The sequence below is a fragment of the Paenibacillus mangrovi genome (assembly GCF_022898935.1).
Classification (GTDB): domain Bacteria; phylum Bacillota; class Bacilli; order Paenibacillales; family Paenibacillaceae; genus Paenibacillus_AQ; species Paenibacillus_AQ mangrovi.
In genome coordinates, this window is record NZ_JALIRP010000001.1 from 748,093 (window position 1) to 805,763 (window position 57,671).

General features: G+C 43.1%; 60 protein-coding genes and 1 other annotated feature (1 of these 61 running past the window's edge). Of the genes, 57 read left to right on the forward strand and 3 right to left on the reverse strand.

The genetic code is table 11. From position 1 onward, the window contains the following. Positions 1-233: 233 nt before the first annotated feature. The 25 genes from MUG84_RS03410 to MUG84_RS03525 all read left to right on the forward strand — a co-directional run bounded on the left by MUG84_RS03410 (position 234) and on the right by MUG84_RS03525 (position 18,340). Complete coding sequence (locus tag MUG84_RS03410) at positions 234-785, forward strand: hypothetical protein (protein WP_244719914.1); 552 nt, start codon at positions 234-236, stop codon at positions 783-785. Between the two features lie 58 nt (positions 786-843). Further along, positions 844-1,389: an HAD-IIIA family hydrolase gene (locus tag MUG84_RS03415; protein ID WP_244719933.1), complete on the forward strand. Its 546-nt coding sequence runs from the start codon at positions 844-846 to the stop codon at positions 1,387-1,389. 150 nt (positions 1,390-1,539) lie between these two features. Continuing rightward, entirely contained in the window at positions 1,540-2,190 is a 651-nt protein-coding gene (locus MUG84_RS03420; RefSeq protein WP_244719936.1) for a TetR/AcrR family transcriptional regulator, read from the forward strand. Positions 2,191-2,220: 30 nt separating this feature from the next. Then, on the forward strand, positions 2,221-2,994 hold the full coding sequence (locus MUG84_RS03425; RefSeq protein WP_244719939.1) for a DUF4097 family beta strand repeat-containing protein: 774 nt from the start codon (positions 2,221-2,223) through the stop codon (positions 2,992-2,994). A 226-nt stretch (positions 2,995-3,220) separates the two neighbouring features. Beyond that, entirely contained in the window at positions 3,221-4,330 is a 1,110-nt protein-coding gene (locus tag MUG84_RS03430; RefSeq protein ID WP_244719942.1) for an aminopeptidase, read from the forward strand. 289 nt (positions 4,331-4,619) lie between these two features. Beyond that, positions 4,620-4,991, forward strand: a complete 372-nt coding sequence (locus MUG84_RS03435; protein ID WP_244719945.1) for a glyoxalase superfamily protein — start codon at positions 4,620-4,622, stop codon at positions 4,989-4,991. 26 nt (positions 4,992-5,017) lie between these two features. Next, on the forward strand, positions 5,018-5,512 hold the full coding sequence (locus MUG84_RS03440) for a 2,4'-dihydroxyacetophenone dioxygenase family protein (protein ID WP_244719949.1): 495 nt from the start codon (positions 5,018-5,020) through the stop codon (positions 5,510-5,512). 52 nt (positions 5,513-5,564) lie between these two features. Then, positions 5,565-6,284, forward strand: coding sequence for a class I SAM-dependent methyltransferase (locus MUG84_RS03445; protein ID WP_244719952.1), 720 nt, complete (start codon positions 5,565-5,567; stop codon positions 6,282-6,284). 37 nt (positions 6,285-6,321) lie between these two features. Further along, positions 6,322-6,657 (forward strand): HIT domain-containing protein, encoded by a 336-nt coding sequence (locus tag MUG84_RS03450; RefSeq protein ID WP_244719956.1) that lies wholly within the window; start codon positions 6,322-6,324, stop codon positions 6,655-6,657. Between the two features lie 215 nt (positions 6,658-6,872). After that, the gene (locus MUG84_RS03455) at positions 6,873-7,295 is read left to right on the forward strand and encodes a DUF1801 domain-containing protein (protein ID WP_244719964.1); all 423 of its coding nucleotides are present in this window, start codon (positions 6,873-6,875) and stop codon (positions 7,293-7,295) included. 127 nt (positions 7,296-7,422) lie between these two features. Continuing rightward, positions 7,423-7,947, forward strand: coding sequence for an HAD family hydrolase (locus MUG84_RS03460; RefSeq protein ID WP_280521176.1), 525 nt, complete (start codon positions 7,423-7,425; stop codon positions 7,945-7,947). 76 nt (positions 7,948-8,023) lie between these two features. Continuing rightward, on the forward strand, positions 8,024-8,245 hold the full coding sequence (locus MUG84_RS03465; protein WP_244719970.1) for a hypothetical protein: 222 nt from the start codon (positions 8,024-8,026) through the stop codon (positions 8,243-8,245). A 16-nt stretch (positions 8,246-8,261) separates the two neighbouring features. Continuing rightward, a complete protein-coding gene (locus MUG84_RS03470) occupies positions 8,262-8,795 on the forward strand; it encodes an RDD family protein (protein ID WP_244719973.1) in 534 nt (177 codons plus the stop codon). 246 nt (positions 8,796-9,041) lie between these two features. Further along, positions 9,042-9,725, forward strand: coding sequence for a response regulator transcription factor (locus MUG84_RS03475; protein ID WP_244719976.1), 684 nt, complete (start codon positions 9,042-9,044; stop codon positions 9,723-9,725). Continuing rightward, positions 9,718-11,070 carry a sensor histidine kinase gene (locus tag MUG84_RS03480; protein ID WP_244719979.1) on the forward strand — a complete coding sequence of 451 codons (1,353 nt, stop codon included), beginning with the start codon at positions 9,718-9,720 and terminating at the stop codon, positions 11,068-11,070. Before MUG84_RS03475 ends, MUG84_RS03480 begins: the two co-directional genes overlap by 8 nt. Positions 11,071-11,322: 252 nt before the next feature. Then, positions 11,323-12,582, forward strand: a complete 1,260-nt coding sequence (locus MUG84_RS03485) for a serine hydrolase domain-containing protein (protein WP_244719982.1) — start codon at positions 11,323-11,325, stop codon at positions 12,580-12,582. Positions 12,583-12,766: 184 nt separating this feature from the next. Beyond that, positions 12,767-13,210: a cupredoxin domain-containing protein gene (locus MUG84_RS03490; protein ID WP_244719986.1), complete on the forward strand. Its 444-nt coding sequence runs from the start codon at positions 12,767-12,769 to the stop codon at positions 13,208-13,210. Continuing rightward, the gene (locus tag MUG84_RS03495) at positions 13,183-14,436 is read left to right on the forward strand and encodes an anaerobic sulfatase maturase (RefSeq protein ID WP_244719989.1); all 1,254 of its coding nucleotides are present in this window, start codon (positions 13,183-13,185) and stop codon (positions 14,434-14,436) included. Before MUG84_RS03490 ends, MUG84_RS03495 begins: the two co-directional genes overlap by 28 nt. Before the next feature lie 164 nt (positions 14,437-14,600). Further along, a complete protein-coding gene (locus MUG84_RS27200; RefSeq protein ID WP_280521125.1) occupies positions 14,601-14,735 on the forward strand; it encodes a hypothetical protein in 135 nt (44 codons plus the stop codon). Positions 14,736-14,824: 89 nt separating this feature from the next. Further along, positions 14,825-15,289 carry an SRPBCC family protein gene (locus MUG84_RS03500; RefSeq protein WP_244719993.1) on the forward strand — a complete coding sequence of 155 codons (465 nt, stop codon included), beginning with the start codon at positions 14,825-14,827 and terminating at the stop codon, positions 15,287-15,289. A 19-nt stretch (positions 15,290-15,308) separates the two neighbouring features. Further along, complete coding sequence (locus tag MUG84_RS03505; protein ID WP_244719996.1) at positions 15,309-16,196, forward strand: aminoglycoside 6-adenylyltransferase; 888 nt, start codon at positions 15,309-15,311, stop codon at positions 16,194-16,196. A gap of 36 nt (positions 16,197-16,232) precedes the next feature. Then, a complete protein-coding gene (locus MUG84_RS03510; RefSeq protein ID WP_244719999.1) occupies positions 16,233-16,637 on the forward strand; it encodes a DUF6508 domain-containing protein in 405 nt (134 codons plus the stop codon). A gap of 540 nt (positions 16,638-17,177) precedes the next feature. Then, entirely contained in the window at positions 17,178-17,612 is a 435-nt protein-coding gene (locus MUG84_RS03515) for a GNAT family N-acetyltransferase (protein WP_244720003.1), read from the forward strand. 47 nt (positions 17,613-17,659) lie between these two features. Then, on the forward strand, positions 17,660-18,145 hold the full coding sequence (locus MUG84_RS03520; RefSeq protein WP_244720006.1) for a hypothetical protein: 486 nt from the start codon (positions 17,660-17,662) through the stop codon (positions 18,143-18,145). Between the two features lie 66 nt (positions 18,146-18,211). Further along, on the forward strand, positions 18,212-18,340 hold the full coding sequence (locus MUG84_RS03525; protein ID WP_244720009.1) for a zinc ribbon domain-containing protein: 129 nt from the start codon (positions 18,212-18,214) through the stop codon (positions 18,338-18,340). Positions 18,341-18,518: 178 nt separating this feature from the next. Here the strand turns inward: MUG84_RS03525 and MUG84_RS03530 are convergent, their stop codons facing one another. Next, positions 18,519-19,115, reverse strand: coding sequence for a TetR/AcrR family transcriptional regulator (locus MUG84_RS03530; RefSeq protein WP_244720012.1), 597 nt, complete (start codon positions 19,113-19,115; stop codon positions 18,519-18,521). Between the two features lie 226 nt (positions 19,116-19,341). Here MUG84_RS03530 and MUG84_RS03535 point away from each other — a divergent pair, with 226 nt between their 5' ends. The 18 genes from MUG84_RS03535 to MUG84_RS03620 all read left to right on the forward strand — a co-directional run bounded on the left by MUG84_RS03535 (position 19,342) and on the right by MUG84_RS03620 (position 37,450). Next, a complete protein-coding gene (locus MUG84_RS03535) occupies positions 19,342-19,986 on the forward strand; it encodes a DUF1295 domain-containing protein (protein ID WP_244720015.1) in 645 nt (214 codons plus the stop codon). Between the two features lie 14 nt (positions 19,987-20,000). Beyond that, positions 20,001-20,459, forward strand: coding sequence for a GNAT family N-acetyltransferase (locus tag MUG84_RS03540; RefSeq protein WP_244720018.1), 459 nt, complete (start codon positions 20,001-20,003; stop codon positions 20,457-20,459). Between the two features lie 193 nt (positions 20,460-20,652). Further along, complete coding sequence (locus MUG84_RS03545; RefSeq protein ID WP_244720021.1) at positions 20,653-21,678, forward strand: LacI family DNA-binding transcriptional regulator; 1,026 nt, start codon at positions 20,653-20,655, stop codon at positions 21,676-21,678. Positions 21,679-21,824: 146 nt separating this feature from the next. Then, a complete protein-coding gene (locus MUG84_RS03550) occupies positions 21,825-22,112 on the forward strand; it encodes a hypothetical protein (protein WP_244720024.1) in 288 nt (95 codons plus the stop codon). 50 nt (positions 22,113-22,162) lie between these two features. Then, positions 22,163-23,173: a serine hydrolase domain-containing protein gene (locus MUG84_RS03555; protein ID WP_244720027.1), complete on the forward strand. Its 1,011-nt coding sequence runs from the start codon at positions 22,163-22,165 to the stop codon at positions 23,171-23,173. A gap of 23 nt (positions 23,174-23,196) precedes the next feature. Further along, entirely contained in the window at positions 23,197-23,454 is a 258-nt protein-coding gene (locus MUG84_RS03560) for a DUF2164 domain-containing protein (RefSeq protein ID WP_244720030.1), read from the forward strand. A gap of 108 nt (positions 23,455-23,562) precedes the next feature. Further along, positions 23,563-24,558 carry a phosphotransferase enzyme family protein gene (locus MUG84_RS03565; protein ID WP_244720033.1) on the forward strand — a complete coding sequence of 332 codons (996 nt, stop codon included), beginning with the start codon at positions 23,563-23,565 and terminating at the stop codon, positions 24,556-24,558. A gap of 12 nt (positions 24,559-24,570) precedes the next feature. After that, complete coding sequence (locus tag MUG84_RS03570; protein ID WP_244720036.1) at positions 24,571-25,029, forward strand: VanZ family protein; 459 nt, start codon at positions 24,571-24,573, stop codon at positions 25,027-25,029. 34 nt (positions 25,030-25,063) lie between these two features. Beyond that, positions 25,064-25,810 (forward strand): class I SAM-dependent DNA methyltransferase, encoded by a 747-nt coding sequence (locus tag MUG84_RS03575; RefSeq protein ID WP_244720041.1) that lies wholly within the window; start codon positions 25,064-25,066, stop codon positions 25,808-25,810. Between the two features lie 88 nt (positions 25,811-25,898). Continuing rightward, positions 25,899-26,237, forward strand: a complete 339-nt coding sequence (locus tag MUG84_RS03580) for a YrdB family protein (protein WP_244720045.1) — start codon at positions 25,899-25,901, stop codon at positions 26,235-26,237. A 129-nt stretch (positions 26,238-26,366) separates the two neighbouring features. After that, positions 26,367-27,281 (forward strand): homoserine kinase, encoded by a 915-nt coding sequence (locus MUG84_RS03585; RefSeq protein WP_244720062.1) that lies wholly within the window; start codon positions 26,367-26,369, stop codon positions 27,279-27,281. 216 nt (positions 27,282-27,497) lie between these two features. Then, the gene (locus MUG84_RS03590) at positions 27,498-28,439 is read left to right on the forward strand and encodes an ABC transporter permease (protein ID WP_244720066.1); all 942 of its coding nucleotides are present in this window, start codon (positions 27,498-27,500) and stop codon (positions 28,437-28,439) included. Between the two features lie 13 nt (positions 28,440-28,452). Continuing rightward, a complete protein-coding gene (locus tag MUG84_RS03595) occupies positions 28,453-29,382 on the forward strand; it encodes a carbohydrate ABC transporter permease (protein WP_244720086.1) in 930 nt (309 codons plus the stop codon). A gap of 85 nt (positions 29,383-29,467) precedes the next feature. Further along, on the forward strand, positions 29,468-30,967 hold the full coding sequence (locus MUG84_RS03600) for an ABC transporter substrate-binding protein (protein WP_244720089.1): 1,500 nt from the start codon (positions 29,468-29,470) through the stop codon (positions 30,965-30,967). Between the two features lie 174 nt (positions 30,968-31,141). After that, the gene (locus tag MUG84_RS03605; RefSeq protein ID WP_244720094.1) at positions 31,142-32,893 is read left to right on the forward strand and encodes a sensor histidine kinase; all 1,752 of its coding nucleotides are present in this window, start codon (positions 31,142-31,144) and stop codon (positions 32,891-32,893) included. Next, a complete protein-coding gene (locus MUG84_RS03610; RefSeq protein WP_244720099.1) occupies positions 32,878-33,633 on the forward strand; it encodes a response regulator transcription factor in 756 nt (251 codons plus the stop codon). The genes MUG84_RS03605 and MUG84_RS03610 overlap by 16 nt, the downstream gene beginning before the upstream one ends. A gap of 34 nt (positions 33,634-33,667) precedes the next feature. Beyond that, on the forward strand, positions 33,668-35,194 hold the full coding sequence (locus MUG84_RS03615) for an ABC transporter substrate-binding protein (protein WP_244720102.1): 1,527 nt from the start codon (positions 33,668-33,670) through the stop codon (positions 35,192-35,194). 183 nt (positions 35,195-35,377) lie between these two features. Then, entirely contained in the window at positions 35,378-37,450 is a 2,073-nt protein-coding gene (locus tag MUG84_RS03620) for a DUF5054 domain-containing protein (RefSeq protein WP_244720107.1), read from the forward strand. A gap of 91 nt (positions 37,451-37,541) precedes the next feature. On the opposite strand, the gene MUG84_RS03625 is transcribed toward MUG84_RS03620, so the two are convergent. Further along, complete coding sequence (locus tag MUG84_RS03625) at positions 37,542-38,135, reverse strand: TetR/AcrR family transcriptional regulator (RefSeq protein WP_244720110.1); 594 nt, start codon at positions 38,133-38,135, stop codon at positions 37,542-37,544. Positions 38,136-38,299: 164 nt separating this feature from the next. Here MUG84_RS03625 and MUG84_RS03630 point away from each other — a divergent pair, with 164 nt between their 5' ends. The 8 genes from MUG84_RS03630 to MUG84_RS03665 all read left to right on the forward strand — a co-directional run bounded on the left by MUG84_RS03630 (position 38,300) and on the right by MUG84_RS03665 (position 48,895). After that, complete coding sequence (locus tag MUG84_RS03630; RefSeq protein WP_244720114.1) at positions 38,300-38,770, forward strand: DUF3574 domain-containing protein; 471 nt, start codon at positions 38,300-38,302, stop codon at positions 38,768-38,770. A gap of 23 nt (positions 38,771-38,793) precedes the next feature. After that, complete coding sequence (locus MUG84_RS03635; RefSeq protein WP_244720118.1) at positions 38,794-40,161, forward strand: TcaA 3rd/4th domain-containing protein; 1,368 nt, start codon at positions 38,794-38,796, stop codon at positions 40,159-40,161. Between the two features lie 136 nt (positions 40,162-40,297). Beyond that, positions 40,298-40,519, forward strand: a binding site (T-box leader). A 100-nt stretch (positions 40,520-40,619) separates the two neighbouring features. Further along, a complete protein-coding gene (gene tyrS, locus MUG84_RS03640; RefSeq protein WP_244720938.1) occupies positions 40,620-41,882 on the forward strand; it encodes a tyrosine--tRNA ligase in 1,263 nt (420 codons plus the stop codon). 845 nt (positions 41,883-42,727) lie between these two features. Beyond that, complete coding sequence (gene tyrP / locus MUG84_RS03645) at positions 42,728-44,158, forward strand: tyrosine-tyramine antiporter (RefSeq protein ID WP_244720123.1); 1,431 nt, start codon at positions 42,728-42,730, stop codon at positions 44,156-44,158. Positions 44,159-44,222: 64 nt separating this feature from the next. Next, positions 44,223-46,091: a tyrosine decarboxylase gene (gene tdc / locus MUG84_RS03650; RefSeq protein ID WP_244720127.1), complete on the forward strand. Its 1,869-nt coding sequence runs from the start codon at positions 44,223-44,225 to the stop codon at positions 46,089-46,091. A 78-nt stretch (positions 46,092-46,169) separates the two neighbouring features. Then, entirely contained in the window at positions 46,170-47,003 is an 834-nt protein-coding gene (pdxK, locus tag MUG84_RS03655; RefSeq protein ID WP_244720131.1) for a pyridoxine/pyridoxal/pyridoxamine kinase, read from the forward strand. Positions 47,004-47,044: 41 nt separating this feature from the next. Beyond that, a complete protein-coding gene (gene nhaC, locus MUG84_RS03660) occupies positions 47,045-48,418 on the forward strand; it encodes a Na+/H+ antiporter NhaC (protein WP_244720134.1) in 1,374 nt (457 codons plus the stop codon). Positions 48,419-48,583: 165 nt separating this feature from the next. Continuing rightward, on the forward strand, positions 48,584-48,895 hold the full coding sequence (locus MUG84_RS03665) for a YerC/YecD family TrpR-related protein (RefSeq protein ID WP_244720138.1): 312 nt from the start codon (positions 48,584-48,586) through the stop codon (positions 48,893-48,895). A gap of 112 nt (positions 48,896-49,007) precedes the next feature. Here MUG84_RS03665 and MUG84_RS03670 read toward each other — a convergent pair whose 3' ends face one another. After that, positions 49,008-49,784 (reverse strand): Cof-type HAD-IIB family hydrolase, encoded by a 777-nt coding sequence (locus MUG84_RS03670; protein ID WP_244720141.1) that lies wholly within the window; start codon positions 49,782-49,784, stop codon positions 49,008-49,010. A 237-nt stretch (positions 49,785-50,021) separates the two neighbouring features. Between MUG84_RS03670 and MUG84_RS03675 the strand changes: the two genes are divergently transcribed. From MUG84_RS03675 to MUG84_RS03700, 6 genes are all read left to right on the forward strand, one after another. After that, positions 50,022-51,683 (forward strand): sensor histidine kinase, encoded by a 1,662-nt coding sequence (locus tag MUG84_RS03675; protein WP_244720159.1) that lies wholly within the window; start codon positions 50,022-50,024, stop codon positions 51,681-51,683. Further along, entirely contained in the window at positions 51,680-52,426 is a 747-nt protein-coding gene (locus tag MUG84_RS03680; protein ID WP_244720162.1) for a LytR/AlgR family response regulator transcription factor, read from the forward strand. The genes MUG84_RS03675 and MUG84_RS03680 overlap by 4 nt, the downstream gene beginning before the upstream one ends. A gap of 161 nt (positions 52,427-52,587) precedes the next feature. Further along, positions 52,588-53,841, forward strand: a complete 1,254-nt coding sequence (locus tag MUG84_RS03685; protein WP_244720165.1) for an L-lactate MFS transporter — start codon at positions 52,588-52,590, stop codon at positions 53,839-53,841. A gap of 192 nt (positions 53,842-54,033) precedes the next feature. Continuing rightward, entirely contained in the window at positions 54,034-55,410 is a 1,377-nt protein-coding gene (locus MUG84_RS03690) for a peptidase (RefSeq protein WP_244720168.1), read from the forward strand. Positions 55,411-55,652: 242 nt separating this feature from the next. Continuing rightward, positions 55,653-57,362, forward strand: a complete 1,710-nt coding sequence (locus tag MUG84_RS03695) for a sensor histidine kinase (protein WP_244720171.1) — start codon at positions 55,653-55,655, stop codon at positions 57,360-57,362. Continuing rightward, positions 57,355-57,671, forward strand: the start of a protein-coding gene (locus MUG84_RS03700) for a response regulator transcription factor (RefSeq protein ID WP_244720176.1). It continues 1,123 nt past the right edge of the window; the window shows 317 of its 1,440 coding nt (coding positions 1-317); the start codon lies at positions 57,355-57,357; its stop codon lies off the right edge, out of view. The genes MUG84_RS03695 and MUG84_RS03700 overlap by 8 nt, the downstream gene beginning before the upstream one ends.

Here is a 57,671-nt window from a genome sequence, read left to right on the forward strand (position 1 = left end):
GAAAGATGCAATAACGATCATGTTCCTCTTTGAAACGTTCATTCGGAAAATTTCGAATGTCCAGAAAATTCAGATGGATTTTCAAACATATACAAGGTAAGAAGATAATTGATTTTTTTCTGTATTAGAGAGCGGCATTGCCTTACAATGATCAAAAAATCGAACTGAATTGAGGGAAATCTATTATGTCTAATAATGATCCAATCAAATTAAAAGGCAAAAGGGTGACCCCAATGATACATTTCTATGCTGATTCTATTGAACTTATAGACTATCGTTTTTCGGCCGCATCAGTGTTTCCAAGCGGAACCATTCGAAAAGATCAGATTCGGGAGGCTTTGCTGGACTGTTTTCCTCCGGAAATCCGTACCGCGGCAGGTGAAGTGTTATTTGTGGATGCTGTTTATAAAGATGATCTCAAACAATTCGCTTTAACGAATGCCATTCCGGTCGTCAAGAGAGTGGATACCTGGGGGCTGCTTTTAGAAGTGTTTTTAGATACGGAATATAGCGATGAAAGCAAAGAAAAAGACTTCCAGCTTTTAGCCGCATGCGGGATTTCCCGGGAAGAAGTGAATCGTATCAGACACTCCGTTCAGGATGTGATGATTGCTTATAATTTTAAGTCCATGTTGTGGGAATGGTTTCATTTGGGCTTGTACGATTTGCTCTCGGCATATACCGGCGTCCTGACAGGGAACGGATACAAACAAGGCAAAAAGGAATTCAGGAAATTTTATCAAGATGCGATGATCATAGCAAATAAGGGGATTTTTAGGGAGTAATTTCACGAAAATAGTTGAGGGAAGAAAGAAGAAAATTTGGGTATGGGATGTGAAACCCGTGAAACAAATCGTAGAAGCAGTATTTATCGATCGAGATGGAACTATTGGTGGGTATGGTCATTTTATTCATCCAAATGAATTTGAGATTTTTCCTAATGCTTTATTGGCTATTCAGTTGTTAAAAAAGAACAATATTAAAGTTTTTGCGTTTACCAATCAATACAGAATATCTCGAGGACAAGCTACTTTGGACGAGTTTGAAGAGCAATTTAGAGAATATGGATTTGATCAGTCTTACATATGCCCGCATGAATTAGATGATCATTGTGACTGTAGGAAACCTAAAGCTGGAATGCTTCTCAGGGCTTCAATAGAGCATAAATTAGATTTAACAAAATGCGTAGTTATTGGGGATGTTGGGGATACAGATATGCTAGCAGCTCACAGAGTTGGAGCAAAGAAGATTCTTGTGAAAACGGGATGGGGAGAAGGTTCGCTAGGGGAATTTAGAGATAAATGGATAGAAACAGAACCTGATTTTATTGCTGGTGATATTTTAGAAGCAGTTGAATGGATCATAGATTCAAGCATGAGGACAACGTGATCAGAATTTGTATTTTGTACGGAAAACAGCCCCGCTTCTTTCAAGAAGTTGGGGCTGTTTGTACTTTGCTGCAGATGTTCCCATGACAAATAAGCATGACTATGTTATGATACAAACCAACGTTCGGTATGTAAAAAGGAGTTGCACCCAATGGCTAGAAATAAGTATCCAGAACAAACCGTAGAACATATTCTGTCGGTTTCAGCTAAGCTTTTCACTGAGAAAGGCTTTGATAAGACGAGCATTCAAGACATTATTCAAGAATTAGGTATGTCCAAGGGGGCTGTGTACCATCATTTTAAATCTAAAGACGAAATCCTCGAGGCTGTAATGAGACAGCATTTTGACCGGGCTGCGAGCAGGTTGGATGAACTCGTCGCGAATACACAGGCTGTGAACGCGAGGGAGAAGCTGATCGGCATCTTGGAGAACAGCGTAGCAGATCCGAAAATCCATGCCATAGATCGAATCTTAAGTGCTCAAATCAAGAATCCGCAATTCGTAGTGGCAGGCATTCAAGATGGGGTGAACAAGGATGCTGCGATCATTGCGAAGATTATGAAGGAAGGTCAGCTAGACGGATCAATTATTACAGACTACCCGGTCGAATGTGCAGAGGTGTTCATGATGCTCGTGAATATATGGGCGAACCCGATCCTGTTTAATCGCACGCTTCCGGAGACCATACGTCGCTTACGGTTTATGCAGCACATGATGAAGCAGCTAGGCGTTGACATTGTAAGTGACACATTGATTCAGCACATCATAGATCATCATGCTGAAATAGACGGATATCAATGAATGAAGTCGTGAGATAAGGGAGAGAGAAGAATGCTAGATATCGCGAATATACGTAAAAGTAAGCAAATTCAAGATACCATTTTACATATTTCATTAGACTGGTTGTCAGGGGATATTCAGATTCTGAAAAACGATACCGAAACCATAGAAATCATTCAGTATGCAAAGCAGGGGTTCTTAGAGAGCAAGTTATTCGATGCGCAGGTAGAGAACGGTGTATTAAACATTGTAGACGGGCGCAAGCGCAAGCTGTGTTTGGGAATAAATTTTCATCGAACGATGCTGGAGCTTCGTCTTCCACCGCAACTATTCCAATCCTTCTCGATACAGAGTACAGGAAGTCATGTCACGATCGAAGATCTCCAAGTAGTGAAATGCAGCTGCCGCATCACTTCCGGAAAAGCCCACATTGCAGGAACGTTCGCTAATCTCGATGTAAGAGCGGTAGGCAGTCATATCATGGGCGAACGGCTGGCGGTACAGAAGCTTCATCTTCAAGCAACATCCTCCACAGCATCTTTTTCGGGCAGTTTCTCTGAGATCGATAGCCAAATCACGGGCAGGAGCATAAACATGCTGTCCTCCTCAATGATTCAGCGGCTCCAATCCATTTCCACGGGAGCAAGCGTTAAAGTGTCCGTTCCCGAGAACGACGGTTTCATCCTTCAGTATAAGAAGAACAGCGGCCAGATGCATAGCGATTTCCCACTAGTATCACAAGGGAATGAGCACACTTATAAGAGAGGTGGGAGCACCTTTATTGCGGAGGTTCGAGGCGGAAAATTTACAATTTTGAGAAATTAGGAATACGGCAATATGAACTAAGCCGCTAAAACTATTCAATTATTCTAAAAGCACCTGACCTAAGGATAAGGCGGGTGCTTTTGTAGTTATACAGCATATGATGCTAAGCTAAATCTTTTAGAAAAAAATAGAAGGAAGACGGGTCATCTTGAAGAAATTGTTAGAAGTATAACAATTGAGATGTGAAGTATTAGAATTCGAAAAAGTAGTGAAATGGAGGTTTGACATGAAGGATTATAGAAATCAGCAACTTGCGCATAATGTCGTAAACTACTCACTTTGTATAAGGAAGAACGAAAATCTTTTAATAGAAGTAGAAGGTCACGAAAATTTGCTTGTAAAAGCAATTGTTGAAGAAACATATAAAGCAGGCGGAAATCCATTTGTTACGTTTATAGATAATGAGATATTAGCAATTCAATTAAAGCAATGTACTTCAGAACAAATAAAATTAATGTCTACGTTTGATCAGGTAAGAATGAATGAAATGGATGCATATCTTCTCATTAGAGCAGACCTAAACACAAATGAGCTAAATGATGTAGATGTAGAGAAAATGGATTATTACTGGAAAAATTATTATCATGAGGTTCATGCACACAGGTGGAGTAATACCAAGTGGTGTATCATGAGTTATCCTAATGCTTCGGCAGCTCAACGAGCGAATATGTCGACAGAGAAATTTGAAGATTTGTACTTTAAAGTATGTAATTTAGATTACTCCAAGCTTGCTTTGCAAATGAGTAAACTTGTTGATCTTTTAAAAAGGACTGAAACCGTTAGAATTGAAGGGCCTGGGTGTGATTTATCCATGTCCATAAAAAACATGCCTGTCTCCATGGATGCAGGTCATCAAAACCTCCCCGATGGTGAAGTTTATTGCATTCCACGAAAAGATTCGATCAATGGATATATATCTTTTAATACGCCGGTGACTTATCAGGGAACTACATTTGAAAATATAAAGTTTACGTTTAAAGATGGGAAAATTGAAGAAGCAACTGCAAACGATACCGAAAAAATGAATCTGATTCTTAATACGGATCAAGGTTCAAGATATATAGGAGAGTTTGGAATCGGGCTGAATCCATATATTACAAATCCAATGAAAGATATTTTATTCGATGAGAAAATATGGGGAAGTATTCATCTTGCGGTAGGATCGGCTCCGATACAAGGTGAAAACACAAATCTGTCATCGATACATTGGGATATTGTACATATACAAAGGCCGGAGTATGGTGGAGGTCAACTATGGTTTGACGATGTCCTTGTTAGGCAAGATGGGTATTTTGTCTTTGATGAACTGAAAGGATTAAATCCGGAGAATTTTTAAACCGTGAAGGTAGGTGTTATGGAAGTACGTTAATGATCGTCCAGTTGCATACGGTAAAATAAGACATACTTTGAATGATATTTTAAAAGAGTACGGTGGGCACGATAACATGCGATGAAACAAATACAAGATCAAGAAGAGTAATTGAAAGTAACAATGGTTACCTTGAAGTGATACATAAAGGGATCTGTAAATACTGGATTCAGACCTGACTGTCCATCTCTAACATTTAGCGGTTACAATTTAAAACACTGTGCTCTGCACTCGTGGTTCATAAGGAGAGATTAAAATGAGGATAGGTAATATTACACCAATATTTAGAATTTTTGATGAAAATAAAGCGAAAGAATTCTATCTAGAGTATTTAGGCTTCCATTTGGATTGGGAACACCGATTTGAGAAAAATATGCCTTTATACATGCAAGTATCCAAGCCTAATCTTACCTTACATTTGACGGAACATTACGGGGATTGCTCTCCTGGCTCCGCAATTCGCATAGCGACTACAGAGCTAGAGGATTTTCATAGATCATTACTCGATAAGGGCTATCGATATTCCCGACCTGGTATTGAAAAAACAGAATGGAATACGAAGGAAGTGTGTTTGATTGATCCGTTTGGAAATAAGCTGTTTTTTTATGAAGAGATAACTGAGAATTAATATAAAAAAGAAAAGGATCATTAATTATGGCTAATATCATTCATGATTCGGTTGTACAGTTTGCTGAACAACTTCAACTGCCTGAGAGAGTGTTTCATATAGATGACCTGCCGTGGGTTCCTTTTGACAATGGGAATTGCCATTTCAAGCCACTGCGATTCGATTTGAATACGGGGACGTGGACCTATTTATTTAAGATTAAGGGTAATAAGACTCTAAACAGACATCGACATACAGGCGGATCGGTCATCGGTTATAATCTTCAAGGAAAATGGAGATATGAAGGCCGAAATTGGGTTGCTAGACCCGGAAGCTTCATTTTTGAACCCCCTGGTGATATTCATACGTTAATAACAGAAGACGAAGAAGTGATTACGTTATTTATTTTGGGTGGAAGTCTTCAATATTTTGATGAGGAGAACCAGATCATTGGTCAAGATGATATCTATACGGTATTGAAAAAGTACAAGGATTACTGTGAAGAGCATGGAATTGAATTTCTAGGGGATTTAATGTATTAAGCGATCGATGAATTTTTTTGAACCGGACGGATTATCTTTAAGGGGATAAATAATGAAGATATCAAAAGAGCATGAGTATTTACTCGAAACGGTGAAAATCTGGTTTAATCATCCTGAGCAAGTATCCCACTATTCAGATGAGTTACTACTTGGACCGACAACGGCTGAAAAATATTTGCTGGACTTATTAGATCGCGAAGGGACAGTTCTGGATATTGGATGTGGAGGCGGCAGAATAAGTGTTTATCTAGCGAATCAAGGATATCATGTGACAGGGCTTGATGTTAGTAGGGAGTTACTATCGGTTGCACGAGAATATTCAGAGCGTAATAACCAAAATATTCATTTCGTACAAACAGAAGGAACAAGTTTACCTTTTCCAGATGATGAATTCGATGTATTAATTGCGTTTAAGATTTTGTGTTACATACCAACAAGAGAATTACGGAGTGAGGCTTTTAAAGAGTATTTTAGAGTTCTCAAACCTGGCGGTACATGCATTATTACTCAACATATTGTACCGGAAGAATACATTGAAGAGGCAAAGGATGAATATTTTCAGAGCCATCCGGCAGCCACTTTTGAGATCATAGAGGAGGGGGATAATTTCCCCTTAGGCAGCGGCTATGTTCATTGGTTTACACATAGTGACTTGCTGAGTGAAGTAAATAGCACTGACTTTGTTCTTGATATTTTTGAAAGTGACGTTAACTATGGCGATACAGGTCATCTCAGGTTAATCATGCTGAGGAAACCACAATCCGCACTATGATATGTTATATTATGTAAATCGAGAAACACAGGAGGTTATGATGACCCACGATTTTTATTGTGATGAAGTTCTGAATGGGCATACGCAAGTCAAAAAGGTGATGGAGACTGAAAATGTATTAGCTTATCATCACACTCGACCTTCCTACGAACATCATATTGTCGTTATTCCTAAAATCCATGTCCAATCTTTGATTTCGGATGAAAAGGAAAATGATGAAAGTCTTTTATTAGAATTAATGAAAGTAATAAAAAAAATTGCGGCAGAAATGACAGCCACGACAGGAGCTGCGAAAATAATTACAAATTTAGGAGAGTATCAGGATTCTAAGCATTTTCACTGGCATGTTGTAAGCGGCAAGAAGATAAGGTAACTTGCACTCGGCTCCTGAAGGAGTCTTTTGTCGTTAGAACACCGTACTGAAAATGATCGTTCTAAGAGAAAGATCCAGAAACATCGTATTTCTTGAATTGTAAGCGTGATTCGTGCACTATTTAAAGGGAGGGGATCATGGCGGAGTATACAACTCACATATCCTAGCCGGATTCCGGTACATTCGATACTAAAGCAAAAGGAGATTTTTGACCCATGTATGAACTAAAGACCAAAGAAACGGATAATAGTGTTATTGAATTTATTGAGAATGTTGAAAGCCCCAAGAAACGTGAAGACGCGTACCAGCTTTTAGACATTTTTACAGAGACGACGGGTTATGAAGCGAAGATGTGGGGACCTAGCATTATTGGCTTTGGAGCCTATCATTACAAATATGAATCGGGTCACGAAGGCGATGCACCGCTGGTTGGCTTTTCACCTCGTAAAGCAAAGATCAGTTTATATTTTGCGCCAGGTGAGACGAAACGGGAGGAATTGTTAAAGGATTTTGGAAAACACACAACAGGAAAGGGCTGTGTATACATCAACAAAGTAGCAGATATTGATGTTGAAGTTTTAAAAGCATTGATAACTCAATCAGTTACGTTTTTGAAAGAGATGTATCCAAATCAATGAAAACAGTGAAGAAATAACATGATGAACGCTTGTCCGCAAATTTAAAAATCAACGAGAGTATGTAAATCCCACCCGAAGATGAAATATCCGAAGGTGGGTTTTTGTGTATGTAACAGGTCATTACTTTATGCATCGATCATTGAACTTGAAAAGAGTCCCATTGGAGGTAAACATGAATCATATCAAAGCCGTTCTGTTTGATCTGGATAACACGATTTTGGATCGAACCCGTACGTTTGACCGTTTTACAAATTTATTCATTCAAAATTATTTTCAGAACATGGAGTCGACTCAGGATATCTTCAACAGAATTATCGAGTTGGATCAGGATGGGTATAAGGACACGTTAATCCAGCACGGGAAAATCAATCAGCTCGGAATAAGGGACGATTTTGATCTGATTATCGTATCAGAGGAAGCGGGGATCAAAAAGCCTGATCCGGGAATATTCAACATGGCTCTGGAAAAGCTGCAGCTGGAGCCTAAAGAATGCATCTTCGTAGGCGATCATCCTGTGAATGATATTGAAGGAGCGGCAAAAGCGGGGATGGAAACGATCTGGATTCAAGTGAATCAGCCATGGAGAGATGAAATTACAGCAAAACCGTTACATTCCATACGGAAAGTCGGCGAATTGCTGGAGATCTTGTGAAAGGGAAGTTCAACAAACATTTTTGACACCCGAAGTGATTATATATAATAGGAAAATTCAGATATGGAGGTATGGATTGAAAAAAGGGATTTTTGCCATTTTCGGTGCTCTTATTATTCTTGCCGTTTCGTTTTATCAATTATGGTCCATCGATCAGCCCAAAGTGGGGCCGGTTGGTGATGGAATCATTCCCGATTATGCCTATACCTCAATTTATATCGGAATATATGTAGGAGCCGGCAGTTTTATCCTTGGAGTTCTTCATATCATACTCGAAAGCATGAAAAATAAAAAATAATGGGAAGGAGGGTTACATGAAACGATCCTTGAGAAGATTATTCGCATATTGGCTTGATTTTGTATTTCTCGCCATCATCCTTGTGGGTATCCAGTGGGTCATCTATACCACAACATCAGGGTTCCCTTTCGATGAACTGAACAAGGGCTATCAAATTGAAGCTTGGGTCTTCTTGTCGATGTCTCTCCCGGTTTGGGCTTATTTCATTTTCTGCGAAAGATTTAAACAGCAAACGATAGGAAAACGCTTATTAAGGCTCAAAGTAATGAATGAAAAGGGATCCCAAATCACTTTTGCTCAAGCGTTTTTTAGAACGTGGATCCGATTGCTTCCGTGGGAACTGACACATTTGATTATTTTAGTTCCGACACCCTGGTGGAATATCGAAAAACCAGATCACCCGGCTTTGATTTTGATTCCGAATGCCATGATCGTTGTGTATATAGCGATATTATTGATAAACAAAGGAAGAAAAACATTACATGACTATATCACAAAAACAACCGTAGTGGAGTTGCCTAAAAAGGAGATACGTAAGCGTCAAACCTGACCCATCTTCAACGCCGAATTGAACCGTGAGAAAATGAAGGCAAGCTTACGCTGCAAGTGCTGCGCGAGCCGGGCAATTCGCGGGAGTCTTCATCAGCACGATGATCGGCATGGGTTTGGGGTAGCCGACTTGTAGCCGGAAACGGTTGCGCAGAAACGTTTGTACGGGCTTGTTGGGGTCAGTAGACTGTGGTGCTTGGCGGAAAACTTTTGCTTAAGGGGAGCTTTTTGGACGGAGGAATAAGCAATGACAAATGTACTTGTAGTAGAAGATGATACGAATATGTTGGAAATGATTTTAATGGTTTTAAACCGTGAAGGATATCGTGTCTGGGGAGCGGTCAACGGCAAAGAGGCGCTTGCGGAAATGGAAAGCTCGCCTGCGGATTTGGTCGTGCTTGATGTCATGATGCCCATCATGGACGGGTGGAATTTGTGCCGTGAACTACGGCTTTTGAATCCCGAACTGCCGATTATTATGATTACGGCCAAGCACGAGACGAGTCAGAAGGTGAAGGGGTTCGGCTTAGGCGCCGACGATTATCTGGTCAAGCCTTTCGATCCGCAAGAGCTGGTGGTCCGAATCAAAGCGGTGCTGCGCCGTTACCGGATCGCAGCCGATAAGAGAGTCGTCTTAGGCAGCTTCAAGCTGGATCGGCTTCGAGGAACCGTTTCGGTCGGCAACGAGAACTGGCATTTACCGCTCAAGGAATTCGAGCTGCTGTATCTGCTTGCCAGCTATCCCGGCCAAATCTTTTTACGGGAGCAGTTAATCGAAGCGGTATGGGGATTCGACCACGAAGGGGACGAGCGGACGGTCGATGTTCATATCAAGCGGCTGCGGGAGCGGTTCGCCGCCTATACCCATCTGTTTCGCATCGTAACGGTTCGCGGTCTCGGATACCGATTGGAGACGGAAAGCTATGATTAAGAGCATCAATTTAAAAATTTTATTGATATTTATCGTTGCATTGGCGGTAGGTTTCGGACTCTCCATTCCGATCACCGCGTATTTGCTCCAAAACCCAATCACGCAATCCATCCGGAACGAGTATGCGATGCGAAGCGGGTTGATCGCGGATGTTTATTCCCGATTGGCGCCAACCGAGCGCGGCCCTTATCTGAAACAGTTGTCCGAAAAGCAGAAGGTATCCTTATGGGTATACGATCGGAACGGTTTGCGCTACGTTTATGGCCACGCAAGCAATCCCAATCTTACGGGCGAGGATATCAATCTCGTCCAGGAAGGTGTCGAAGTCGTGAGGCGCACCTCCGTCCTTCCTATGCCGACGAGCTTGTACATGGGTTTTCCTTTACAAACAGCGGATGAGCAGTTGACGCTCGTCATTCATCCGGAAAGTGCTAATATGGATTTTGTATTCACCATTATGGGTACTTTCATTTTGATTGCGCTCACGATCGGCAGCTTCAAATTCGTTCTCTTTACGAGAGTAGTGGTGAAGCCTTTAAAAGCCTTGACGGCGGCAACCAAAAAAGTGGCCAAAGGAGACTACAACATCGCCCTTCAGACGAAGAGCAAAGATGAATTGGGCGTCTTGTCGGAACAATTTCAGCAAATGGCCCACGAGCTGAGCCAGATCGAAAGGATGCGTCAGGAGTTCGTTTCCAACGTGTCCCACGAGCTTCAAACCCCGCTGGCGTCCATTTCGGGTTTTGTCTCCATCCTGCAAAAGGACGGTCTCGATGAAGCCGAGCAACTGCGCTGTCTGAACATTATCCGGAATGAAAGCATGCGGCTGTCTCGACTCAGCGAGAACATGCTCCGGCTGGCTACGATCGATTCGAACCATTATCCCTTCCATCCGGCGCTCGTTCGGCTTGACAGGCAGCTGCGCCGCATTGTCGTAGCCACGGAGCCGCAATGGGCGGCCAAACGCTTGAATATTCACCTCGAGCTTCCCAAAACGGCGATTCATGCGGATGAAGACCTGCTGAGCCAGGTATGGCTCAATATTTTCAGCAACAGCATCAAATTTACGCCCGAGGGCGGCGATATCTCCATTGAACTTCAGTCCGGACATGGTGAAATCGGAGTCGTCTTTCGGGATACGGGAATCGGCATTGCCGAAGAAGACCGCAAACGCGTCTTTGAACGGTTTTATATGGCCGATAAATCGCATAACCGCGAGGCGGGGGGGAGCGGGCTTGGACTCGCAATCGTAAAACGCGTTGTCGAATTGCACGACGGCTGGGTTGAGATAGACATCGCTGCAGGAAAAGGAACGGCGGTAACCGTCTTTCTGCCAGCCATGTAACACAGTCAAACAATCGAAAATTCGAGTGAGCAAAAAGATGAACGATCCGTTCATCTTTTTACATTTGTTACCATTTAATTCATATTACGTTCACACAGGACGCGTAGTATCGGTTGTGAAATCGGAATATGAGATAAATTCACGAGGAGGTGAAGTTATATATTCTGTGTGGTGCTTGTTTGATTAAGAAACCTTAATAGGACATCCGGTTGGCACACACCATTTACAAATCATTTGAAGGAGCGAGACAAAATGAAGAAAAAGGTTGTAAGTTTGTTTGTGGCATCTGCATTACTTCTTAGTTCGGCACTGATTGCTTCAGCTAATGCAGTAGAACCTGAGAATAGCGCTCTTGCAGCTAAGCCTGCACAGTGTAATGATCCGATCAGCGATACTTACGATGTATCTAAGCTTGTCACAATTCTTGATGAGGATAAAATGCCTTGGAATTTTGTTCATATGGATCAATTTCTACCTCATTCTATCATTCAAAAGGGTAGTAAGGTTCATCCGTTTAAAAGGGGTAAAATTGTTGATCTTAGCACTCTCACCTATAAGTTCAAAGGTGAAACTCGCAAGTTCACGGATTTAATGAAACGCAGTAGAACAAACGGTCTTCTTGTAATCAAAGACGGTAAGATCGTAAACGAACAGTATTTCAATGGCAACGGTGCCTGCACCCGCTTTACAACTAATTCAATAGCGAAGTCCTACGTTTCTACCCTTGTAGGTATCGCAGTAGATGAAGGCAAAATTAAGAGTATTGATGACATCATCACCGATTATGTTCCTGAGCTTAAAGGTTCAGGCTACGAGGAGGCGACAATTCGCGATGTCCTTCAAATGTCTTCAGGGGTAGATTGGGACGAGGATTACAGCAATCAAAATTCGGATATCTGGCGTATGTTTCAGGATGTAGTATTCAATAAGATGCCGTTTAAAGACTTTATTAAAGACTTGCAAGGCGGCCGACCGCATACGTTCAACTATAAGAGCGTAGATGCTCAGGTTCTTACTTTTCTTGTAGAGAATGTTAACATGAAACCACTGCATGAGGTATTATCCGAAAAGCTCTGGAAACCGCTCGACATGACAAGTGATGCTTACTTGAACCAAGATTTAAACAATAACGATTTGGGTTTCAGCTTCATCAATGCACCACTTCGTGACTTGGCTAAACTAGGTCAGCTATTTTTGCAAGATGGCAAGTGGAGAGGAAAGCAAATCGTTTCCGCAAAATGGGTAAAAGAAGCAACAACACCTGTTGATGCGGATTTACAGCCTAATGTCGCTTACCCTCACTTTGGCTATCAGTATCAGTGGTGGGTTCCGGAAGGAGCAACATTTGGTCATGAGTTTTCAGCTATGGGATTCAATGGCCAGTATATTTACGTAGACAAAGATGCAAAGGTAGTCATCGCTAAGGTTTCTGCTGATCCGGAAGATTCAAATGATTACGAAGAAATAACCGCTTTTAGAGAAATTGTAAAAGCGGTATCGAAAAAGCAATAACATTTGTGAACCTCTCTAAAATAGGGAGGTTCTTTTGTGTTCTCACACCGAAGCGAAAAGGTGAACGATTCGTCCGACTTTTTTTACATTTGTTCCCATTTGGTTTATATTACGTTCATCTAGAGCCCGTAGTATCGGTTACGAAATCGGATTTGGAAAGTTAAATCCAAGAGGAGGTTAGTTAATGGTCTGGTTGTTGGTTCAGTTTGCGACGACGATCTTATTGGCTGTGTTTGCGGTCATTGCTCGTTTGGCGGCGGCCGCGCCACGCTGGGTATTCCCCGTCCAGGTGCCAGATCGGATGAGCATGGCCGGCCATGAGCACGGTCATACCGGTAGTACCGCATCGCAATCCGTGAGTGTCGCCGAGTTGACTGGCCCCAAAACCGGGACGCCCGATCGGTCTTTTATCCTTGAAGCGAAAAAAACGACGATTACGCTGCCGTCAGGTGATAGGAAAGAAGTCTGGACCTACAACTGGCAAATTCCCGGACCGGAATTCCGCGTGAAAGAAAGGTATGTTAGGGGAGTGATGTTCATCACTCCTTCCGAAATGGAGAACATATACAATGATTCCAAATACGAAAAAGGGAGAATCGTATGGAATCATCTTGTTCGTCAAGCGTAGGCAGATCCATCGGCGTATTATGGAAAACGGTTTCAGAAGATTGCAATCTTGCATGCGATTATTGCTATTTCAGTACCTGCGGGGGCAAGCCAGGGAAGACGATCAGGAAGATTGACCCCACACTGCTGGAGAAGTTTATCCAAGAATATATGGCTCTATCTAATGGAGTCGCTTCATTCGCATGGCAAGGGGGCGAGCCGCTGCTGGCAGGTCTTGATTTCTTCAAGGAGGTCATCGCTTTGCAGGCAAAGTATGCTCCTCCAAATACCATCATCAGCAATTCCTTGCAGACCAATGGGACATTGATTCATGAGCGATGGGCCGAATTTTTCAAAAAATACAATTTTCTGATTGGCGTTAGCTTGGACGGACCTCAGGAGATTCATGATCAGCGCAGACTGGATTCGCGGGGCAATGGCAGCTTCGATAAGGTTATGAACGGGATCTCCCACTTGCGCCGTCATCAGGTGGATTTTAATATTCTTACGGTCATCCATAAAGGGAATGTAGGAAAGAGCAGGGAGCTTTTCAGGTTTTATCAGCAGGAAAATTTCGGATTTGTTCAGTTTATACCCTGTATGGAGTTCCATTCCAAGCACATTGAACAGGTGGGTGTGTATGAGATCACGCCGGACGAATATGCAGACTTTCTATGCTCTGCGTTCGATTGTTGGTACAATAACGGAACCCCGATCATTTCCGAGCGTTTTTTTGACAACATGCTTAGCGTTTATGTCCATCGCGAATCAGAAATGTGTACTCACCGGAGAACCTGTTCACAAACGCTTGTTTTGGAGCAAAACGGCGATGCTTTTCCATGTGATTTTTATATACATCCTGACTGGAATCTCGGAAATGTTGGAGTCGACCCTCTAACGGACATCCTGTCTCATCCATTACATAATGATTTCATTCAGTTGAAGCCGAGGCTTCCGGAAAGGTGCAAAACATGTCCATGGCTTGATTTGTGTTATGGGGGCTGTCCTCGCAGCCGCAAATGGAATGATTCCATGCAGGAATCTGAACCGGATTATTTTTGCTATAGTTATCGGCAGGTATACGCGTATGCCCATGAACGAATGAAGGCGCTAGAGGAGCGGGTACGAAACAATTTTTTTCAGCAAGGGGTTAACCTCTATTACAATGGTAAAAATCCCGGAAGAAACGACGCCTGTGCTTGCGGCAGCGGGTTGAAATATAAACATTGCTGTATCGATTTAAATTAATAGGTGATCTGCAAGCTATTCATTTTTAACTCCCTTATGCTTTTTTGAAGGGAGTTTTTTTTCATATGGTGTCAATAACTTCACGATCTATCCTCCATATTATGTTAAAATACCTAAATGCATCAGAGAAAACAATGTTGGTAACGTGCATAGGAGGATACATAATGGATTTATTAGTAGCTGTCGTTGTGGTCATCGGATTGTTTGGAATAATCGGCAACCAATACTCTGCACTTCGAAGAATGGAAAGAATGCAAAAAACATTGGAAGAGATCAGAGATGAACTTAGAGCAAAATAATATTTTAATAGGAAGAGCAGGTACTCTGGCAAAGGAGTTAATCAAATGACGATTCAACACAGAGTTTTACAGAATAGGAGCCATACTTGATGATTATCGTTACCACTGAAATTCTCATTCATGTTCCTATCGATGTCTGTTTTGACTTGGCAAGGAATATCCATCTTCACACGCAAACGGTATGGAAGCATACCAAGGAAAGAACAATCGAGGGAACGACGAAGGGCATAATCGGCGAAGGCGAATATGTGACCTTTCAAGCGACTCATTTTTTGATTAGGCAAAAGCTGACTTCACAAGTTACCGAGTTTCGAAGACCCTATCTTTTTACGGATGTTATGGTACGGGGTGCGTTTAAGAGTTTACGGCACGAACATACTTTTGAAGATGTACACGGAAAGACTTTAATGAAGGATAAGTTGATTTTTGAAGCTCCCTTCGGTGTGATTGGATGGATGACTGAAAGACTCATATTAAAAAATTACATGAAGCGTTTTCTGGAGTACCGCAATCAGCAATTGAAAATATTTGCGGAAGAGATTGGCAAAAGGTGATTTGGATGGGGTGAAATGGATGAGAACAGAAAAAGAAATGTTTAATCTTATCCTTAACATTGCACGCGAAGATGAGCGAATCCGCGCTGTGTATATGAATGGATCGAGAACGAATTCCCATGCTCCAAAGGATATTTTTCAGGATTATGACATCGTGTACGTCGTTACGGAGACAGCTTCCTTTATCCAGGATGAAGCGTGGGTTCATGTATTTGGTCATTTGCTTATGATGCAGGAGCCTGATAAAAATAACCGGTCTGTCGGTGCCGAGATGGATTTTGACCGATCTTACGGATATTTGATGCTGTTTACCGATGGGAATCGGATCGATTTGCACATCGAAACGCTAGATTCCATGTTGGAACAATACTCAAGCGACTCTCTTACAATCCCGCTGCTGGATAAGGACGGCTGCTTGCCGCCAATACCTGATGCAACAGATACGGATTATCATGTGAAAAAGCCAAGCGAAGCGCTGTTTATGAGCTGTTGTAATAACTTTTGGTGGTGTTTGCAGAACGTGGCAAAGGGGATCTGGCGGGATGAGCTTCCTTATGCGAAGCAGATGTTTGAGCAGGTGATCCGAGCTACGCTGGATGAGATGGTATCTTGGTGGATCGGGTCCAAACATGATTTCGGAGTGTCTGCGGGAAAGATGGGGAAATACTTCAAAATTTATCTTCCAGAAGAATACTGGAACATGTATAAGAAGACGTATGCGGAAGCCAGTTATGAAAAGATGTGGAGTTCTGTATGGGTGACCTGCGACTTATTCCGTGTGTTAGCCCATGAGGTAGCAGATCACTTGGGATACATCTATCCCGTTCAGGATGACGTGAATATGTCTAGTTATCTCAAGCATGTGAGTCAGCTACCGGCCGATGCAAGAAAGATTTACGAATCTTAAACTGGACGCGGCCATTGCAAGGAAGGAGGAGGCACTTTGACAAGTAGTGCAATCATAACCCAAACCGAAATCAATCAACTTCTTGTATATCTGGAGTTTTTCCAGGGACCGTCCGGTACCTTTTACAAGGAAGTGAACGGCTGGAGATGTGAGGTGGATACGCTTATTGCTTTTCGAAAGGCGTTGTCGGATACCGGTTTTACTATGGTTTTCGATTGGGGAGCGTGGATCCGGGAACACGAGATTTACAGAGATATAGAGCGGGATATCGAAAAAGAGATCATGAATGCCGATTTGGAAACGTTACGAAAGCTGGTAACCAGCTATGTACGTGGTGACCGCTTTAATGAAGGGCTGTTTCTGGCTGTCGCAATGAGCGGTAAAATCAAACAGATTTTATTCAGACTCCGCCAAATATCTGCTGAGACTCCAAACAAATAGCCTAAGGATAGCCACGTGATGAATTTGAACTTACCGAAAAGTGAGCTGATATGATGTACGGAGTCGTTTTATATTTTGATACAGCCACGGAACAATGGATTAAGCAGCTTTGGAGAGAGCTTAGTGAAGCGGGTATTTCAAAATACGCCGAAGAAGTTCCTGATCGAAAACCCCATCTTACGATCGCTGATTATTCGGATGTGTCATTGGTCGAATTCACAAGCTCTTTTGGATACCGCACTGCAAAATAGCTAACAGGCTGGAACAATCCAAGCTGGCGGAAGCTTTTCAGTACTGCTTGGGCAAATTAGAGGTCTTAAAGGCAGAAGTACAGCAGATATCTATCATTCAACTGGTGAATATAGAAGGTACATGCAAGCAGGTTCAAGATATGATGACCATACCATTGGCTTGAAAATAGGAGTGGTAACCCGGTTGATTCCGAGAAGAATAGATCTCTTCTTGCAGCAATTCAGGTACCCTCGTACACTATACATATCCTATCATCATGGAAATCTATGAACAGAAAGCAGGAGAACGATGGTTACGATTAAGCATATTACTGAAGAGGATCTTACGGCGCTGAGCCGTTTATATGAAGAACTGATGGGAATTTCCACAGATGAAAAGCGTTTAACGCAGGTATTCAAGTCTGCTGAAGCGAGCGGTAATTATCATATCTTGGGCGCTTTTTATGAAGGAGAGCTAGCTGGATCGTTAATGGGGATTGTTTGCCTCGATTTTGTTGGGGACTGTAAGCCGTTTATGGTCATTGAAAATGTGATTGTGTCCGATCGAATCCGCAGACAAGGAATTGGGAAAAAGCTGATGGCGGGAATTGAACAAATCGCACGGGATCATGACTGTGGCTATATTATTTTCGTGTCAGGTGAGAAACGTAAGGAGGCCCATCAGTTCTATGCGAAGCTGGGTTACAGGGACGAAAAGGTAGAAGGCTTCCGGAAGCTTTTGTAGCAGGCTTTTGAACATGAAATCATTTGGACATCAAAAGGGGATTGGTTATGGGGAACCTGACATTATTTCGTTTTAATGGTACCGAGAAACACCGTCTGGTTGAAGCGAGAGCCTATGCGACGTACAAGGGCCAAGGCGATGATCAGAAAGTGATGCTTTGGTTCGAAACGGAAACCGATCCGGAGCCGCTGGTTAGTCTTCCTGACCCGGACGAATTACAAAATAACCCCGATGCCGAGATTACGGTGTATCTTGATCAGCTGGATTTGAAGCACTTTGGTGTGCGGGAATTCGAGCTTGAATCGGGTTATAACGAAGATGGCAGCAGCCTTGACGCCAGGCTCTATTATTTTGAACATCAGGAAGTTCATCATAATACGGTTCGAATTGAATATAAGGGAAATGGTTTTTTTCATGTCCAGTGGTGCGGAATGACGATGGATGTGAATTATTACGATGGTAGTAGGCCGGATACCCGACTGGAATTGGAGGGGGACTTCTTTTTCGAGGAATATGAAACATGGCAGAGCTGAGATGAGGCGCGGGAGTTGGAATGACAGACAAACGGTTATAACGATCTTTCTGGAGGGGTGAATCCAATGATTCACCATTTTCTGTTTGTATCCTGCACGCATTGCGGTTTTGTGGAGATCTATAATCCCGATGTGCTTCGCGGTTACAAGTCCGGCACACTCAGCACCCTGATGGATATTTTATTTGGAAGATAAGTAGAGAAAAATATTGGGGACTATATCAAACTCAAACTTTTACATAATTCCAAATAAAGTTGTACCGGTTGCAAAAAAGTTGTACCGTTCTACCCCTTTGGTTATGATCAGCCGAAGGGGTGTTTTTATATCCAAAAGTCTGCGAAATGAGGTGGACGGTCAATTTCTCGATTTTGTCCTACTTCTGCTTCTCCCCGACCAACCCATAGAAAAACAATTCCATCAATTGATCCATATTCCTCGTTATGCGTTCTTGATTCGACGCTTCCCAATACCGACCCAGCTCATTTTTGAACATCGTGAAATACAGCATAATTACTTCTTCTGTTTGATCTCTATGAATGTAACCCTCTTGCTTTCCGATCGCGACAAATTTTATGAAAAATTGCATGACTTTCTGCTCAGTATAGCTATCTAGCCTTTGCATCAATCCACTCACCTCAGAGAGTGGGGATTTATGGAAATTATCCGATAAAATTTGTAGAGTTTTAACTTCCTGCAGCATGATTTCCTGCGTCTTTTCAGGAAAGGAACACGCTGAATCCAGAATCTTCTCATACTGCTCCAACTGTTTGTCCATCCAATTCATAAGCATGTCGGTATAGAGCTGTTCTTTTGTTCCAAAGTAGTTATATATGGTAGCGGGAGAAACCATCGCATTTTGAGCGATCTCATTCACGCTTATCTTCTGAAAACCATATTTAGAGAACAATTCAAATGAGGAGCTGTATATCTGCTCAATTTTGTTCTGTTTCCGCCGTTCAAATCCGTTCATTTTCTCCACCTCACTTGTAGTGTAGCTCAAGTTTTAGAGTAAATCAATAAAAGTAGTACAAATCTATTGAAATCTCAATTTTAGATAGTTATAATAATTTTATAGTGAAACAGTATATACAGTACATATTTTGATTATTCAAAATGCTGTTCGCAAACATTAACTTGGGATAGGAGATTGCTTGTATGAAATATCATAGTCTCAAACAAGAGAGGAAGAAAACAACATGTATGGCATAAACAAACAAACAACAAAAGAAAAAATCTTCATATTGATTGCACAGATCGTATATTTGATCGCTTCCTATTATTTGCTTTTTATTTCTCATGAAAAAAATTATAGTTCTATAGGACTGTTTGTAGCATTAATCATTACATGCTTAAGGCTGACTGCGATGATGTTCATTTGGCTACCGAGAGGTATTGGATGGAAGGAAGCGATAGGCAACAGTACCGCATTTGCAATATATTTTTTAGGATTTCCCATTTTAACTGTAATGAGTAATCAAGAGAGTAATATGTTTTTATCTATTGCAGGCTGGGTGATCTTCCTTGTTGGAAGTATTTTAAACACAGCTTCAGAATTACTAAGAAAACCATTTAAAGATAATCCTTTGAACAAAGGAAAGTTGTACATAGGCGGGTTATTTAAATATGCAATTCATATTAATTATTTCGGAGACTGCCTTTGGGTATTAGGCTTAGCTTTAATATCAAATAATTTTTATAGTTTACTTATTCCTGTCGGCTTGTTTTTATTATTTGTCACGAGTTATATTCCAAATGCTGATACATATTTACAAAATAAATACGGAGAACAATTTACAGCTTATAAAAAGGATACCAAAAAATTAATTCCATTTATTTGGTGACGAGGAGAATCTAGATGAAAAATAATGTTGTTGAATATAAGAAATTGCAAAGAGCAGATGACTCTAAGTTTTCTCAGTTGGTGCTTTTGTTTAACAAGGAATTTGAATCACCGAATTTGAATTTTGTGAATACGAGAAATATCAGTAATCTTTTGATTAATCCTAAGTTTGTATGTTTCGTAGCTTGTATCGATAACAAGATTGTAGGAGGATTAACTGCATACGAATTAGAGATGTATGATCAGGAGGGATCCTCGATGTATATATACGACTTGGCGGTCGGTAAAGAGTACCAGCGTAATGGAATTGGAAGCAGGTTAGTTCATGAAATAATAGATCTTTGTAAGTCGAACGGCATTAAAGATTTATTTGTTCAGGCTGATGGGGTTGATCAACATGCTATTGAATTCTACAAGAAAAATGGTGGTGAACAGTCAAAAACATTTCAGTTTTCTTTTAATTCACTAATTTAGATTGACGTTTAATAAATCACCCGCTAATGTGATAGATATTTCCAAAAAACCTTCCGGAACCGGAAGGTTTTTTGCCTTTCTTAACACAAACTTATCTTTCTATTGATTTAGCGATAACAATCTTTATTTATGATAAAGATAAACGTTGCCGGAAACGTTTTTGAGCATGATGCAAAAAAGGAGAGTATGGCTAATGACAAATATCAAAGATGTTGCAAAGTATTTAGGCATATCCGTTTCGACCGTTTCAAGGGCTTTAAATCATTATCCGGATGTGAGCAGGGCGACTAAAACCCAAGTCATGGATGCTGTCCAAGTATTGAACTATCGGCCGAATGCCGTTGCCAAAGGTTTGATTCAGAAAAAGACTTTTACTATAGGTTTCATGATTCCAGATATTTTGGACCCGTTTTTCCCCGCTTTGGCAACCGCCGTAGAGGAGACTCTGTCCGTACACGGTTATCAGGTGGTATACGGCAGTACGAATCGGGATCCTGCAAAAGAAAAGCAGTTTATTGCTAACGCCATCTCACGCCAATTTGACGGACTGATCATCACACCGGGTGTTTTGGATGATGAAATGATTGCTTTAATAAAAAGCTTGCAGATGCCGGTGGTCTTTCTCCGGAGAAGAACGCCGGAAGGGCTTAATGCGCCCTATATTGATGTGGACCATTATCATGCCGCTTCGGCAGCCGTGCGTCACTTAATCACACGAGGCCACCAGCGGATTGGTTTTATTTCTTTGCCGGCTAACTCCATTACAGGTTCCGAACGGATGCGTGGGTATATGGATACGATGTCTGCTTACGGACTCATGCCGGAGCCAGTCGGAATCGTCGAAGGCGGCCGCACCATCGAGCATGGACGTGACGCGATGGAGAAGCTGTATCATAGATGCCCTAACTTGACAGCGGTGTTTGCAGCGAACGATCTGCTGGCGATTGGGGCCATGGAATGGCTTTATATGAATAAAATTACGGTTCCGGAGCAGATATCGGTGATGGGATTTGATAATTTGGAGTGCGCAGACTTTCAATGGATTCAGCTGACCACCATGGAGCAGCCACGGGAGGAAATCGGAAGAAAGAGCGCTCTAACTCTTCTGAAATTATTAAAGGATCCCAAGCAGACTCCGGTTTCTGAACTTATTGAAGCGAAGCTGATTGAGCGAAAGTCGATTTTGAACCTGAATGCCGTTCCGGTAGGAAGATCGTAATTAAGCCGAAAATAATTTCGTGAACATCTTGCGAAGACGTTTTCCAATGGGAAGACGTTTTTTTTTGCAGTCTACGGTGCACTTGGTAAAAATATACTGTACAATACGTATGATTAAGGATAGATATTCGTCAGGAGGGACTTAAGTTGGAAGCTCGGGATTCCTTTTATCAGCTGTTTTCGTTAACGGAAATGGGATTTAAAATCATCAGCTTGTTGATTATACTTATAATTGTAATCGGTATCATATCCATATTTGTCTATCGTAACCGGTTATCGGGCAAAAAGATCATGTTCTTTGGGGCAGAGCTGATCCTGCTTGGATTCATTTTTAACGTTATTCAGGATTTCAAAATTTATATGCCCAGTCTTAGTTTCATTACGATTCTGCTTGGGGCGCTGGTCAGTCTGATTGGATTGGTTAAAAGAGATTGATAGCTGGCCCGCACTCTAGCAACATGATTCTTACAATCTAAGAGAAAGCGGTGACTGTTGTGAAAGGAATAGGTACAATTCATGAGTTAATAGAGGGCTGGGTTGCAGAAAAGAAAATACCCGGCGCTGTCATCGATATTCAGGTGGGAAATAAACAGAAATGGCAGGCCGCATACGGGACGGCATCGCTAGATACGATTTTCGATGTGGCATCCCTTACCAAAGTCGCTGTCACGCTGCCGGCGATCATGATGCTGGTTCAGTCCTCTAAGGTGTCGCTGGAGGATCCGGTTCAAAAATACATTCCGGAGTTCCGTCATGCCGAAGTGACCATAGAGCATTGTCTGAGACATATATCAGGCCTGCCTTCGGGACTTCCGGGTTCCAAGGAACGTTACAGCAGCATCGACATCCAGCAAATTCTGACTCTGGATCTAGAATTCAGCCCCGGCGAGCGCGTGGAGTACAGCGACTTGGGTATGATTCTTATCGGCTGGATCATTTCCCGTTTGACAAAGCAGCCGCTCGATGAATATGCCCGTGAAGCTATTTTTACGCCACTGGGGATGATCGATAGCTATTTCAATCCACCAGTGAGCCTGCGCGGACGGATTGCTCCCACAGAGTGGGATGGTACGAAGTATTTGCTGGGGGAAGTACATGACGAGACATGTTACCGTCTTGGGGGAGTGGCTGGAAGCGCAGGTCTGTTCACAACCGCTCAGGATTTATCCAAATATGCAAGAGCCTGGCTCGAGCCGGAGCGGTATTCATTCCTTTCCCGCGAAACGGTAGATGCATGTACAAAGTCGGTTTATAAGGGACGCGGCATAGGCTGGCAGGTACATGAGGGTCCCGATTCGATGATGTCCTGTGGAGCACATTGGCCGGCAGGCAGCTTTGGGCATACCGGTTTTACCGGTACAAGTCTCTGGATTAATCCTGTGAATGATATGAGCGTCGTATTTCTGACAAATGCCGTTCATTTGGGCAGGGATAACGTGCTGAGAGATTTGCGGCCGATTTTGCATGATACAATTATTAAGGCTATTGTGGAATAGATCATACAGGAGGTGTATATCAGATGATTTCGATCAAATTGCCCAAAGAACAAAAAGAGGAGATCGTCAGAAGCGTCCAAGCTTATTTTGAAGAGGAGCGTTCCGAAAGCATAGGTCAGCTGGGAGCGGAGCAGTTCCTCGACTTCATGATTACCGAGCTCGGACCTTATATTTACAACCAGGCTATCGCAGATTCAAGAGCATTGATCAATGAAAAAATGGCTCAAATCGACGATGAGTTCTACACTTTGGAGAAGCCTATCCAAAATCGAAGAAGGTAAAATCCTCTGAACATCCGGCTGCTCCTGCCTTTATTATTCCAAAATATCGGGCGGTAGCAGTCCGGATGTATATTTAGTAGATTGGTAGTTTAACAGGAGTGAAGCACTATGGAAAAGGAAACCAGAGAGCTGATGAATGATCAGCTGCTGGCGGAAGCTGCACAATTGTACGGCCTTTCACAGCAGGATTTAACATATATCGGCGGATTCCAGAATTTCGTATATGAATATGACAAAGGTGGGAAGCCGTTTATTCTCAGAATCACTCACAGCTCCCATCGGGACATGCATGCTATTCATGCTGAGCTTGACTGGGTGAACGATCTTGTACGCTATGGGATATCCGTCAGCAGACCGGTTCCGAATGATCGTGGCAAATTTGTTGAAGTCATCCATTTGGATGATTCCGAGATGTTCATTGCTTCCTTTGAAAAAGCGCCCGGTAATAAAATCTTTTATCCCGAATGCATGAATAACGACGAGCTTTCTGAAAAATGTGGTGAACTCACAGGCCAAATTCATGCGTTATCCCGAAATTATGCTCCGGCAAGCACTTCAAGGAAGAGGCATCATTGGATGGATAATGAGTACCTGAAGCATGCACATCGATACATACCGGACGAGCAGCAGCAGGTGCTTGCGAATCTTGAGGAATTAAAACAGCAGATCCACAGACTTAACCAGCGTGATGAAACTTACGGGCTGATTCATGGCGATATCAATGTCGGCAACTTCTTCGTGGACGGCGAAATCATTACTCTATTTGATTTTGACGAATGCCAGTACAGCTGGTTTGTAGAGGATATCGCGATCCAGTTATTTTATATGGTTTATGTCGTTTTGGATGATTCACTTGAAGAGAGGCATGTCCAAGCACGGCGATTTTTGGAGCATTTCCTGAAAGGTTACGAAAAACATTGCTCCATTCACCCAGATGAACTGCATCACTTGGAACTTTTTTTAAGACTAAGGGAATATATCGTTTATGTGGGAATGTACCGGAGCTTTGATCTAACGAATCTGAATGACTGGACAGAGACGTACTTGCGGGAAAGCCGAAGCAGATTGGAAGCCGGAATACCGATCGTACAGCATTTGTTCTAGCGGGTGACAGATTTGAAAAATAACACTGATAAAACCTTAAAGGTTGTTGCTTGGTTTCTTTTTACCGGGTACAGCCTTTGCCTGTTGTACTGGATGTTTCGCGGATTCGGCCGTTCTTCACATGCGGAAATCCGGGTGAACCTGGTGCCCTTCAATACGATTTTTAGTTATATCTATAACGTCAACCGGTATAACATAGGAACCACGATTATTAACTTGGCGGGTAATATCGGGGTGTTTATACCCTTTGGTGTGCTGTTACCCTATATTTTCCAGAGTTTTAACAGATATGGTGTGTTTTTGGCATGGTTCACGGGTTCGATCATTGTGCTTGAATTTCTGCAAGCTATTCTGAAAGTGGGTATAGGCGATATTGATGACATTATTTTAAATGTGGTGGGTGCTTCCACAGGATTTGTTATGTATCGGTATTTTTCTTCAAAGTCATGCAGCGGCGAGCAGAAGTTTTGAAATACAGATGACATGAAATTTAGGAGGAAAAATCGTGGAATACAGAGGCTCCGGATTGTATGATGACGAGCTGTTTTTCAATAGATATCAGGAGAGAAGACGCTGGAGCGAAAATGCCAACGACACCATCGAAAAACCGATCATTTTGCAGCTGATTGGGGATGTGACCGGGCGTAAGGTTTTGGACCTGGGATGCGGGGACGCTTCGTTTGGCAATCATCTCCTTGATCTTGGTGCAGCCTCGTATACTGGAATTGAAGGATCGGAGAATATGGTTGCAGCAGCGGAAAAGACATTACACAGAGCGAATACAAGCATTATACATACGACCATTGAGGAATGGGATTTTCCGGATTCGCAATATGATCTAGCCGTATCCCGGCTTGTGCTGCATTACATACAGGATATCGAATCGACCTTTAAAAAGGTTTATCAAACTCTAATAGACGGTGGTAGCTTCGTTTTCTCGATTGAGCATCCGGTCATTACATCTTCTTACGGGATTCCGCGGGAAGACGGGATGAAGCAGGATTGGGTCGTCGATCAATATTTTCATACAGGAATTCGTAAGCAGACGTGGCTTGGAGCAGCCGCAACCAAATATCACAGAACGATCGAGGATATCTTTTCGGCTCTTCAGCAAGTGGGCTTCCATGTTAAGAATCTACGGGAATCCAGACCGGATCAAGCGAATTTCGAGAATATCGAAACATACGAGCGCCGGATGAGAATCCCCTTATTTTTGTTCTTTAGCGCAGAAAAGAAGCAGGTCCATTTCTGAGAAGGGAAGCCGCATGCACATTGAGCCATTGAGCTGACGATTTAATCAACCATTCTGTGGATGGAAGGCGGTGGTCTATACGCTTAAAATGTTAAACCTTTTATTGCGCTTCATATTGGAGCTTGTCTTGCTGTCTTCCCTTTGCTACTTCGGATTTCATGTTCAGACAGGCTTATTGATGCAGTTCGTCCTGGGGCTGGGGCTGCCTGTACTCGCGGCATTCGTATGGGGGTTGTTTGTTTCGCCCAAAGCCTCGATCAAAGTTCCTTTGCCTGTCGTGCTTTTCATTGAGGCTGTTCTGTTCGCGGCAGCCGTGGTATGCCTCATCAGCTCCGGGTTTACGACGTTTGCCGTCATATTTGCCTTACTTTCGGTCATCAACCGAATTGTGATTTTAATGTGGAAACAGCAGAGCTTCGTTAATTAAAAAAGGATGTGTTATCAATATGTTATTTCCGGTATCCTACTCTACATTATCGGATCATGCCATAAATGAGTTTTTACAAAGTCAATACGGTCTCAGTGAACAATCCCGTACTTCCTACCTTTTGCGGGGATGAATGATACTTACCTAGTTGTCACCCCTGAAGAGAAGTACGTATTTCGGGTGTATCGAGGTGACTGGAGGACAAGTGAGTCCGAGATCACTTTTGAATTGGAGCTGCTAGAGCATTTGGACCGGAACGGTATCAGCGTATCGCTTCCGGTTTCGGACAAGCAGGGAGAATCTGTTCAAAAGCTCCAGGCACCAGAAGGCATCCGGTATGCAGTACTCTTTACGTTTGCGGAAGGCTCTGAGAGAGGGATCGACAGCGAGGGAATGAGTAGAGGTTTCGGGCGGGCCGTGGCCGAGATTCACTTGAAAAGCGATTCTTTTCAAAGCACACACAGCAGACAGGAGCTGACGCTGGATTATTTGATCCATCAAACATTGGATGCAATTCAGCCGCATATGGAGCATCGCTCACAGGATTTTGAAGAGCTCAAACAGATTGCGGCAAGTATGGAAGCGAAACTGCAGGAGCTTGATCTGAATGCAATGGATTGGGGCATCTGCCATGGAGACCTGCACGGCAATACGAACGTCAGCTATGCCGATGATGGAGCGATGACGCATTATGATTTTGATCTCTGCGGCTATGGCTGGCGCGCTTATGACATCGCTGAATTCCGGCTTGCCAGGGAGGTCCGATTGGGCCATGATCCGGCTCAGCTGGAACGGCTGTGGAGTGCTTTTCTTCAGGGGTATCAGTCCGTACGGAAGCCTGGTGAGAACGACCTTAAAGTAGTGCCGGTGTTTGTGGCCGTCCGACAGCTGTGGTTGTTCGGCTTATGTCTGAAGGATCCGCATATCAATGGCAGCATTGATTATGGCGATGACTTTATCGATGAAAAAATGCACTTTTTTAGGAATGTACCTGTGTTACAAAAAGAGATTGGTGTAGTGCAAGATAATTTAGATTCTCAATGAGCGGCATAGGCCGCTCTTTTTTTGTTTTTATAATTGAATCATTTGAATTTTTCTTCACCTAGTTTTGTTTTGGCTTGAATATTATAAAATTGTTAAAAAAACTAACGTTTTTTGACTGTGGTATAACGTTTGTTATCTGGAATTATGAGAGAGATTTTTCTTACAATTAAGTTATTCAAAACAATAAAATCAAACGGAAGGGGTGACTGAGTAAACATGAAGAAGTCTGAACGAAGGCACCTGCGGACGCGCTGGCGCAAACAGGATACCGAACTGACGCTCTTGGCGTTACCAACTACCGTATGGTACATATTGTTTTGTTTCCTGCCGATGTTCGGTATCATTATCGCCTTCAAGGATTTCAAGATATCCGGGGGGTTTCTGAGCAATGTTTTTAATAGCGCTTGGTCCGGTTTCAAAAATTTTGAATTCCTGTTCAAATCGAATGATGCTTGGATTACCATCCGCAACACGCTTGGATATAATTTTCTGTTTATTATCCTCAATATCGTGATACCCGTTATTTTAGCGCTGATGATCGGTCGGCTGCACAGTCGCAGAGCGGGCAAAGTCTATCAGACCATGATGTTCCTGCCTTACTTCCTATCTTGGGTAGTCGTTTCCACAGTGGTTTGGGCGTTTTTAAGCTTTGACAAGGGCATCGCCAACCAAATGCTCACCCAGATGGGAAGCGAGCCTATGAATTGGTACATGGAGCCTCAATACTGGCCATTGTTTCTGATTTTTATGCATGTTTGGAAGGGCTTAGGCTATGGTATGGTTGTATATTTGGCGACCATCACTGGCATCGATAATACGTACTATGAGGCGGCCGTTATTGATGGCGCTTCCATTTGGCAGCAGACGAGGTTTATTACACTACCTTTGATGAAGCTGGTCATCGTGATGATGTTCATCTTGGCCGTAGGCCACATTTTCTACACGGATTTTGGTCTGTTCTATCAGGTCCCGCGCGATTCCAATTCCCTATTCAACGTAACAACCACCATAGACGTGTTAGTGTATAAACAGCTCAAAACCGCTACAGTAGGTATGGCCTCTGCTGCCGCTTTTGTACAATCCGTCATGGGCTGTTTGACCATTCTGCTCGCCAACTGGATCGTTCGTAGAATAGATCCCGACAGCGCGATGATGTAAAGGAGGTGGGGCTATGGCATCGATAGCTAAAGATCAGACGGGTCTTGATAAATTCAACCGTGTTGGCAAAGGAATCAATGTGATGTTTCACCTGATTTTTATCCTGCTGGCTCTATTATGCGTGGTACCTCTGCTCGTTGTCCTCTCCATTTCATTTTCCAGTGAGGATTCCATTCGCCAAGCAGGATATCACATGATTCCAACTGAATTTTCCGCCGAGTCCTATAGCTATATAGCCCAGCAGGGAACGATGATCTTGCGGGCGTTAGGCGTATCCGTATTCGTTACCGTGGTTGGCACGGTGTTGGGCGTATTACTGACTACCTCTATGGGCTACGTGCTCTCGCAGCCGAATTACAAACTGAAAGGACTCCTGACCTGGGTGGTATTCATCCCGATGGTGTTCAACGGCGGCTTGGTTTCTAGTTACTATATCAACGCGAATCTGCTAGGACTTAAGGACAGCATTTGGGCGCTTATTCTCCCTCTAGCTGTTTCATCCTTTAATGTTATCATTTGCAAAACCTTTTTCAGAAGCACCATTCCTGATGGCCTTGTCGAATCTGCAGAGATTGACGGCGCGAGCCAGTTACGCATTTTCTTTTCGATCATATTGCCCATATCTTTGCCGGTCGTGGCAACCATTGGACTGTTTCTATGCTTTGCATACTGGAATGATTGGTTCCAATCGATGCTTTATATCAACAATCAGAATCTGTATTCTCTGCAGGCCTTGCTGAACAACTTGATGAGCAACGTGGATGCGCTTGCACAGAATGCATCCAGCATGGGCGTCAGCTACGCTACGCTCGTGGCCACCATGCCTAAGGAGACCGCTCGCATGGCAATAGCAATCCTCATTGTATTACCTGTAGCCTGTGCGTATCCCTTCTTCCAGAAATACTTTATTTCTGGTTTGACCGTAGGCGCGATCAAAGGCTGACCTGAAGTAAACCATGTTTGATGGTTTATCATAACATCACAGTGTATGCATACGGTAGAACCTATTCAAAAGGGGGCAAATATTTGTGAAAAGGTCCATGAAGTTTCTATCCGCATTCTGTATGATGATGCTCTTGACGTCAGCTCTTGCAGCCTGCGGCAGTTCTAAGCCTGAGCCTAAGTCTGAAGGAGATGCCGCTTCCAACCCACAGACGGATACCAAGAAGTCTGCAGATTCTGCTGAAGTTCCTACGTTGGTGTGGTGGACCATTGGGGGGCAAATGCCTGAGAATTTTTACAAGGCCATCGCGGCTATGAACGATTACACCGCCGAGAAGATTGGTGTGAAGATCGATATTAAAGTGGCAAGCTGGGGAGAATGGGGCACCAAGATCAACACGATTGTGAATACCGGAGAACCTTTCGATATTATGTTTACGAACAACACCAAGTACAGTCAGCAGGTGAACATGGGTGCATTTGCCGACATCACTGACCTGGTGCAAAGTGAGGCACCTGATTTGTATAAGCTCATCCCCGAAAAGGTATGGAATGGTACCAAGATCGATGGCAAGATTTATTCCGTTCCTACCTATAAGGACTCTGCTATGACGCAGTACTGGGTATTCGATGATAAATATGTACAGAAATATAGTATTGATCTTAACAACATCAAGACCCTGAAGGATCTTGACAAGCCTTTTCATGACATGAAGGCTGGTGAAGGCAAGAGTTTCTATCCGGTGTCATTGACCCAAGGAGATGGTTTTGCCGGTTTCCTGAATGAATATGACGATCTAACCCTTGGTCTTAAGCCTATTGGCGTCAAGTTCGACGACTCCTCCCGTAAGGTTGTCTCTGTTCTGGAGCAGCCTGAGGCGATGGAAAAGCTAAAGCTTCTGCACCAATGGTACAAGGACGGCATCATTAATCCAGATGCTCCTACCAAAAAAGAGGCGGATAAGGGTCGCCCGTTCTTTAGTGCCCAAGCGTTTCCTGGTGCGGAAGCTAACTGGCAGATTACGGAGGGAGTTCAAAAGTACGACATGGTGCAGACTTTTGGCCCTCTGTACACGACCAGTACGATTCAGGGTTCCTTGAATGCAATCTCTGCCAACTCCAAGTATAAGAAGGAAGCACTCAAGTATTTGCAGCTGGTCAATACAGATCCGAAGCTTCGCAATATGCTGGCCTTCGGCGAACAGGGTGTGGACTATGCAAATGTTGACGGTGAAAAGGAAATCGAGCGGAAAACCGATACATGGCCGCTGGCTGCTTATACACAGGGGACATTCTTCGATTTGGCTGTTACCAAAGGTGCTCCGCTAGATCAGTGGGAACAGGTTCGCAAGCTGAACGAGCAAGCAACCGCCTCATCCTGTTTAGGCTTCGCCTTAGACATTAGTAAACTTTCGACCGAGGTGGCGAATACCAAGGCCGTATGGGACAAATACCAGTATGAACTGCTTACAGGCGCTTCCGATCCAGAGAAAATGGTACCGAAGATCGTTTCGGAAATGAAGGCCGCTGGCATGGATGCGATCATGAAGGCTGCTGAAGAGCAGATTAACGCTTACTTTCAGTAAACATTAAATGACAAAGTCATCTTGAAAACTCGAACGGAGGAATCGTTTGCCGTTCGGGTTTTCTTGTTGAGATCGAATCTTTTCTTTAAAAACGCAATTGATTTTTACAAGACGACATTATATGTTGGAGTTAAGTGTTTTACGACTAAAGCCTATTGCAAAGGAGGCGCCCGCATGTGTTCTTTTTTGCAGATTAAAATATATCGCGGCAAATTCATTGCTTATACGGTATTTGTGGTTTCCATAGGTCTGGCGATTGGTGCTCTGACCTGCGTGGTGCTTCTGAATCAGTGGGTGGATAACGCCAGAAACGAGGCCGCCAGCGCTTTTATCCGTGTGGAGAATGCTTTCCAGTATGATGCTGACCGTATCGAGGCTTACATGCAGCGGGTTTACTCCAACAGTGGCTTGATGGCCGATGTTCGCTGCTTTTTGGGAAATAGTGCAGAAGGTTACCTCACGAATAGACTCCAGGATAGTCGCTATAATCAGCCTTTAGTGTCCTTTCCCGATGATGTGAAGTCCTTTTTGTACAGCGGGGGGCAGGGAGACATCACTCAGATAAGCCTGCATACCGCGCAGGATGGCAATATCGTTCGTTTTAACAGCAACGGAAATGCCAGCTTCCAGTTTCAACTCCCCAACACAGACGAAGCCTTCCGTGAGTCGATCCATAAAGGATTCGTATACCGCAAAAAATTGTCAGATCCCAATCAGATTTCTCGCGAGCTTGGCGAATTTCGTTTCTTGGTCAGCAGTGACCGGATATTCAAGTACGTTCAGAATTACCGAGTAGACCAAGCTACCATAATAAGTACTTCTGGTGAAGCGTACCTCATCAAGGGCGGAGATCACAATACCGAGGAGCTAGCAAGGCAGGCGGTGGCGGAAGGACGCAGACAAGGCTATCTTTCTACGGGCGGTTTTAACGGTGTTTTTTTCGTCACTTTTCCCTCCACCAAGTTTGATTATCAGTTCGTAGGCATGATGGATCTAGGCTTACTTATACATGATAAAGCGGGCGTACTTTTCACTGTGTTTCTCATTGTATTGTCAGCCATGATTAGCGTGCTGGTGCTCATTATCTACAATTTGAGGGATGATGCCAAATTCCTTCATCGTATCATTCATTCCATTGGACGCGTGAAAACCGCGAATTTTACACCGGAGACACCTGCACACTATCGACGAAACGAATATGGTATGATTGCTCGGGAATTGGAAGACATGGTGCGTCAGCTTGATAAACACATTCGAACCGAATATTTACTAAAACTCAAGCAGCAAGAGACAGAGATGAAAGCGCTTCAGAACCAGATCAATCCCCATTTTTTATACAATACGTTAGAGGCCATCCGCTCAACAGCTCTTGTAAATCGTGATGTTGACACCGCTGACGCTATTTCCACCTTAGGTGCTCTGTATCGAGACATTGTGAAACATGAGAACATCATTTCCATCGGCAGGGAACAGTCTCTACTGCAAAAATACCTCAAAATCATGGAGTTTAAATACCCACATCGTTTTTATTATCAGTTCAACGTGGACAAAGCGCTTTTATCTTTACCAACCGTAAAATTCTGGATGCAGCCCCTAGCGGAGAACTTTTTTGTGCACGGCTTTAACCCGGGCAATGAGTTCAACCTGCTAGTGGTAAATGGATGGGAAGCTGGAGAACACTTCGTTCTGGAATTCGTGGACAATGGCAGATGGATTACGGAGGAGCGTTTGAAAGAAATCAGGCACACTTTATCTCGCAAGGATGATACTCCTATGAAGAGCATTGGTCTGCTTAATGTGTATTCTCGACTGCATTTTTTCTATGGGGAGGGTTTTTCCATGGAGATTGAAAATAACGAGGAAGCCGGTGTTAAGATTTCTGTAATCATTCCAAAGGAGGTCGCATTGCAATGTACAAACTTCTGATTGTGGATGATGAGCCTCAGATTTTGGAGGGAATGAAGCGAACCCTGGATTGGGAACGGTATGGCTTCGGCTGCATCGAGACCAGTGAAACCATTGAGGACGCTATTTCTAAGGCCGTGGATTTATATCCGGATGTAGCGATCTTCGATGTATGTATCGGCAAGGACCGAGGTTATGATGCCATTTGCAGGCTTAACGAGCTGGGCCTTCCAACAAAATATATCATCATGAGTGGCTACAGTGAATTCGAGTACGCCCAAGAGGCCATTCGTTGCGGGGTGAAGGACTACCTCCTCAAGCCACTGAACCGTTCAATGCTGCAAAATGTAGTCGAAAAGATTATTGTAGAAGATCTGCATGGCACAATTGACGGTACGGAACGTGACGACTTAAACACAGATCCCGTGCTGGGTGTTCGCTACGATTGCCTGTCTAAACTGACCAACCGTATTCTCCTGATGATTAAGACAGAATATGCCCAGAACATTACATTAAAAATGGTAGCCGAGCGCTTCCGTATGAATGGAACATACCTTGGGCAACTGTTTCTGAAGGAAACGCAGATGAAATTTTCAGAATATTTAATGGCCTATCGAATGCTTCGCGCACGCGAACGTATTCAGTCTACCGAAGAAAAGATTGCCAGTATCGCCCTTTCCGTTGGATATCCTAACCTGAGCTACTTTTACACTCATTTTCACGGCTACTTTGATAAGTCACCATCGGATTTAAGGAAGTAGGAATCGTGTAAGCAGGGCGGAAAGGAGACATGGTATGGGACAGCAACAACCCTTTGGTCTCGGCCGTATCGTCATGTGCCTTGTGCTAATCGTGGTGCTGGCCACTTCTTTGGCCGGGTGCTTTTTGTCGACTGGCAATGGCGAGCAAGCCCAAGTTGCCGTAAATACGGTGAATCTGATCTATTATACGATTGGGGAGCCGGACAAAGATCTGAAGATGGTAAATGATAAAATCAACGAGATTTTGGCTAAAAAAATTGGCGTAACCGTTACTTACAACAAGGTAGGGTGGCAAGAGTATGGAGACCGGCTAAACACCATGGTATCAGCGGGCACTCCCTTTGATATCTCTTTTGCTCCGGAATATGCAACCTACATCCAACGCGGCGCATGGCTCAGGCTGGATGATTATCTCTCTAGCGTGGGGAAGGAAATGTACCACGTTATTGACCCTATTTTTTGGGAAGGGGTGCGTATAGACAATGGCGGCATTTACGGCGTACCGACCAACAAGGAGCTGGCTACGCAGGAGCAATGGATGTATCCGGATGCACTCGTGAAAAAGTACAACATTGATATATCCCGATATAATACCTTAAAGTCTCTGGAACCACTGTTTCAGATGATCAAGCAAAAGGAGCCCGCTTATCTGCCTATGGAACTGGACAAGGACTCTCATAACTTTTTCGCTTTGGATGGCTACGAATATATCATCGATAAAAAACTTCCTCTCATGGTGCGTTCCCAGGACCATAACTCTTCGGTAGTGAATATCTTCGAAACAAAGGAAGCAAGACAAGTTCTGGATACTCTTCGGCGTTATTACATGGCTGGTTATATCAATGAAGATGCCGCCTTACGGGAAAAGCAGGGGCTTCAGAGAGGTGAGCGAGTATTCTGGAAAGCCGCAGGAGGTGGACCTCTCTCGGAAAACAGCTGGAGTAAGGATCGCGGTTATAAGGTTGTGGCCCACCCTGTAACCCCTACGCTAGTTACTACAGAGTCCGTCCGAGGAGGCATCATGGCGGTCAGTGCAGATACCAAGCACCCCGTGGAGTGCGTGAAGTTTCTAAATGTATTGAATACAGATCCAGAGGTGCGCAATCTGTTCAATTACGGTATTGAAGGCGTGCACTACACCTTAGATCATAATGGTCAGGTGGTGCCTATACGCCCCAAGGATAAAAACGGTGATCCGATCCCAGACGCACCGCCAGACTATGCGGGAGTGCAGTATACCCAGGGGAACTGGTTTATCCTCAAGACGATGGGTGGAGATGTCCCGGATCCTTTGAACAAATGGGATCAGTTTCGTATATCCAACAGCAGTGTCATTAAATCGAGCGTGCTAGGATTTACACCGGACTTATCTCAGATGCCTATCCAATTACAGAACATACAGATGATCTGGGAGAAATATTATCCCAGCCTGATGACCGGTAGTGTGGATGTGGATACGGAATTGCCCAAGTTCAATCAGGAGCTTAGAAAAGCAGGCATCGAAGAGGTGCGGGCTGAGGTACAGAAGCAACTCGATATCTGGCGCGCTGCACATAAATAGCGCACATCTGCAGATAAGTCATAATCGGTTCATTAAAGTTTTTTGTAAAAGGCATTGTCGTAGGAAGCGTGAAAGAGTAGTATTTGGATTATATAGACAACCACGTCCGACTCACAAGCGATTAGGTGTTACCCTACGATGAGTGACGGATGAACAACATGACGCATTGGAGGAGAAGCACAAATGAGTACAATTAAAAGAGTCCATGTCATTTTCAAAACCCATCTGGATATCGGTTATACACATCTTGCACAAGATGTCGTCGATCGCTACATGAACAGCTTCATCCCGCAGGCTCTGGATTTATCGGAGAAGCTTGCGGAGGAGGAAGGACCCGTCAAATTCGTATGGACGACAGGTTCATGGCTGATCAAGCAATACTTGCAAACAGCATCGGAGCCGATGAAGGCTCGTATGGAGGAAGGGATTCGCCAAGGCAGAATCGTATGGCACGGTCTACCGTTTACGACACATACAGAGCTTATGGATGATCGGCTGTTTGAGCACGGGCTTTCGCTATCGAAAGATCTGGATAAAGCGTATGGACGAACAACAATTGCTGCTAAAATGACGGATGTTCCCGGTCATACGATCGCGATGGTTCCGATGCTGGCGAAAAGCGGTATTCAATATTTACATATCGGCGTTAACGATGTATCCAAAAATCCGAGTGTACCGAAAATGTTTGTGTGGCGGGCAGCGGATGGCTCCGAAATTATTGTGAATTATGCTGATGCTTATGGTAAGCCTTTTCATCTGGAGGGTATGGAAGATGCGTTGTACTTTGCTCATACGCATGATAATTTCGGTCCTCCTAAATTGGAAGAAGTGAAAGCGCTCTATGAAAAACTGCAGAGCGATTATCCGGGCGCCGACATTGTAGCGTCAACCATGGATGCCTACGCGGAAAAGCTGCAGGCTGTGAAGCACCGTTTGCCGATTATTACCGAAGAAATCGGTGATTCCTGGATTCACGGCGCCACATCTGACCCATGGAAAATCGCGCGTTACCGTGAGCTGCTGCGTCTGCGCGACAAGTGGCTGGATTCAGGTGCTATGGATGCACAAAGTGAGGCATATGCCCGGTTTTGCGACAATTTGATGCTTATTCCGGAGCATACATGGGGGATGAATTCGTCCGTGTATCTTGTTGATTTTACCAACTATTCGGCATCCGATCTAGCTGCCGCGAGGAAGCGGGATGTGATCGATGATGCGAAGTGGAAGAAATTCGACTACCTCCGTAACCAAGCAGCTCCAGCTCGCCGCTTCAGCTATTATGAGAGTTCGTGGCAAGAACAGCGTGACTACTTAAACCAAGCAATCGCTGCCTTACCTGAAGCTTTGGCTGAAGAAGCGGTAAGTGCGCTTGAACAACTAACCCCTTCGATGGACGATATATCGTTTGATCAACCTGAGCCTCTTCAGATTGGTGAATGCTACGAGCTTGGGGCATTCCGTGTCGTTTTCGCTTCCGATGGATCGATCTGTTCCTTGATCGATAAAGGCGGAAAAGTATGGGCCGATGAAGAGCATGAGCTGGGCAAATTCCGATATGAAACGTTTAGTAAAGAAAGCTATGATCGCTATTTCCAAGAATATGTGACCAATTTGCCTAGACATCACGGGTGGGCAGATAACGACTTAGGCAAACCGGGAATCGAATATGTCGATCCGAAGCCAGTGCATAAGCTGTTTAAGGCGAGAATTGACAAAATGTTGCTGGATAGAAAGCCGGAGTACGACGTTGTGAATGTCGAGCTACACCTTCCGGACGACGTGTGTGAGCATCATGGAGCTCCTCGGAAGCTGAACGTCCTGTATAAATTTGAGCGCAGTGGTCCGCATATTGAGGCACAGCTGCTATGGCAAGAGAAACAGGCATGCCGCTTGCCCGAGGCGACTTGGTTCTCCTTCGCGCCGCTCGTTGATAATCCGAACATTTGGGAAATGGATAAGCTGGGGCGCCGCATTTCGCCGCTGTCTGTCGTCAAGAACGGCAATCGGAATATGCATGGGGTTCAATCCGGTTTGTATTACGCAGGCGCAGATGGCACGGCGGTCATCGAGACATTGGATACGCCAATTGTATGCCCAGGTGAACGAAGAATTCTGGAATTCGACAATACCTTCGTTCCGCTGGACCGTGGTTTTCACTTTAATTTGCACAACAACCTGTGGGGAACGAATTTCATGATGTGGTTCGAAGATGACATGAAATACCGATTCCGGCTTACGTTGCAGTCGAATGAATGAGGTCAATCCGTTTATTGTGATTGAAGAATATAAGGAAGAGGCGAAAATTGTCCTATACAATTTTCGCCTTTTTTTTGGGTAAAGATAGGACTCACTTAGATTCCTGGATATGAAGCAGATCAAGGATTACGGGCAGCATGTCCTCTATTTGAATCCTTTCGTCAACGAAGTGCTGGAGATTAATTCCATTGAACAGGGCCATCGATGTCGTGGCAAGTATCCTTGCATCAAGCGGACTTCCCACAATTCCTTCATCTTTCATGGCTTGAAAAAAATACGTGAGAAATTGTCTCCATTCCTCCATCTGCTGAATCAATCTTTCCTTTACCATGGGCAGTTCATTTGAGTTCATACATCCTTGAATTAACAGCAATGAAGATCCTTGCTTATAGGATTCTTTAAGTAAACGCAGTGAATAGTCCTTGAATTTTGCAAGCAAATTCCGATCTTTTTGTTCAAGTGCAGCCTTCAAATCATCAAAGAAAAAATCAATGCCGTCCTTAATAATTTTAAGCAAAAATTCCTCTTTACTAGGGAAGTGAGCATAGAAGCCTCCCTTGGAGTAGCCCGCATGTTTACAAATTTGATCTATGCTTGTATTTGAGTAGCCTTGGCGAGAAAATAGCTCTACTCCGGACTTCATTAACTTTTCGATCGTTTGCTGTGATTGCTCCTGATTCCCCATCCCAAATTCCCCTTTTTTTATTTCCGACGTCCTATTGATTATAACACATTTCACTTGTATAATATTCCCAGTACATACCGACTGGTTGGTATCTAAATGTGGACGAAGGGAATTTGACAATGGTAACCGCTCGGTGAGTAAAAAAAGTAAGGGAGAGATGAAGGATGAAGAAAAAGAATTGGATTATTACGGCAGCAATTGTAATTCTGTTGACATTGGTTTTTGTACCAGTACAGCAGACCTACAGTGCGGAGGGATCAGCAGTATCCGGTAATACGGGAAGTGCACTTGACGGACAGTTTCACCTTAGTCATGTGGTTAAAATTTATGTCCCATCCACGGTAAAAGGCAGCATTCCGATTACGGAGGAAGCACAGCAAAAGTACGTAGATCAGGCGCTTGCGAAATTCTCTGAATGGTTTGGCGGCGCTACAGCTGTAGATGGTGAAGGAGCTTGGGTCGATAAGGATAAAACATTGATCAAGGAAAAAGTGACGATTGTGTACGCTTTTGCTGAAACATTGGATAAAAAATCTTTGGATCAAGTGGTGGCCTATGCGAAGCAGTTGAAAGATAATCTGGTTCAATCTTCTGTTTCTCTCGAAGTCGATGGCAAGATGTATTTTATTGAATAAAAGGACATTATAGGAGGGAATTCATGAATCAATCATCCAACAATGGACCGCGTACGCAAACGATTGGGCCTGGATTGAATAAGAAGCCTGTATTCATCATTGCCGTAGTCATTATCATTGTTGCAGTCTTGATAATTATACTTTCGTCAGGTTCAAAAGGAGATAAAAAGGCATCTGAGGTGATCCGGAAGTTTCAAAATGCAATCGCTGCGGAAAATACTCACGAATTGAAAAAGCTGCTATCCATCGATGACAAAGCAATGGAGGTGACCGAGGATCGTCTCCGTCGGCTGATCCAATATGCGAAGGAGAAACCGAAGTATTATGAACAAACGCTTCAGATTCTTATTGCACAACAGGCGTTGTTGGAAGAAGCTGAATATTTAAACACCGGTTTGCTTGACCGTCTGTCGCCAGATGAAGTACTAAATGCAGGTGAGCTGTATCTCAAGAAAGAGTCTGGATTCTTATCTGATACTTTCAAAATTGGCGTTCATCCACAATATATGAACATCACGCTAGAAAATGATAACGGAATAATAACGGTGGATGGGGTAGAGATTTCGAAGGTAAGCAAGGACAATCATTCGACAAAAGTGGGGCCGCTCTTCCCAGGTGAATATCAGGTTGAATTTACAACCACATTTGACTATGCCAAAAAAGATATTTCGCAGAGTGAAACGGTCAGCTTATTTGGTTTGGAATCCGAGACAGAATACTCTGATTATGTTACTGGTCAAAGTGTGAAGATAAACAGCGATCTTGGGGAAGTACAGGTATATTTGAATGATCAGCCTACTCCTTTTATTCAGAGAAGTAATAGAGAGGAATCATCTGAGTATTTTTACCCGGCGTTCGACGATGGATCGCAGAAGATTCAAGGGGTTGCAAAATTTCCCTGGGGAGAATCTAAGAGCGAGGCTTTAGTTATTGAAGATTTATCAAAAGTGTACAATATTACGCCGGAGCTTCAACAGGAAACCAAACAAGAGGTGCTTGATTTTGTTCAATTGTTCATAAAGACCAGAGCGAAAGCATATGGAACAAAGGATGTAAGCGAATTAGAGAAGCTTTACCCTCATCATGAAGGCGATCTACTCGAAGATGTTCAGGATGGCCTTGGGCGTTTATATTACTCAGGTGGCTCAGATAAGACGTTAAAAGAAGTAGAGCTCAAAAAGATGAGTTTTTCAGCAGAGGATCCACTTGAGCATGTAGGTGTTTATTACGATAGAGAATTAAAACAATATATTGTTCAGGTTAAGAATATCAAAGCAAATTATACATTGATATTATCTAATGGCGATATTGATGATATTTTAAATTTTGAAGTAATAACTTTAGACTTAATCTACTCCGATGGAAAATGGACGGTTTTGAGGAATTACTAAATCCGAGGTAATGATCAAAAATTGGCTGAATACGACCTAACTAAGATGCAGATTCTAATAGCAAGAAGGTACATGGCGAAAGTTGGGTGTTGACAAACCGTTAGCACAGGACTAAGATGACATTAATCTAATATTGGATAGCACGATGAAAGAGCGCAGTAGTAATTATGTCCCTGTTCTCAGAAAGCCGGGGGTTGATGCGACCCGGTACACACACAATTGCGAATTACACTCTGGAGGATCTTAGGTAACGCTAAGCGGATTGGCAATCGATATCATTGCCGAGAGTGGTATGAGCAGTGGCTGCAGCGCTGTTCATGCAAATTGGGTGGTAACACGGTTAATAATCGTCCCTATGTCTATAATAGACTAGGAGACGATTTTTTTGTTTTTCTTGTTCATTTCATTTATCTAAAACACGAACTTTAAATAAATTACCAAGGGAGCTGACAACGATGATGAACATTATCGATGAACTGGAATGGCGCGGAGCCATCAACCAACAAACAGATGCAGAGGGATTACGCCAACTGACAAGCGAGAAATCGATATCGCTATACTGTGGAGTTGACCCAACCGGAGACAGCATGCACATCGGCCACCTGATCCCATTCATGATGCTGAAACGTTTCCAGCTGGCTGGTCACCGTCCTGTAATTCTAATTGGCGGAGCGACAGGCACCATTGGCGACCCAAGCGGCCGAACATCAGAACGTACATTGCAAACAATGGATCAAGTTCAGAAGAATGTGGATGCTTTGACAGCGCAGATGAAGAAGCTGTTCCTTAACGAGGGCGACACGGGATTACGCATGGTGAACAACTACGATTGGACACATAACTTAACCATATTGGATTTCCTTCGTGATTACGGGAAAAATTTCAGTGTAAATACGATGCTCGCCAAAGATATCGTTGCAAGCCGTCTTGACTCGGGAATTTCGTTCACCGAATTCTCATACCAGATCCTTCAATCCATGGACTTCCACCATTTGTTCAATGCATTAGATGTGCAGCTTCAGATTGGTGGAGCGGATCAATGGGGGAACATTACAAGCGGCCTTGATCTCATTCGTAAAAAAGAAGGTCCAGAAGCGAAAGCATTTGGTCTCACCATTCCATTGATGCTGAAGGCGGATGGTACGAAGTTTGGTAAAACTGCTGGTGGTGCGATCTGGCTGGATCCAAACAAGACGACTCCATTTGAATTCTACCAGTTCTGGGCAAACCAAGACGATCGGGACGTGATCAAATACCTGAAATTCTTTACTTTCCTGACGAAAGAACAAATTGATGAGCTGGAAGTCAAGGTACAAACCGAGCCGCATAAACGTGAAGCTCAGCTAAGATTGGCTGAAGAAATGACGAAATTCGTTCACAGTGAAGAAGCGCTGGTACAAGCGAAGAAAATTACAGAAGCACTGTTCAGCGGAGATATTAAATCACTGACAGCCGATGAAATTGAGCAAGGCTTTAAAGATATGCCGACCTTCCAAGCTTCCCGTGAACCTAAAAATATTATCGATTGGCTGGTTGATCTAGGTATTGAGCCTTCAAAGCGTCAAGCGCGTGAGGATATTACTAACGGTGCCATTTCGATGAATGGTGAGAAAATCACGGATGGAGATATGGAAGTTACAGTAGATAACTCCTTTGATGGACGGTTCATTATTATTAGAAAAGGTAAAAAGAACTACAGCTTGGTGAAATTAGGAGAATAGCTTACCAGCTATTCATTTGAACCCAAAAGTTTGAATTGATGCAAATATGATTACCATGATAAATATCACATTTTCATTATGATATTCATCACTTTAAGACTGGTTTTCAAGTCATGAAAATGGCCTGAAAACCAGTCTTTTTTGTTTTTATTTTCCATGGAGCTCTGATCAGTAAAATACTCTATTTCCGCGATTTGGAATGTAACGATTGTAACTATAAAGAAATGATTGAAGCATTTTTGGCTTGGGGATTTGAATAACAGTCTAAATCCATATCTCTGCCGTGATTAAGTATTCATTTTATATGGAACTAAAATAGAATGTCAGTTCTTCATAAAAAACGCCACGATCCTCCAGTACTTGATCCAAGTGTCAGAATAAGATTATTTGTCTGAAGCCAATCTAACGTTAGCATAATGAAAACTGCTGATGTGCTCATTATTACCTCAAACAGGAAGAGAGGAGATATCATGAAATGTTAAAATAGGGTAGGGAGTAAAAATTCATTAAGTATAATAAATATACAATTTATTTTCTCGGGAATGCTTTCATTGATAAAAGCATTGAACCTTTGATGCTTTGATCATTAATGTAATCAAAGCATTGGTGCAGCTATGAATAAATTTTTGGGAATCCATTAAAAATCCATATGTGACAAGGTTTCGACATGAATTGACAAAAGAAAAAAACGAGGCGTATACTGACGAAGCGAGTTAATCGATTAACAAAATATGATAAAGATTTTATGATGTGAGGTGTTGGGATCAAATCATTGTCCTTCAATTCGAATTTAATATTTATGCATCATGGGTAAACAAAAGGAAATAGAAAGAAGGATCGAATTTATGGCCAATACAAAAAAACTTACTTTATTTGGCTTGATCGGTATTACCATGGCATTCTTCGGTACGGTACGTAGTGTGCCTACGCTAGCAATTACTGGATGGACACAGATATTTTACATGCTGGTGGCAGCAGTTTTGTTTGCCCTTCCTATTGCACTGATGTCCGCAGAGATGTCTACATCGTATCCAGAAGAAGGCGGACCGCAAGTATGGGTCAAAAATGGTTTAGGAGAAAAATGGGGCTTCGTAACCTCATGGCTATTATGGGTTCAAATGTTTTTCGGAATGGTTATGGTGGCATCAACCGTCGGAGTATTGTTTGGTTATGTCATTAATAAACCTGAGCTTTCGTCGAATAACTTTTTTATTTTTATCGTTATTTTGATTTCTTATTGGGGTGTAACCTTGTTGAACTTGAAATTCGACATGGTCAAGATTGCAGGTAACTGGGGTGCAATCATCGGTGTATACATTCCATTCGTATTTCTCGTCATTCTTGGCGTTATTTATATGATGAAACATGGTATTCAACCACAAAGTTATCTGGGTAACTTTAAGGCAAAAGATTTGCTTCCTGATTTTACAAACCTAGGAAGTTTGACTTATCTATCCGGCATTATCTTTATCTTTGCTGGTGTGGAAATTTCATCCGTTCATGCGAACAATATTGAAAACCCGAAACGGAACTATCCGATCGCGGTTATTGTATCTGTATTATTGCTTGTTGTTTTCAACCTTATTGCCGGTTTGACCGTAGCTAACGGTGTGCCAAAAGGACAAATGCAATTGGCCAATATTACACAACCTTTTATGATTTTCTGTACTGATTTAGGCATTCCGACTATTTTTGTTAATTTGATTTCCGCCATGATATTGATTGGTGTGCTGGTTCAGTTAAGTGCTTGGGTGCTTGGACCAAGTAAATCCATGATTAAAGTAGCGGATGAAGGTAACTTGCCGCCATTTTTCCAGAAAAGAAATTCAAGAGATATTCCAATTACATTCGTATTAATTCAAGCCATTGTCATCTCACTTGTATCGGTACTCTATATTATTGTACCTGATGTCAACAGCGCGTTCTTGATCATAACGATTACAACGACCATTTTATATTGTATCGTATATGCGCTTATAGCTATTTCCGCAATCCGATTGCGCTATAAAAAGCCTGACATGGAAAGACCATTTAGACTTGGTAAAAAAGGAAATGGTCTCATGTGGTTCGTAGCCCTGCTATCCATGTTTAGTGTAGCTATTACAATTATCGTCAGCTTAATTCCACCTTCAATTCTGAAACCTAGCCAGTATACCGGTTACATCATTTATCAAGTTGTGGCTACGATTGTAATGGTAGGTATTGCTCTGGTTATTTATAAATTGAAGAAGCCAAGTTGGAAGAAAAGTGAACAAACCAAACTGGAAGAAAAGTGAATTATTTCACAAAAATAATTCACTTTCTAATTATAACAATTCGACTTAATGGGAGGACTACAACATGAATTATCAAATTCCTGAAATTGATCTGAAAGCACTGTTTATTGGACATAAAGGGGAAAACGCTGATCTTTTTAAAGAACTTTTGCTTAAAATGGTGGACGAGCACATTGGATGGCGTCAAAATTATCAGCCACAGGATCTGCCTGTCATTACACCATTTGATAAAGATTCATCAAGTTTTAAGAATACAGCGAACCATATGCGCAGTGTTTTTGATGAATTATCTTCCAAACTTCGCACAGAATCGATGCCATGGCATACAGCGGGTCGTTTCTGGGGCCACATGAACTCTGAAACATTGATGCCTTCTATTCTTGCATATACTTCCGCTATGCTCTGGAATGGTAACAATGTTGCTTATGAATCCTCACCTGGAACTTCTCAAATGGAAGAGGAAGCAGGACATCAGCTTTGCAAAATGATGAGCTATAAAGCCGGTGAAAGCTGGGGCCACATTTGTGCGGACGGTTCCATCGCTAACCTCGAGGGAATCTGGTATGCACGTAACTTGAAGTCCTTGCCGCTTGCCATTAAGGAAGTCGCACCTGAACATGTTGAAGGCAAATCCGAATGGGAGCTTCTGAACATGTCCACAGACGAAATTCTGGACCTTATGGATAAAATCCCTGAACAAATGGATGAAGTCAAAGCTAAATCCGCACGTAGTGGTCGCTACCTTAACAAGTTGGGTAAATGGCTTATTCCACAAACCAAACACTATTCCTGGTTGAAATCTGCGGACATTATCGGTGTGGGTCTGGATGCTGTTGAAGCTATTGATGTAGACAGCAGCTACCACATGGATATCGAGAAGCTGGAAACCAGAATTCGCGAACTTGCAGCTGAGCAAATTCCAGTTCTTGGCGTGGTTGGTGTCGTAGGTAGTACGGAAGAAGGTCAAATTGACCATATCGACAAGATGGTTGCTCTGCGTGAGAAATTGCAGGCAGAAGGTATTTACTTCTACATTCACGTCGATGCTGCTTACGGTGGTTATGCTCGTGCGATTTTCCTGGATGAAAATGATGAGTTTATTCCTTACAACAAAATTGACGAAGTTTTCGAAAGAAACCATGTATTCACGGATAAAAAACTGCAAGACGAATGGCTCACTGAAGATGTGTACAATGCCTTTGACGCGATGAGCAAAGTTGAATCCATTACGATTGACCCGCACAAAATGGGCTATATCCCTTACGCAGCAGGTGCGATCGTAATTAGAGACATCAGAATGCGCGATGCAATTTCTTACTTTGCAACTTACGTATTCGAGAAAGGTGCAGACATTCCAGCACTGCTTGGAGCTTATATTTTGGAAGGATCCAAAGCAGGTGCTACAGCGGCTGCCGTTTGGACTGCTCACAAAGTTCTTCCACTTAATGTTACTGGATACGGTAAATTAATGGGGGCAAGCCTTGAAGGTGCTTACCGTTTCTATAACTTCTTGAAGGACTTGAAATTCAACGTGAACGGTAAAGTTATTATTTGTCACCCATTGACCAAACCAGATTTCAATATGGTCGACTACACCTTCAATGAAGAAGGAAACACAGATCTGGAGAGAATGAACAAGCTGAACCATGAATTCTTCAACTATTCATCCTATGTGAAGAGCGATATTTACAGCAACGAATTCTTCACTTCTCACACAGACTTTGCTATCCCAGACTATGGCCACAGCCCACTGGAATATGTAAAAGGCATTGGTTTCTCTGAAGAAGAATGGAATCGTGTTGAAAAAGTTACTATTCTGCGTGCTTGTGCTCTGTCTCCATATGCACATGATCCAGAAGTATTTGAAGATTATGCCGCTAAAATCAAGAATGCGATCCAAGAAAATCTAGAGAAGGCCGTAATGGAGATCTAATTCACAATTTTAACAAAGGAATACGTAACAACAGTATGCTGTTGCGTATTCCTTTTTATTCAATAAGGAGTGCTGGAAATGGGAATTACAGCAATAAAAAAAGTATTAACTGTTGCAGGTTCCGACTCAAGCGGCGGGGCTGGATTGCAGGCTGATCTTAAGACGTTTCAGGAATATGGAACTTTTGGATTCACAGCCATTACTTCGATTGTAACTATGGATCCGGATCAGGGCTGGAATCATGCCGTTTATCCGATAAACACTGAGCTGCTACGACAACAATTGAAAACAATTCTATCCGGTGGTCCACTCGATGCCATGAAGACAGGGATGCTGGGATCTGTTGAGATAATATATTTGCTTCGCGAAACGATCGATCGACATCATATCCAAAATGTTGTTATCGATCCTGTTATGGTGTGCAAAGGTGAAAATGAAGTGCTTCAGCCTGAAAATGGGGTGGCTATTCGTGATTTTCTGCTGCCGCGGGCAACCATTGTAACACCAAATTTATTTGAAGCAGGGCAGTTGGCAGGAATGAAATCCCTTAGCACTGTAGAGGATATGAAAGAAGCCGCCCGGATCATTCACGGTCTCGGTGCAAAACATGTCGTTATTAAAGGCGGAAAATCCGTTAAAGGTGATAAAGCCGTTGATCTGCTGTTTGATGGTTCCGAATTTACGATCTTCGAAGAAGACAAATTGGAGACAAGTTATAACCACGGAGCAGGCTGTACATTTGCCGCTGCGATTGCAGCCGGACTCGCCAAAGGAATGCCTGTAAGAGACGCCGTTGCTAAAGCGAAGTTGTTTGCTACCGAAGGGATTAAGCATGGCTTTGCCTTTAACTCTTTTGTAGGACCCGTATGGCATGGCGCCTACAATAAGGCAGAACAACGCTTGAACTCATAACAGCATGTTTAGAAAGTCATCATAGATAAGGAGTTCAGCTTATGAAAAAAGGAGAGGTATCGCTCAAAGAAAGTTTATTTCTTTTGGTCGTGCTGCTAGCTATTATCGGAATTTGCATTATTGGATTCAGTATGGATCCTCAAATCCCCATTCTCTTTTGTCTCGGCGTTATTATCATCTTCGCCAGAGCCAAGAGCTTTTCATGGGATCAAGTTCACAAAGGCATACAGAACGGCATTACTCCCGGATTAATTCCGATTCTGATTTTTATGCTCATTGGCGCTCTGGTCAGTGTATGGATTGCTGCTGGAACGATTCCAACCATTATGGTGTATGGATTTGGCATTCTATCCGCAAAATATTTCTTACCATCTGTATTTATTATTTGTGCAATTGTAGGAGTCACTGTAGGCAGTTCCTTCACTACGATTTCTACTGTAGGCATCGCTTTTTTCGGCATGGGACAGATTATGGGGTATGATCCGGCGATTACGACCGGCGCCATCGTTTCCGGTGCTTTTTTAGGAAACAACATCTCCCCGTTGTCAGATACAACCAATTTGGCATCAGCCATAGCTGAGGTCGATTTATTCACACATATTCGCTACAATTTGCGCGTTGTTATTCCAGCCGCAATCATTTCACTTCTGTTTTTTGTTTTGGCAGGGCATTCTAATGTCTTGTCGACCGGAGCAGAGATCAGTGAGCTGGTGAATACACTTCACTCTTCCTTCACCATATCTGCCTGGACACTCATTCCGGTGTTGGTGCTATTCTTATGTGCTTGGCGTAAAATCCCGGCGATTCCAACCTTGTTGTTATGTATCGGTTGTACGATCATCATTCTCTTTATTTATCACCCTCAGACCAGCTTCCTGGATCTATCTAAGCTGATGCAAAACGGTTATGTATCGAGTACTGGCGTAGAAAGTGTGGACAAGCTGCTTACTCGGGGCGGTATTCAAAGCATGATGTGGTCTGTGTCTCTCATTCTGCTCGCGCTGTCACTAGGTGGATTGCTCGTGGAATTGAAAATTATCAGTACGATTATTTCTCGAATTTCCGATTTTGTAAGTACCAAAGGTAAACTCATACTTATGACAGCCATTAGTTCCATGGGTATTAACCTTTTGCTTGGGGAACAATACTTATCCATCATTTTGCCGAGTGAAGCGTTTAAGCCTCAATTTGATCAGATTGATATTCCCCGCAAAGAAATGTCGAGGATCGTGGCCAATGCAGGAGCAGCATTCAATGCTCTGATACCTTGGGGGGTCAGCGGCGTGTTTATTACCGGAACATTAGGGGTCTCCACACTCGAGTATTTGCCGTTTGCAATCTTTTGTTTCTCTGCTCCGATCATTAATATCTTATTCGGATTTATTAGACCGAAGAAGGCTTCGGAAGCACATTAAAATATGACCCGGGCAGAAAATTAATTGGTGAAACATCCATTTTTTTCTGTACCGGATCATTTGGTTTTTATAAGGAATTAATGATATGATATGATCAGTTATACATAATGAATAAAAATACTCTTTATACAACAAGATGCACTCATCATTGAAGGAGGTCTACACATGCTGATTAAGGAACTGCAAGGAAAAGCATTGGATGAGTTTTTTCAGGGCATATTATCACTGGAAACGCTTGAAGAGTGCTATGCTTTCTTTGACGATCTGTGTACAGTGAATGAGATCAAAACGTTAATGCAGCGATTTCAGGTAGCCAAAATGTTATATAACCGCAAAACATACAATGAAATTGAGGAGGAAGCGGGCGCGAGTACAGCTACCATTTCACGGGTGAAACGTTCATTATTTCATGGAAACCAAAGTTATGAGGTCATTTTTAATCGCATGTTAGAACAAATGAATGCAGATAAAGAATAAGACGAAGTCCAATAAAAATGCACTTCTCTTTCGAGTGACCAACTCTTATGGTTTGGTTACTCGAAAGGGCAAGTGCATTTTTTTGAAAGTAAGACGCTATGAATGTTCTCCCTTATTCAATGAGCTGAGCATATTTCAGCCCGTTTACAATGCCGCCCTCATCCACATGCGTCGTAATATAATCGGCATATGGCTTCAGATCTTCGTGAGAATTCCCCATCGCAATCCCGAGTCCAACGACCTCTAGCATTTCCTTATCATTCAACCCATCGCCAAAAGCTACCGCTTCCTCGTGCTTGATATTTAATAAACGAAGCATGGCGTTAATGCCCTCTGCTTTGGAAGATTCGGTTGGCAAGACATCCATCGCCGTAGGGTGCCAGCGGATGTAACGAAGTCCAGGAACAGCATTCATATAGAGATGCTCATGGTCCGCTTCATTATGAAGAAATACTTGATAGACATCTTCAGTACGCCAGAAATCTGGATCGTACTTAGGCAAGTCAACCTTGAGGGAGCCCACGGCATCCAGCATGAAGGTATCCTCAGCATTGTTCGAGGAAAAATCCGAAGCCCCTTCAAAAACAAGGGTATGTTTATGTTTTGCGGCATGATTCACAAGGGACTCGACCTGCTCGCGAGGAATTGGACGTGAATAGATCGCTTTTCCCTTATAGACGACATAACCGCCGTTTAAGCTGACATAAGATTCAATGCCAAGCTGCTCGGCAAGCGACTTGAAAAAATAAGGTGCGCGGCCCGTCGCGATGACGGCCTCAACCCCGCTGCGTTTCAATTCAGCGATCGCTTCGATCGTATCTTGCGGAATTTGCTTTTCTTCATTCACTAACGTGCCATCAATATCAAAAAATGCTATTTTATATGTCATGTTGGTTTCTCCTATCCTGATGGTCTCTCTAGTATATGGATGTAATATACCACCCGCCCATCTTTTCTTGCAAGTTTCATAGATTTTCAAAGATGGTATGGATTGTTCGAGTTTGTTAAATCCTAAATGCCAAGGGCCTTACGTTGTGTTCGATTTAATGTATGGATTTGGAACATCAATAGAGATCAATCTCTGGTAAAATAGATCAGTCATCTTGTTAAGGCTGGAGGAAATCCTATGAATGATCATTTTACGATGCTGATGCAGCTGTCAGAACGTGCGGCATTATTACTCATTATTTTGTTTATTTTAACGCGCATTCCGAGTTTCAGGGAAATTCTGCAAAAAGAATCGCTGACACCGCGGGAGTTCGCCGTCGTTACCATTCTGTTCTGTACTTTTGCAATCTTCGGAACCTACTCAGGCATTGATGTGGAAGGCTCGCTCGTCAACGTACGAATTGTCGTCATTATGTCTGGCGGGATTCTTTTTGGACCGTGGGTAGGTATCGTCGTTGGGGTGGTGTCAGGAATCCATCGATTTCTGATTGATATCGGCGGGGTGACCTCTGTTCCATGTCTTATTACGAGTATTATTGCAGGGCTGGTGGCCGGGTATATCCATATGAAAACGCCCAAGCAAATGCGCTGGTATATCGGGATTCTAGCCGGTATGGCTTGTGAGGCATTAACCATGCTGCTGATCATTCTACTGGCACAGCCTACGTCACTTGGGGTCGACATCGTGTCCAAAATTGCCACGCCGATGATACTTGGGCAATTTAATGTCGGATTAATCGTTTTATTAATTCAGAATGTCGAGAGCGAAAGAGAAGCGATCGCTGCGCAGCAAGCGAAGCTGGCTTTAGAAATTGCGAACAAGACGCTGCCCTATTTTCGCTCCATCAATTCCGAGTCGCTCCATAAGATCTGTTCTATTATAAAAGAGGATATTGGGGCCGATGCCGTCGCGATTACAGATGCGCGAAATGTGCTGGCGTATGTCGGCTTTGGCGAAGACCGATACCAGTACCGCCATGAGATCATTAGCGATATGACCAAGGAAACCATTCGAAGCGGCGAGTTCAGGATCAGCAATCATGCGCTCGACGATGCCATGCCAGGCATTCAATCGCTGCTCATCATTCCGCTTAAGGAACGCGAAGAAGTCACAGGTACGCTAAAGATTTATTATCGCAAAGCGCATAAAATCACGTATCCGCTTCAGACCATGGCCGTTGGTTTATCGCAAATTATTTCGACATTAATGGAAGTATCGCGCGTGGAAGAGATCAAGGAAATGGCGAATAAAGCGGAGCTCAAGGCGCTTCAGACAACCATTCAGCCTCACTTTTTGTTCAATGCGCTCAACGCGATTGGCTCGTCCATTCGGACAAGACCGGATCAAGCGAGGGAACTGATCGTGAATCTGTCGGGGTATTTACGGTATAATTTAGAACTTACGGACGAATTAATTGATATTCATAAAGAGCTGGAGCAGGTTCGGAATTATGTGGAGATTGAGAAAGCCCGGTTTGGAAATCGATTGAACGTTGTCTATGACGTAGATGAAGTCGCCGTGAAAATTCCTAGTCTAATTATCCAACCGCTTGTAGAGAATGCAATTGTGCATGGGATTCTAAAAGATAAAGGGCCGGGTACAGTAACGATCTATGTAAAAGATATGCTGGGTACCATTCGTATTGGCGTGCATGATACGGGTGTAGGTATTCGTGAAGAGATGATTGAACAGGTACTGGAGGAACGGGTTCCAGCAAATCATATCGGTCTATTCAATGTCCATAAGCGGGTGAAGCTAATCTTTGGCCAGGGCGTTACGATACAGCGGCTGGATAAAGGCACGAATATTTATTTTGACATACAGAAGGAGTCACGATGAGAGCGATAATTGTAGAGGATGAAGTATTAGCGCGTGAGGAACTGGAGTATCTTATCACGGAGCACAGCAGCATTGAAATTGTGGATCGATTTGAGGATGGACTTGATGTTCTGAAATTTTTGCAGGAGCATGAAGTCGATGCGATCTTTCTCGATATCAATATCCCATCGCTGGACGGTATGCTGCTGGCGACGAACATTAGCAAGTTTGTACGTAAACCTTATGTTATTTTCACAACGGCTTATAAGGAGCATGCCGCTCAGGCGTTTGAGCTGGAAGCCTTCGATTACATTCTTAAGCCTTATGACGAGAATCGGATTGCTGTGATGCTTCATAGACTGGAGTCGGCATTTGAACGGGATAGGCAGCAAGCCGGAAGTCAGAATCCCGCAGCTAGCCGGACAAGATCCGAGGGGAAACGTATTAATTTATTGAAGAATGACAAATATATCGTAACAGACAGCGATGACATTTTTTACGCCGAAGCACAAGAGAAGGTAACGAACGTTTTTACGAAGAACGGAACCTATATGATGCCGATGAGTATTTCGGAGTTCCACGCCATGCTGCCGCAGGATCGATTCTACCGTTGTCATCGCTCGTATACCGTCAATCTGTCCCAAATCCATGAAATCGTACCGTGGTTCAACAATACTTACTTGCTACGGTTACGTGATATGGATGCAGAAGTACCCGTGAGTCGCAGCAAAGTCAAAGAATTCAGGCAGTTGATGCATATTTAAGTGCATTTCATTCCGAATCCTTGTCATTTCATGTCGAATTTAGTTCAAGGAAGCGTTTTATCTTATAAGATAAGGGTGTGGAAGCAAGAAGTCAGGCTTTTACTTCCCTGAAGATAACACAAGCATCTTGAACTTAACAGTATGAAAAGAGGGGATTTAGTATGCGAACCCATCAAACATCTCAACCGCATGTAAACCGGTGGCTGATCGTACTTGGAACGATTATTGTACAAATGGGATTAGGGACGATTTACACGTGGAGTTTATTTAACCAACCGTTAGCTGACAAATTCGGGTGGGGAGTCAGTTCTGTATCGATTACCTTTTCGATCACCAGTTTTGCTCTAGCCTTTTCTACGCTGTTTGCCGGTAAAATTCAAGATCGTATCGGTATTCGGAAATTGACGATGATTGCGGGTGCTGTACTTGGAGCAGGACTTATCGCGAGCTCGCAGGTTTCATCGTTGTGGCTCTTATACTTACTTGCTGGCGTGGTCGTTGGTTATGCAGACGGTACAGCTTACATTACAACCTTATCAAATCTACTTAAGTGGTTTCCCGAACGTAAAGGTCTTATTGCAGGGATTTCGGTAGGAGCCTTTGGATCAGGCAGCTTGGTGTTTAAATATATTAATGCGAATTTTATAAATACGATGGGGGTCTCACAAGCCTTTCTAGTATGGGGACTCATCGTTATGGTAATGATTATTGCCGGTTCTTTCTTATTAAAAGAAGCAGTGGTTACGGAAACGCCTGTGAAAAAGGATGCGAAACTACAAAGTCAACGCAACTATACGGTTAAAGAAATGCTTCGTACAAAAGAAGCGTACTTACTCTTCATTATTCTGTTCACGGCTTGTATGAGCGGATTGTATATCATCGGCATCGTCAAAGATATTGGTGTTCAGCTAGCGGGGCTCGATGTCAGCACGGCAGCGAATGCTGTTGCCATGGTAGCGGTTTTCAATACGGGTGGCCGGCTCGTTCTGGGTCCATTGTCGGATAAAGTAGGACGGATGAAAGTGGTAGCAGGAGCGCTGGTCGCAACAGCATTAGCGGTCTTGACGTTAAACTTTGTACATTTGAACCTCGGTATTTTCTTCATATGTGTCGCGACGATCGCATTCTGTTTTGGAGGAAACATTACCGTCTTCCCAGCGATTGTAGCTGATTATTTCGGTCTGAAAAATCAAAGCAAAAACTATGGAATCATCTATCAAGGTTTTGGCTTGGGAGCCTTGGCCGGTTCATTCCTAAGCGTGTTGTTCGGCGGGTTCCAGACCACCTTCATGATGATCGCGATTCTTTGTGCAATTTCTTTCTTCATCGCCATATTTATCTCGGTGCCTGGTCAAACAAGCAAGACGAAGAAAGATGAAGAAGCAGTACTGAAGCCGCATTACAAAGCGAGTTAATCATATGAGACCTCCTATCTACGGATAGGAGGTTTTTACTATTTTTAATAAATAACACATCGTCGAAGCAACCTTTCTCGCAACTTTGCGTTTAAGCTAATGAAGGTTGATGAAATTGGAACAACCTGGTTCCAAGACACGTTTTTCATGGAAGAAGTAAACTAATCATCGTAATCATTAGGAGGATATGATATGAAAAAATTCTACAAAGTGCTCACAACTGCAACCCTTTTGGCAATGGCGGCAATGCCGATGGCAGCAAGTGCTCACCCAGCTTCTAACACATCTGTGGGTAAGTCATGGGAAGCGAAAGAGATGAAGCATGAGAATGAGCAGCATGAGAACAAGAAGCATGAGAATGAGCAACATGAGAAAGAGAAGCATGAGAATGAGCAACATGAGAAAGAGAAGCATGATAATTACAACGAGAAGCGTGAAAAGGAAGATAAACATGATTGTGATTATCCGTCTTATGAAGAGCAATCGATGCTTTCTACGCTAGGACAAATCACAAAGATTACAAATGATGCTTCAGGCAAGAATATTACCGTAACAGGTCATAGGGAATCGGCCAAAGGACAAGATGAGATTACTCTGGCCATTACCAAGGACACCAAAATCGTAAATTCCAAAGGGAAACAAGTCAATTTAAAAGACATTATGGATGGGCATCAAGTGGTTAAGGCTGTATACAATGCGAATTTGACCAAGAGTGTGCCTGCACGGGGCGTCGCATCGAAAATCATCGTTCAAGATCAAAATCAACAATTTACGGGTATTCAAGGGAAAGTGACCGATGTTAAGAACGGCAAATTTGTGGTCACAGGTAAGAACCTGTACACTGCAGCAAATGAAACGATTGTGGTCCATGTAACGGGCAAGACCCAAATCGTTGATCGTAACGGGAAGAAAATAAGCCAATCGGACGTTAAACCTGGTATGGAGATCAAAGCATTCTATGGGCCGCAAATCACAAGAAGCCTGCCAGCGCAATCGAATGCGAGCTATATCATCGTAAATACAGAGGATCGTCCACCGGTAGAACAGTCATTCGGAACGGAAGGTGTAATTACCGGAACGAATGGTTCTCAAATTACGGTTGTAGGGAAAGGCTTGGACGGCCGCGGTCAACAGCAGGTGGTTCTAAACATCAACAAAGATACTCGAATTGAGGATCGTAACGGTAATGTGCTAAGCAAAGATGTATTAAAGGAAAATGTTCTTGTCGAAGCAACGTATGGACCTGCGATGACATTCAGCATACCTCCGATGACAAATGCCACTAAAATCGTAGTGAAAGACACCCTAGTCAAGGCTGAGGGGACAGTGAAAAAAATGGATACTGACAAAAAGTCGTCTTTGATTTATTTGGATGTGAATTCCGACAATGAGGTAAGTAATGATGTGATACTTAACGTTACAGACCAGACGAAAATCGTATCCCAATCGGGCGATTCCGTACAGCTCACACCAGGCACCAAGGTCGTTGCGTATCATTCCATGATTATGACAAGATCATTGCCGCCGATCTCGAATGCTGAGGTTATCATTACTGGTCAGACTCGCTAGGACAATATAACGCAACAAGCCCTTCCGAATGATTCGGGAGGGCTTTTTTCATACTCTAATTATGGTTGAAGATGGAAGAAAAGGACCTTGGCACCTTCCTTAATTATTGGAAAAATTGTACAATACACTATTAACCAAGGGTAAAATCGATTTAAGAAGAGAAAAAAAGCTAATCGTTTTACGTTACTACAGTATTTGATGAATGGAATCAGCGATAAACAACCTCGAAAAAGGTGCCTCCGATGACATTAAAAAAACGAATTTTCATCATTTTTATATTCAGCTCGCTCGTGCCGTTTATATGTATTAGTATCTTTTCATACTACACGATCTTTTCGATCATGACGAACCGAGTTGAAGCGGGAATCCGGAGCAATTTGAAGCAAGTGACGCTTTCTTTGGAAAATACACTGAACAGCCTGAACCATATCTCGCAGCAATTTGCCTATGGCGGCACGATCGTCCGGGAGCTCGATGAGCTCCTGCGGACGGAGGAACCCTTCCAGCGGATGAAGCTGCAGCATCAGTTCAAAAGCAAATTGAACCTGATTACCTTCACCAACCCAGATATCGGTTTGACAATGTATTATTTTGAAAAAGATCAAATGTATCAATTCGAAAATTTACCGGTGAAATACAGCTTTTCTCCAGAGAAGCTGCCCCTTTTTGCCCAGTATTACGGGATTTCCTACTATGGACCTCATGAAAGTTTTAATCGTCTGGATAACAAATATGTGGTGTCCGCATTAAGGAAAGTAGATTTTCCCGGGCGCGATGATGTGTATATTTACATAGAATCCGGGTTTCAATTGCTCCAAAATATGTTTGGAAGCAATGATTCCAGTAACAATCTCTATCATGTGCTGTTGGATAATAGCGGGAGAATCACGTATAGCGAAATTCCACAGTTATTCCGAACTGGTACGATTTTTCCGGAGTTTTCCGAAGGAGGCTCCTCTGGTTATAACAAAGACCATTACTGGTACAAACAGGCGAGCGACCAAGGCTGGAGTGTCGTATCTGTCATTGCCGAAGCCGACTTCAATAAAGAGGTTAATCGCTGGCTGCTGCAAATTGTATTGTTCTCTTTATTGTTTCTTGGCGTAACGCTAGGTCTAGCATGGTTGTTATGGAAGATGGTGTACAGGCCCCTTAGTCAGTTCCAGACTGAAATCAAAACGCTTTCAAAGGAGCGGTCCAAACCAGGCTTTGAACAGACCAGGATCCCTGAATTTGACTATTTATTAAGACAATTTCAGAACATGAAGAAACAAACCTGGGAGCTGTTTAATGAGGTCAGAGACAAAGAAAAGCAGCGGGTCGATCTTGAAGTGGAGAAACTGTTGTATCAGATTAACCCGCACTTCCTGATGAATACGCTGGATACGGCTCACTGGCTCGCAGTCATGAACGGACAGCAGGAAATCGATCGTCTGATCCAGTCTCTCAATAAACTACTTTATTACAATCTGGGGAAAATGGGAAAGCCCTCGACCATCGAGGAAGAAATCGACGCGATCAAGCAGTATTTGGCGCTGCAGCAAATTCGATATGATTTTCAGTTCGATGTGCGTATCTATGCGGATGAGGAAGTGCTAAAAAAGCAGGTGCCTAGGTTTATCCTTCAGCCGCTTGTTGAAAACTCGCTCTATCATGGGCTTTACGATGAAGGATATATTCTGGTAGACGTCCGATCATTGAATCGGGGCATCCAGATCGCGATCCACGATAACGGTTCCGGAATGTCAGAGGAAACGATTCACAAGCTGCTGAACAGCAAAAGCGCAGAGCAGCAGAAGGTTGGGATGGGAATTGGCATGAATTATGTGAAGCGAACGATCGAATCCCGATATCAGGACAGGGCGTGTCTGGAAATCAAAAGCGAGATAGGAAATGGCACGAGCATTTACTTAACCTTACCGATTGAAGAGGTGGGAGAGCGAAATGATTAAAGTACTAATCGTGGATGATGATAAATTTGTACGTATGGGGCTCATGTCCGTGATGCCTTGGCAGCAGTTCGGGATGCAGGTCGTTGGCGAAGCGAATAACGGAGAGCGCGCGCTCAAGCTGCTGGAGACGCAGGATGTTGACTTGTTATTGACGGATCTTGCCATGCCTGTCATGTCAGGTATCGAATTGATAAGAATCGCCCGTGAACGATATCCCCGGCTTCATATCGTCGTCTTAACCTTGCACCAGGACTTCGCATATGTTCAGGAAGCACTTCGTTTGGGAGCGATAGATTATGTTGTAAAGGT

What these genes read in the sequence shown, in the direction of transcription:
- MUG84_RS03410 (WP_244719914.1), top strand. Translation starts at nt 234, where the DNA reads ATGATACATTTCTATGCTGATTCTATTGAACTTATAGACTATCGTTTT.
- MUG84_RS03420 (WP_244719936.1), top strand. Translation starts at nt 1,540, where the DNA reads ATGGCTAGAAATAAGTATCCAGAACAAACCGTAGAACATATTCTGTCG.
- MUG84_RS03425 (WP_244719939.1), top strand. Translation starts at nt 2,221, where the DNA reads ATGCTAGATATCGCGAATATACGTAAAAGTAAGCAAATTCAAGATACC.
- MUG84_RS03430 (WP_244719942.1), top strand. Translation starts at nt 3,221, where the DNA reads ATGAAGGATTATAGAAATCAGCAACTTGCGCATAATGTCGTAAACTAC.
- MUG84_RS03435 (WP_244719945.1), top strand. Translation starts at nt 4,620, where the DNA reads ATGAGGATAGGTAATATTACACCAATATTTAGAATTTTTGATGAAAAT.
- MUG84_RS03440 (WP_244719949.1), top strand. Translation starts at nt 5,018, where the DNA reads ATGGCTAATATCATTCATGATTCGGTTGTACAGTTTGCTGAACAACTT.
- MUG84_RS03445 (WP_244719952.1), top strand. Translation starts at nt 5,565, where the DNA reads ATGAAGATATCAAAAGAGCATGAGTATTTACTCGAAACGGTGAAAATC.
- MUG84_RS03450 (WP_244719956.1), top strand. Translation starts at nt 6,322, where the DNA reads ATGATGACCCACGATTTTTATTGTGATGAAGTTCTGAATGGGCATACG.
- MUG84_RS03455 (WP_244719964.1), top strand. Translation starts at nt 6,873, where the DNA reads ATGTATGAACTAAAGACCAAAGAAACGGATAATAGTGTTATTGAATTT.
- MUG84_RS03460 (WP_280521176.1), top strand. Translation starts at nt 7,423, where the DNA reads ATGCATCGATCATTGAACTTGAAAAGAGTCCCATTGGAGGTAAACATG.
- MUG84_RS03470 (WP_244719973.1), top strand. Translation starts at nt 8,262, where the DNA reads ATGAAACGATCCTTGAGAAGATTATTCGCATATTGGCTTGATTTTGTA.
- MUG84_RS03475 (WP_244719976.1), top strand. Translation starts at nt 9,042, where the DNA reads ATGACAAATGTACTTGTAGTAGAAGATGATACGAATATGTTGGAAATG.
- MUG84_RS03480 (WP_244719979.1), top strand. Translation starts at nt 9,718, where the DNA reads ATGATTAAGAGCATCAATTTAAAAATTTTATTGATATTTATCGTTGCA.
- MUG84_RS03485 (WP_244719982.1), top strand. Translation starts at nt 11,323, where the DNA reads ATGAAGAAAAAGGTTGTAAGTTTGTTTGTGGCATCTGCATTACTTCTT.
- MUG84_RS03490 (WP_244719986.1), top strand. Translation starts at nt 12,767, where the DNA reads ATGGTCTGGTTGTTGGTTCAGTTTGCGACGACGATCTTATTGGCTGTG.
- MUG84_RS03495 (WP_244719989.1), top strand. Translation starts at nt 13,183, where the DNA reads ATGGAATCATCTTGTTCGTCAAGCGTAGGCAGATCCATCGGCGTATTA.
- MUG84_RS27200 (WP_280521125.1), top strand. Translation starts at nt 14,601, where the DNA reads ATGGATTTATTAGTAGCTGTCGTTGTGGTCATCGGATTGTTTGGAATA.
- MUG84_RS03500 (WP_244719993.1), top strand. Translation starts at nt 14,825, where the DNA reads ATGATTATCGTTACCACTGAAATTCTCATTCATGTTCCTATCGATGTC.
- MUG84_RS03505 (WP_244719996.1), top strand. Translation starts at nt 15,309, where the DNA reads ATGAGAACAGAAAAAGAAATGTTTAATCTTATCCTTAACATTGCACGC.
- MUG84_RS03515 (WP_244720003.1), top strand. Translation starts at nt 17,178, where the DNA reads ATGGTTACGATTAAGCATATTACTGAAGAGGATCTTACGGCGCTGAGC.
- MUG84_RS03520 (WP_244720006.1), top strand. Translation starts at nt 17,660, where the DNA reads ATGGGGAACCTGACATTATTTCGTTTTAATGGTACCGAGAAACACCGT.
- MUG84_RS03525 (WP_244720009.1), top strand. Translation starts at nt 18,212, where the DNA reads ATGATTCACCATTTTCTGTTTGTATCCTGCACGCATTGCGGTTTTGTG.
- MUG84_RS03530 (WP_244720012.1), bottom strand. Translation starts at nt 19,115, where the DNA reads ATGAACGGATTTGAACGGCGGAAACAGAACAAAATTGAGCAGATATAC.
- MUG84_RS03535 (WP_244720015.1), top strand. Translation starts at nt 19,342, where the DNA reads ATGTATGGCATAAACAAACAAACAACAAAAGAAAAAATCTTCATATTG.
- MUG84_RS03540 (WP_244720018.1), top strand. Translation starts at nt 20,001, where the DNA reads ATGAAAAATAATGTTGTTGAATATAAGAAATTGCAAAGAGCAGATGAC.
- MUG84_RS03545 (WP_244720021.1), top strand. Translation starts at nt 20,653, where the DNA reads ATGACAAATATCAAAGATGTTGCAAAGTATTTAGGCATATCCGTTTCG.
- MUG84_RS03560 (WP_244720030.1), top strand. Translation starts at nt 23,197, where the DNA reads ATGATTTCGATCAAATTGCCCAAAGAACAAAAAGAGGAGATCGTCAGA.
- MUG84_RS03565 (WP_244720033.1), top strand. Translation starts at nt 23,563, where the DNA reads ATGGAAAAGGAAACCAGAGAGCTGATGAATGATCAGCTGCTGGCGGAA.
- MUG84_RS03580 (WP_244720045.1), top strand. Translation starts at nt 25,899, where the DNA reads ATGTTAAACCTTTTATTGCGCTTCATATTGGAGCTTGTCTTGCTGTCT.
- MUG84_RS03585 (WP_244720062.1), top strand. Translation starts at nt 26,367, where the DNA reads ATGAATGATACTTACCTAGTTGTCACCCCTGAAGAGAAGTACGTATTT.
- MUG84_RS03590 (WP_244720066.1), top strand. Translation starts at nt 27,498, where the DNA reads ATGAAGAAGTCTGAACGAAGGCACCTGCGGACGCGCTGGCGCAAACAG.
- MUG84_RS03595 (WP_244720086.1), top strand. Translation starts at nt 28,453, where the DNA reads ATGGCATCGATAGCTAAAGATCAGACGGGTCTTGATAAATTCAACCGT.
- MUG84_RS03605 (WP_244720094.1), top strand. Translation starts at nt 31,142, where the DNA reads ATGTGTTCTTTTTTGCAGATTAAAATATATCGCGGCAAATTCATTGCT.
- MUG84_RS03610 (WP_244720099.1), top strand. Translation starts at nt 32,878, where the DNA reads ATGTACAAACTTCTGATTGTGGATGATGAGCCTCAGATTTTGGAGGGA.
- MUG84_RS03615 (WP_244720102.1), top strand. Translation starts at nt 33,668, where the DNA reads ATGGGACAGCAACAACCCTTTGGTCTCGGCCGTATCGTCATGTGCCTT.
- MUG84_RS03620 (WP_244720107.1), top strand. Translation starts at nt 35,378, where the DNA reads ATGAGTACAATTAAAAGAGTCCATGTCATTTTCAAAACCCATCTGGAT.
- MUG84_RS03625 (WP_244720110.1), bottom strand. Translation starts at nt 38,135, where the DNA reads ATGGGGAATCAGGAGCAATCACAGCAAACGATCGAAAAGTTAATGAAG.
- MUG84_RS03630 (WP_244720114.1), top strand. Translation starts at nt 38,300, where the DNA reads ATGAAGAAAAAGAATTGGATTATTACGGCAGCAATTGTAATTCTGTTG.
- MUG84_RS03635 (WP_244720118.1), top strand. Translation starts at nt 38,794, where the DNA reads ATGAATCAATCATCCAACAATGGACCGCGTACGCAAACGATTGGGCCT.
- tyrS (WP_244720938.1), top strand. Translation starts at nt 40,620, where the DNA reads ATGAACATTATCGATGAACTGGAATGGCGCGGAGCCATCAACCAACAA.
- tyrP (WP_244720123.1), top strand. Translation starts at nt 42,728, where the DNA reads ATGGCCAATACAAAAAAACTTACTTTATTTGGCTTGATCGGTATTACC.
- tdc (WP_244720127.1), top strand. Translation starts at nt 44,223, where the DNA reads ATGAATTATCAAATTCCTGAAATTGATCTGAAAGCACTGTTTATTGGA.
- pdxK (WP_244720131.1), top strand. Translation starts at nt 46,170, where the DNA reads ATGGGAATTACAGCAATAAAAAAAGTATTAACTGTTGCAGGTTCCGAC.
- nhaC (WP_244720134.1), top strand. Translation starts at nt 47,045, where the DNA reads ATGAAAAAAGGAGAGGTATCGCTCAAAGAAAGTTTATTTCTTTTGGTC.
- MUG84_RS03665 (WP_244720138.1), top strand. Translation starts at nt 48,584, where the DNA reads ATGCTGATTAAGGAACTGCAAGGAAAAGCATTGGATGAGTTTTTTCAG.
- MUG84_RS03670 (WP_244720141.1), bottom strand. Translation starts at nt 49,784, where the DNA reads ATGACATATAAAATAGCATTTTTTGATATTGATGGCACGTTAGTGAAT.
- MUG84_RS03675 (WP_244720159.1), top strand. Translation starts at nt 50,022, where the DNA reads ATGAATGATCATTTTACGATGCTGATGCAGCTGTCAGAACGTGCGGCA.
- MUG84_RS03680 (WP_244720162.1), top strand. Translation starts at nt 51,680, where the DNA reads ATGAGAGCGATAATTGTAGAGGATGAAGTATTAGCGCGTGAGGAACTG.
- MUG84_RS03685 (WP_244720165.1), top strand. Translation starts at nt 52,588, where the DNA reads ATGCGAACCCATCAAACATCTCAACCGCATGTAAACCGGTGGCTGATC.
- MUG84_RS03690 (WP_244720168.1), top strand. Translation starts at nt 54,034, where the DNA reads ATGAAAAAATTCTACAAAGTGCTCACAACTGCAACCCTTTTGGCAATG.
- MUG84_RS03695 (WP_244720171.1), top strand. Translation starts at nt 55,653, where the DNA reads ATGACATTAAAAAAACGAATTTTCATCATTTTTATATTCAGCTCGCTC.